The sequence below is a fragment of the Vibrio sp. CCB-PB317 genome, from assembly GCF_022808245.1.
Lineage (GTDB): Bacteria > Pseudomonadota > Gammaproteobacteria > Enterobacterales > Vibrionaceae > Vibrio > Vibrio diabolicus.
Map to the genome: position 1 here is coordinate 979707 of NZ_JALGNU010000003.1, position 56311 is coordinate 1036017.

At 43.0% G+C, this 56311-nt stretch carries 66 protein-coding genes (1 of these 66 running past the window's edge); 59 read left to right on the plus strand and 7 right to left on the minus strand.

Going from position 1 to position 56311, the window contains the following annotated elements:
• Positions 1–191: the 3' portion of a DUF968 domain-containing protein gene (locus MTR11_RS21730; RefSeq protein WP_243328376.1), read on the plus strand. 784 nt of this gene lie to the left of the window's left edge; 191 of the gene's 975 nt are visible here — the last part of the coding sequence; its start codon lies beyond the left edge, outside the window; the stop codon is at positions 189–191.
• Positions 192–269: 78 nt separating this feature from the next.
• On the opposite strand, the gene MTR11_RS21735 is transcribed toward MTR11_RS21730, so the two are convergent.
• The 3 genes from MTR11_RS21735 to MTR11_RS21745 form a co-directional block, all read right to left on the minus strand.
• Positions 270–1481, minus strand: a complete 1212-nt coding sequence (locus tag MTR11_RS21735) for a toll/interleukin-1 receptor domain-containing protein (RefSeq protein ID WP_243328377.1) — start codon at positions 1479–1481, stop codon at positions 270–272.
• A gap of 65 nt (positions 1482–1546) precedes the next feature.
• Positions 1547–1912: a hypothetical protein gene (locus MTR11_RS21740; RefSeq protein ID WP_243328378.1), complete on the minus strand. Its 366-nt coding sequence runs from the start codon at positions 1910–1912 to the stop codon at positions 1547–1549.
• 710 nt (positions 1913–2622) lie between these two features.
• The gene (locus MTR11_RS21745; protein WP_243328379.1) at positions 2623–3504 is read right to left on the minus strand and encodes a protein kinase domain-containing protein; all 882 of its coding nucleotides are present in this window, start codon (positions 3502–3504) and stop codon (positions 2623–2625) included.
• Between the two features lie 542 nt (positions 3505–4046).
• On the opposite strand from MTR11_RS21745, the gene MTR11_RS21750 reads away from it, so the two are divergent.
• Both MTR11_RS21750 and MTR11_RS21755 read left to right on the plus strand, forming a co-directional pair.
• Positions 4047–5120, plus strand: a complete 1074-nt coding sequence (locus MTR11_RS21750; RefSeq protein WP_243328380.1) for a hypothetical protein — start codon at positions 4047–4049, stop codon at positions 5118–5120.
• Positions 5121–5504: 384 nt separating this feature from the next.
• Positions 5505–7190, plus strand: coding sequence for a P-loop NTPase fold protein (locus MTR11_RS21755; protein WP_243328381.1), 1686 nt, complete (start codon positions 5505–5507; stop codon positions 7188–7190).
• A gap of 61 nt (positions 7191–7251) precedes the next feature.
• On the opposite strand, the gene MTR11_RS21760 is transcribed toward MTR11_RS21755, so the two are convergent.
• From MTR11_RS21760 to MTR11_RS21770, 3 genes are all read right to left on the minus strand, one after another.
• A complete protein-coding gene (locus tag MTR11_RS21760) occupies positions 7252–7836 on the minus strand; it encodes a DUF6998 domain-containing protein (protein ID WP_243328382.1) in 585 nt (194 codons plus the stop codon).
• 127 nt (positions 7837–7963) lie between these two features.
• Positions 7964–9082, minus strand: a complete 1119-nt coding sequence (locus MTR11_RS21765) for an SEC-C metal-binding domain-containing protein (protein ID WP_243328383.1) — start codon at positions 9080–9082, stop codon at positions 7964–7966.
• A gap of 220 nt (positions 9083–9302) precedes the next feature.
• Positions 9303–9677 carry a hypothetical protein gene (locus tag MTR11_RS21770; RefSeq protein ID WP_243328384.1) on the minus strand — a complete coding sequence of 125 codons (375 nt, stop codon included), beginning with the start codon at positions 9675–9677 and terminating at the stop codon, positions 9303–9305.
• 81 nt (positions 9678–9758) lie between these two features.
• On the opposite strand from MTR11_RS21770, the gene MTR11_RS21775 reads away from it, so the two are divergent.
• From MTR11_RS21775 to MTR11_RS21900, 26 genes are all read left to right on the plus strand, one after another.
• Positions 9759–10427, plus strand: coding sequence for a hypothetical protein (locus MTR11_RS21775; RefSeq protein WP_243328385.1), 669 nt, complete (start codon positions 9759–9761; stop codon positions 10425–10427).
• 155 nt (positions 10428–10582) lie between these two features.
• Complete coding sequence (locus MTR11_RS21780) at positions 10583–10774, plus strand: hypothetical protein (protein ID WP_005376950.1); 192 nt, start codon at positions 10583–10585, stop codon at positions 10772–10774.
• Positions 10761–11240: a lysozyme gene (locus tag MTR11_RS21785; RefSeq protein ID WP_243328386.1), complete on the plus strand. Its 480-nt coding sequence runs from the start codon at positions 10761–10763 to the stop codon at positions 11238–11240. Before MTR11_RS21780 ends, MTR11_RS21785 begins: the two co-directional genes overlap by 14 nt.
• Positions 11222–11704 (plus strand): lysis protein, encoded by a 483-nt coding sequence (locus MTR11_RS21790; protein WP_243328387.1) that lies wholly within the window; start codon positions 11222–11224, stop codon positions 11702–11704. The genes MTR11_RS21785 and MTR11_RS21790 overlap by 19 nt, the downstream gene beginning before the upstream one ends.
• 113 nt (positions 11705–11817) lie before the next feature.
• Positions 11818–12420: a hypothetical protein gene (locus MTR11_RS21795; protein ID WP_238830446.1), complete on the plus strand. Its 603-nt coding sequence runs from the start codon at positions 11818–11820 to the stop codon at positions 12418–12420.
• Complete coding sequence (locus MTR11_RS21800; protein ID WP_005424533.1) at positions 12308–14284, plus strand: terminase gpA endonuclease subunit; 1977 nt, start codon at positions 12308–12310, stop codon at positions 14282–14284. Before MTR11_RS21795 ends, MTR11_RS21800 begins: the two co-directional genes overlap by 113 nt.
• Positions 14281–14490, plus strand: a complete 210-nt coding sequence (gene gpW / locus MTR11_RS21805) for a gpW family head-tail joining protein (protein WP_005424556.1) — start codon at positions 14281–14283, stop codon at positions 14488–14490. The genes MTR11_RS21800 and gpW overlap by 4 nt, the downstream gene beginning before the upstream one ends.
• Positions 14490–16046 carry a phage portal protein gene (locus tag MTR11_RS21810; protein ID WP_005376956.1) on the plus strand — a complete coding sequence of 519 codons (1557 nt, stop codon included), beginning with the start codon at positions 14490–14492 and terminating at the stop codon, positions 16044–16046. Before gpW ends, MTR11_RS21810 begins: the two co-directional genes overlap by 1 nt.
• Complete coding sequence (locus MTR11_RS21815) at positions 16039–17391, plus strand: S49 family peptidase (protein ID WP_045545275.1); 1353 nt, start codon at positions 16039–16041, stop codon at positions 17389–17391. Before MTR11_RS21810 ends, MTR11_RS21815 begins: the two co-directional genes overlap by 8 nt.
• A gap of 13 nt (positions 17392–17404) precedes the next feature.
• Positions 17405–17746, plus strand: coding sequence for a head decoration protein (locus tag MTR11_RS21820; protein ID WP_238830448.1), 342 nt, complete (start codon positions 17405–17407; stop codon positions 17744–17746).
• A gap of 40 nt (positions 17747–17786) precedes the next feature.
• On the plus strand, positions 17787–18824 hold the full coding sequence (locus MTR11_RS21825; protein WP_243328388.1) for a major capsid protein: 1038 nt from the start codon (positions 17787–17789) through the stop codon (positions 18822–18824).
• Positions 18825–18888: 64 nt separating this feature from the next.
• Entirely contained in the window at positions 18889–19380 is a 492-nt protein-coding gene (locus MTR11_RS21830; protein WP_140333129.1) for a hypothetical protein, read from the plus strand.
• A gap of 8 nt (positions 19381–19388) precedes the next feature.
• Positions 19389–19679 (plus strand): head-tail joining protein, encoded by a 291-nt coding sequence (locus tag MTR11_RS21835; protein WP_243328389.1) that lies wholly within the window; start codon positions 19389–19391, stop codon positions 19677–19679.
• Positions 19676–20308, plus strand: a complete 633-nt coding sequence (locus MTR11_RS21840; protein WP_171343091.1) for a phage tail protein — start codon at positions 19676–19678, stop codon at positions 20306–20308. Before MTR11_RS21835 ends, MTR11_RS21840 begins: the two co-directional genes overlap by 4 nt.
• Complete coding sequence (gpU, locus tag MTR11_RS21845) at positions 20298–20747, plus strand: phage minor tail U family protein (RefSeq protein ID WP_243328390.1); 450 nt, start codon at positions 20298–20300, stop codon at positions 20745–20747. The genes MTR11_RS21840 and gpU overlap by 11 nt, the downstream gene beginning before the upstream one ends.
• Positions 20748–20749: 2 nt before the next feature.
• Positions 20750–21253, plus strand: a complete 504-nt coding sequence (locus MTR11_RS21850; protein ID WP_193278567.1) for a phage tail tube protein — start codon at positions 20750–20752, stop codon at positions 21251–21253.
• Positions 21254–21256: 3 nt separating this feature from the next.
• Positions 21257–21727 (plus strand): phage minor tail protein G, encoded by a 471-nt coding sequence (locus tag MTR11_RS21855; RefSeq protein ID WP_243328391.1) that lies wholly within the window; start codon positions 21257–21259, stop codon positions 21725–21727.
• 23 nt (positions 21728–21750) lie between these two features.
• A complete protein-coding gene (locus MTR11_RS21860) occupies positions 21751–22083 on the plus strand; it encodes a phage tail assembly protein T (protein ID WP_054729851.1) in 333 nt (110 codons plus the stop codon).
• Positions 22064–24307 carry a hypothetical protein gene (locus tag MTR11_RS21865; protein ID WP_243328392.1) on the plus strand — a complete coding sequence of 748 codons (2244 nt, stop codon included), beginning with the start codon at positions 22064–22066 and terminating at the stop codon, positions 24305–24307. Before MTR11_RS21860 ends, MTR11_RS21865 begins: the two co-directional genes overlap by 20 nt.
• A complete protein-coding gene (locus tag MTR11_RS21870) occupies positions 24307–24858 on the plus strand; it encodes a hypothetical protein (protein WP_213893792.1) in 552 nt (183 codons plus the stop codon). The genes MTR11_RS21865 and MTR11_RS21870 overlap by 1 nt, the downstream gene beginning before the upstream one ends.
• A gap of 10 nt (positions 24859–24868) precedes the next feature.
• Positions 24869–25321, plus strand: coding sequence for a DUF1833 family protein (locus MTR11_RS21875; RefSeq protein ID WP_225472820.1), 453 nt, complete (start codon positions 24869–24871; stop codon positions 25319–25321).
• Entirely contained in the window at positions 25318–25740 is a 423-nt protein-coding gene (locus tag MTR11_RS21880; protein WP_243328393.1) for a hypothetical protein, read from the plus strand. The genes MTR11_RS21875 and MTR11_RS21880 overlap by 4 nt, the downstream gene beginning before the upstream one ends.
• The gene (locus tag MTR11_RS21885) at positions 25697–28456 is read left to right on the plus strand and encodes a host specificity factor TipJ family phage tail protein (RefSeq protein WP_243328394.1); all 2760 of its coding nucleotides are present in this window, start codon (positions 25697–25699) and stop codon (positions 28454–28456) included. The genes MTR11_RS21880 and MTR11_RS21885 overlap by 44 nt, the downstream gene beginning before the upstream one ends.
• Before the next feature lie 55 nt (positions 28457–28511).
• Positions 28512–30449, plus strand: coding sequence for a hypothetical protein (locus MTR11_RS21890; protein ID WP_243328395.1), 1938 nt, complete (start codon positions 28512–28514; stop codon positions 30447–30449).
• A 59-nt stretch (positions 30450–30508) separates the two neighbouring features.
• Positions 30509–30769: a hypothetical protein gene (locus MTR11_RS21895; protein ID WP_243328396.1), complete on the plus strand. Its 261-nt coding sequence runs from the start codon at positions 30509–30511 to the stop codon at positions 30767–30769.
• A 252-nt stretch (positions 30770–31021) separates the two neighbouring features.
• Positions 31022–32146, plus strand: a complete 1125-nt coding sequence (locus tag MTR11_RS21900) for a hypothetical protein (protein ID WP_243328397.1) — start codon at positions 31022–31024, stop codon at positions 32144–32146.
• Between the two features lie 359 nt (positions 32147–32505).
• On the opposite strand, the gene MTR11_RS21905 is transcribed toward MTR11_RS21900, so the two are convergent.
• A complete protein-coding gene (locus MTR11_RS21905) occupies positions 32506–33486 on the minus strand; it encodes an integron integrase (protein WP_243328398.1) in 981 nt (326 codons plus the stop codon).
• Positions 33487–33979: 493 nt separating this feature from the next.
• Here MTR11_RS21905 and MTR11_RS21910 point away from each other — a divergent pair, with 493 nt between their 5' ends.
• The 30 genes from MTR11_RS21910 to MTR11_RS22150 all read left to right on the plus strand — a co-directional run bounded on the left by MTR11_RS21910 (position 33980) and on the right by MTR11_RS22150 (position 56048).
• Positions 33980–34219: a hypothetical protein gene (locus tag MTR11_RS21910; protein WP_062867248.1), complete on the plus strand. Its 240-nt coding sequence runs from the start codon at positions 33980–33982 to the stop codon at positions 34217–34219.
• A gap of 654 nt (positions 34220–34873) precedes the next feature.
• On the plus strand, positions 34874–35284 hold the full coding sequence (locus MTR11_RS21915) for a cytidine deaminase (RefSeq protein WP_025630327.1): 411 nt from the start codon (positions 34874–34876) through the stop codon (positions 35282–35284).
• A gap of 132 nt (positions 35285–35416) precedes the next feature.
• Positions 35417–35917 carry a hypothetical protein gene (locus MTR11_RS21925; RefSeq protein WP_020838873.1) on the plus strand — a complete coding sequence of 167 codons (501 nt, stop codon included), beginning with the start codon at positions 35417–35419 and terminating at the stop codon, positions 35915–35917.
• 134 nt (positions 35918–36051) lie between these two features.
• Positions 36052–36555: a hypothetical protein gene (locus MTR11_RS21935; protein WP_086582412.1), complete on the plus strand. Its 504-nt coding sequence runs from the start codon at positions 36052–36054 to the stop codon at positions 36553–36555.
• A 148-nt stretch (positions 36556–36703) separates the two neighbouring features.
• Entirely contained in the window at positions 36704–37063 is a 360-nt protein-coding gene (locus MTR11_RS21940; protein ID WP_243328399.1) for a hypothetical protein, read from the plus strand.
• Between the two features lie 146 nt (positions 37064–37209).
• Positions 37210–37593, plus strand: a complete 384-nt coding sequence (locus tag MTR11_RS21950; RefSeq protein WP_243328400.1) for a hypothetical protein — start codon at positions 37210–37212, stop codon at positions 37591–37593.
• A gap of 142 nt (positions 37594–37735) precedes the next feature.
• Positions 37736–38137: an HIT family protein gene (locus MTR11_RS21955; RefSeq protein ID WP_005537025.1), complete on the plus strand. Its 402-nt coding sequence runs from the start codon at positions 37736–37738 to the stop codon at positions 38135–38137.
• Positions 38138–38368: 231 nt separating this feature from the next.
• Positions 38369–38530: a hypothetical protein gene (locus MTR11_RS21965; protein WP_243328401.1), complete on the plus strand. Its 162-nt coding sequence runs from the start codon at positions 38369–38371 to the stop codon at positions 38528–38530.
• Positions 38531–38894: 364 nt separating this feature from the next.
• Entirely contained in the window at positions 38895–39359 is a 465-nt protein-coding gene (locus tag MTR11_RS21975) for a hypothetical protein (protein ID WP_029842504.1), read from the plus strand.
• 134 nt (positions 39360–39493) lie between these two features.
• Positions 39494–40624 (plus strand): hypothetical protein, encoded by a 1131-nt coding sequence (locus MTR11_RS21985; RefSeq protein ID WP_243328402.1) that lies wholly within the window; start codon positions 39494–39496, stop codon positions 40622–40624.
• A 125-nt stretch (positions 40625–40749) separates the two neighbouring features.
• Entirely contained in the window at positions 40750–41112 is a 363-nt protein-coding gene (locus MTR11_RS21995; protein WP_243328404.1) for a hypothetical protein, read from the plus strand.
• A 666-nt stretch (positions 41113–41778) separates the two neighbouring features.
• Positions 41779–42156 (plus strand): hypothetical protein, encoded by a 378-nt coding sequence (locus MTR11_RS22005; RefSeq protein WP_104973972.1) that lies wholly within the window; start codon positions 41779–41781, stop codon positions 42154–42156.
• Between the two features lie 172 nt (positions 42157–42328).
• Positions 42329–42832, plus strand: coding sequence for a DUF4236 domain-containing protein (locus tag MTR11_RS22010; protein WP_243328405.1), 504 nt, complete (start codon positions 42329–42331; stop codon positions 42830–42832).
• Between the two features lie 155 nt (positions 42833–42987).
• Positions 42988–43629, plus strand: coding sequence for a hypothetical protein (locus MTR11_RS22015; protein WP_025523671.1), 642 nt, complete (start codon positions 42988–42990; stop codon positions 43627–43629).
• 114 nt (positions 43630–43743) lie between these two features.
• Positions 43744–44055 carry an antibiotic biosynthesis monooxygenase family protein gene (locus MTR11_RS22020; RefSeq protein WP_241621275.1) on the plus strand — a complete coding sequence of 104 codons (312 nt, stop codon included), beginning with the start codon at positions 43744–43746 and terminating at the stop codon, positions 44053–44055.
• 143 nt (positions 44056–44198) lie between these two features.
• The gene (locus MTR11_RS22030) at positions 44199–44510 is read left to right on the plus strand and encodes an antibiotic biosynthesis monooxygenase family protein (protein WP_241621275.1); all 312 of its coding nucleotides are present in this window, start codon (positions 44199–44201) and stop codon (positions 44508–44510) included.
• Between the two features lie 156 nt (positions 44511–44666).
• Positions 44667–45137, plus strand: coding sequence for a GNAT family N-acetyltransferase (locus tag MTR11_RS22040; RefSeq protein ID WP_243328406.1), 471 nt, complete (start codon positions 44667–44669; stop codon positions 45135–45137).
• Positions 45138–45907: 770 nt separating this feature from the next.
• Positions 45908–46375: a hypothetical protein gene (locus MTR11_RS22055; RefSeq protein ID WP_243328407.1), complete on the plus strand. Its 468-nt coding sequence runs from the start codon at positions 45908–45910 to the stop codon at positions 46373–46375.
• Between the two features lie 152 nt (positions 46376–46527).
• On the plus strand, positions 46528–46875 hold the full coding sequence (locus MTR11_RS22060) for an SH3 domain-containing protein (protein WP_243328408.1): 348 nt from the start codon (positions 46528–46530) through the stop codon (positions 46873–46875).
• Between the two features lie 146 nt (positions 46876–47021).
• Positions 47022–47426: a DUF1801 domain-containing protein gene (locus MTR11_RS22065; RefSeq protein ID WP_243328435.1), complete on the plus strand. Its 405-nt coding sequence runs from the start codon at positions 47022–47024 to the stop codon at positions 47424–47426.
• Between the two features lie 152 nt (positions 47427–47578).
• Complete coding sequence (locus MTR11_RS22075; RefSeq protein ID WP_243328409.1) at positions 47579–48118, plus strand: hypothetical protein; 540 nt, start codon at positions 47579–47581, stop codon at positions 48116–48118.
• Positions 48119–48734: 616 nt separating this feature from the next.
• Positions 48735–49106, plus strand: coding sequence for an acyl carrier protein (locus MTR11_RS22080; protein ID WP_243328410.1), 372 nt, complete (start codon positions 48735–48737; stop codon positions 49104–49106).
• A gap of 158 nt (positions 49107–49264) precedes the next feature.
• Positions 49265–49777, plus strand: a complete 513-nt coding sequence (locus MTR11_RS22090) for a hypothetical protein (protein WP_243328412.1) — start codon at positions 49265–49267, stop codon at positions 49775–49777.
• A 736-nt stretch (positions 49778–50513) separates the two neighbouring features.
• Complete coding sequence (locus MTR11_RS22105; protein ID WP_243328413.1) at positions 50514–51305, plus strand: hypothetical protein; 792 nt, start codon at positions 50514–50516, stop codon at positions 51303–51305.
• A gap of 147 nt (positions 51306–51452) precedes the next feature.
• Positions 51453–51926, plus strand: coding sequence for a GrpB family protein (locus MTR11_RS22115; protein WP_243328414.1), 474 nt, complete (start codon positions 51453–51455; stop codon positions 51924–51926).
• 696 nt (positions 51927–52622) lie between these two features.
• Positions 52623–52880 (plus strand): type II toxin-antitoxin system Phd/YefM family antitoxin, encoded by a 258-nt coding sequence (locus MTR11_RS22120; RefSeq protein WP_005448240.1) that lies wholly within the window; start codon positions 52623–52625, stop codon positions 52878–52880.
• Positions 52868–53170, plus strand: coding sequence for a type II toxin-antitoxin system RelE/ParE family toxin (locus MTR11_RS22125; RefSeq protein WP_243328415.1), 303 nt, complete (start codon positions 52868–52870; stop codon positions 53168–53170). Before MTR11_RS22120 ends, MTR11_RS22125 begins: the two co-directional genes overlap by 13 nt.
• A 156-nt stretch (positions 53171–53326) precedes the next feature.
• Entirely contained in the window at positions 53327–54100 is a 774-nt protein-coding gene (locus MTR11_RS22135) for a hypothetical protein (RefSeq protein ID WP_243327343.1), read from the plus strand.
• 721 nt (positions 54101–54821) lie between these two features.
• Entirely contained in the window at positions 54822–55286 is a 465-nt protein-coding gene (locus tag MTR11_RS22145) for a GNAT family N-acetyltransferase (RefSeq protein WP_243328416.1), read from the plus strand.
• 132 nt (positions 55287–55418) lie between these two features.
• Positions 55419–56048 (plus strand): hypothetical protein, encoded by a 630-nt coding sequence (locus tag MTR11_RS22150; protein ID WP_243328417.1) that lies wholly within the window; start codon positions 55419–55421, stop codon positions 56046–56048.
• The last annotated feature ends 263 nt before the right edge of the window (positions 56049–56311 follow it).

Below are 56311 nucleotides of genomic sequence, written 5' to 3' on the forward strand. Positions count from 1 at the left end.
ATCATCTAATAGGCCATGGCGAAGGGAAGATGGGAAGTAAGGCTTCGGATATGTTTACCTTCCCGTTATGTAATGAACACCACCAAGAACTGCACCGCGATATGAACACCTGGGAACACCAACACGGCGATCAGCTCTGGCATGTGAAAGAGACTATTAATCGGGCGTTGGTGGTTGGGGCGTTGGGGTGAGGTGCGGTTTCGAACTGATTTGGCTGCTGGCGCAGCCAAACTATTACTACTGTCTAACAACGGACAAAAGCAGTATGGCTAATTAGGAGTGATGTCATCATACACACCTAGTGAATCAGGCTTATTTATTCTTAGCGTTGATAACAGGCGTAGAAGGTTTTTTTCGTAGTTATCTGCATTGGAAAAGTCGCCTATCACGCGATCATTTAATTCTTGGCCTACGTCCGTATACTTGAACTGTTCGGAGAACACAAAATTATCCGTTGCTAAAGGTAATATTCGACTTGAGCCACCTTCTCTCGCTTCTTTAGCAAGAGCTTGTTCGATTTCATTCAACACACCATTACGCGTTAGAGATTGCTCTGAACATATTAGAATCACGCGATCATATTTGCCTATATTTTGCCTCATCATCTGATGAAGCTTTTGACCAAATTCGGCATCATCTTCGAAAAACCAAGTTTGCACTCCATTTCGATTTAAGTCCGACTTAAGATTCCTAGCGAAGTCAGCATCGGGAGATCCATAACTAATAAATACTTTTTGCATAAGCTTAAACAACATCTCAGGGTCTAATGTTTTAACAGAGTCTATCAAGTAGAGACTAACCAGTTCTGGCATCCCTGTTGATATTAAAAAGTTACTTAATTGAGGTTGTGATAGAGAACGCGCGACAGATTTCCAATCTACATAAGAATTGCTGACCTCGTTCTGCACATTGTTACAAAATGGTTTAAGATCTATGTCTAATAGCTTTGTGTCATAAAGGCTACACTCATAAACCTTACAATAGTCAATCGAGCATGATTCATATGTTACTCCAGTCAAATCACACCGTATAAATTTTGAATCAAAAAGCCAAGTATCCTTGAAGATCGATGCTTCTAGTTCTGACTCAACAAATTCGCTACGATCCAATTTCGCTTCAGTAAAATTGCAGTCAGTTACTCGAGCTTCTTGGAAAATGGTAAAACTGAGGTTCGACTCACTGAAGTCACAGCCAGGTAAGTTTGCGTCAGTAAAATTACAATTGTTTAACTCTGCTTTATGTAATATAGCGTGGCAAAAATTACACCCAGTCAGATTTGAACCATGTAAATCAGCACCGCATAAGTTCAAATTAGAAAAATCAAAATTTGATAAATCTTGGTTTGGCAACGTTAAGCCTTGGAACCAACGCTCACCTTTTTCAATTCTGGCTCGCAATTCTTCCACTGTCTTTGGCGCTCTTTCATTCTGATATATTAGATGGGGGTTATCTATATACTTATAATATTCTTGAGTATCCAATCTCACCTCCCCAGCTCACGATGGCGTGAAAAATGTTGAGCATCACTCTTAAATGCGTTGATACGCTAGTCAAGCTCTGTGGTGTTATCTACTGACACATCTTCATCCGTTAACTCTCCACCACGAGATATTTTCAAATTGAATCTTTTGAAAGATGAGAAGAAGCTCTCAAATGACATATTGACTCTTATCTTTCTTATTGAGTCGTCATTCTCATCCTCCAATAAGATGCTTACCCAAACTGGTTCATCATCACTTTCTACAGCAAGGTCACTGACGAACATTTCGACACCGACCAGATGCTCAGAATCTTCAGCATGTCCTTCAGCTATCAACCATGTGATGAGGCTATCGTTATCTGAATCATCAGCAGCAGCTGTGCCTAGATAGTCATCATATTGGACATGTGCAGTGAATGTTTCTGTATACATTTTAATAGCTCTCTAGTGCATATTCTTAGGTCAATACTGCAAGTTACATTAAATATTAATATTCAACAAAGTACATAGCTCACATTTTTTACTCTTGAGTTTTTAACGGTTATTACAGGTTAATTAGTGATATTGACGTTGGTATGCAAAGGAGACTATTAATCGGAAGCTAGTGGTAGGGGAGATTGGGTAACCAGCATGGAAGTGTTTTTGTGCAAAAATTGAACTAGGATGTTTTATATTATTAGTAGATTATTTTAAATGATATCAAGGACGTTAGTATGGCAAGAAGAAAGCGATACTCATCAACTGACTATAAGGGTATTCGAAATCTAAATAAAGCCTCTGGAGGTAGGGGGGTTCTAGGCCAAAACGAACTGTGAATCAAGACACTAATACTAATGAGCGAGGAGGTGGTACGCTAGCTTTGAGGATTCTATTTGCTCTAGTTTTAGCTTTTATTGTCTCGAGTATATTATCTGACGTTCTAAAGCTATAACCAAACCACATTGTTCGTCGCGTCTAAATCTACATTCTTGTCTGGTCACCGCGATGTGGCCTCTTGGGAACGATAGCACGACGACCTGCTATGGCATCTAAAAGAAACTTTTAATAAAGATCTGGTGGTGGCGCTTGGTAAGCAATGTTGTTCTAGAAGGATTGGCTACTGACGCAGCCAAACGTGTTGGCAAGCTGAAGGTTCATATGTGTTATAAATATTGACTTGGGATTGAGCGCTTAATATCCCGCCACATTTCGATTGCGCTTGAAGTCCGCGCGTTGACGTGACGCCTCAAAGCTCTCGAAAGAGCATAACTATATGGTGAATTTAATGACTCAGCGGTTTGCCGAGGTAAACCTTCTAAAACATCTGCATTAGAAAAGTCTAGCGGCTTCCCTACAAGAACCTGTAAAAGCATTAATGCTACGTGATATATATCCATTGTACGTCCAACTAGACCAAAACTTTGGCTATTTAAAACCTCAGGAGCAAGCATCCACTGAGCGAGCAACGTATTAGGTTGTCTAACAAAACCCTCTAAGTTTGTGATACCAAAGTCTGCAATTTTAAAACTCCAAACAGGTGCTTTATGAGGAGCCATTAAATCGTACTGATTTGATACAAAAATGTTCTCCATATGCAAATCCTTATGTACATATCCATGGCTATGTATGAAGTCTAAGCCGTGCAAAATATCTCTAGCAATATAAGGGAACCATATATTTCCGTTAAAACCATATTGAGAAATCAGTTGCATTAAAGTTATCTCGCACCTTTCAACTATTATGTAGAAAGTATCCCTATATTCAAAGGCTTGATGCATAAATGTGATATTGGGGTGACGTAGGTTTTTTAAATGGTTTAGCTCTTTTTCCCATTCATACCTAACTTGTTCATAAGGCTTGTTATTTGGAGATAACACCTTGGCGACCAATCGGTTATTCCATTCATCGGAGCATTCATAAACAACCCCAAAATTACCATGTCCTAAAACTTGCCCTATAAAGTAATTAGTATCATTACATTTTATAGCTTCCCCTAGCTTTGGTGGAACAAATTGTCTAGGTACTTGTAACTGTCCATTAATCATATATCACTCCGTATTTATAACGCTTACTCGACGAATCTGCTGTCTTTTAATACTAAAATTATGCAGTTTTTTCTTAAGATCTAGTTTTTTATCGGTACATTAGACCAAAGATTTTAGAGTTAGGTTGCGTGATGTAGGTTAATTCTTGATCGTGATTATTACAAATTAGATATTCAAATTTGTGCTTATAGCCCAATCACATTGTTCTTGGCGTTTTGGTCGATATTTGTTTTTAAGTAGTGATATGGATCGTGGTATGTGAAAGAGACGATTAATAGGGCTGTTGGTGTTCGGGGCGGTGGGATCCTAATATCATTCTTTAGATTTAAATTTTCAGGTAAGACCAGTTATTTTTATTTCGTAAGTTTCATTTTTATCAGTAGCATAAGTTTGCTATCGAGTCTTATCACCTAAAACCCTCTGAAAACATCTCAAAAATGACATACGTTGCATACACGGCATCTCTATAGTCGTTTTATTGTACAGCAGCTAGCTGCGTATATGTCTGTAACAATCAAACAACTAAGTCAGAGGGTAAGAGTATGAATAGTAAATTAGGCATCGGAGCATTAAGCCTATTAGCGCTGAGCATTATGGCTTCACCAACCTTTGGGAAAAGCAGTGCCAAAGTCAATGGTGGTACTACGCCGGAAGGTAAGCCTTTTGTATACGTCGGTGAACAAATTGAAGTAATTGAAGCCGTTCAACTTTCTCTACAAGATCAAATAGATGATCTTGTAGAGAAAGTATCCAGCATGGAAGAGCTTTTGGAAGCAACGGAAGACGCTATTGTCTTGTTACAAGCTAGAGATCTCGCTTTACAAGCATTAATCGAATCAAATGCAGGTAACATCACCGATTTACAGGGCGAGATAACGCGCCTTAATACAGAACTTCAGCAACTCTATATCGACATGGCGAATGGTGATTCAACTCTGCAATCACAAATTGATAACCTCCGTTTTCTTATTGGAGCGCTTCAGTTAGCCGTTTCAGACCTAAATAATCTACAAGCACAGATTGATGCATTGGAAACCGAAAACACTAACCTCAGATTAGCAATGGAAGCAGGGGACTTGTCACTTCAATCACAAATTGATTCCAACAACATTTTGATTACTAATCTTGAAAGTCAAATTGACTCAATCGGTCGTCTGGAATCACAACTTGATGCTAACAATTCTTTAATCAATGCATTGATCGGGCAGGTTCATTCGCTATCTATTAGCATAGATCGATACTCAAGTTACATGAATAGAGAGTGCCCAACAGGAGAGTTCTTGCACTCTACGAATGCTGATGGTTCTTACGTATGTGAAGTGGATAGCGGAACTGATGGCATTGCTGGATTTCGCCAACTTAGAGCTACTGCACAGGTAGTTATGAATGGTAACTCACATAGTTCTGTTGTTGCCACATGCCCAACTGGAAGTATCTTGACAGGGGGAGGATATACATCACCAACATATCAAGATGTATTTATACATGAGTCGAGGCCTGTAGCCGATTTGGGGGATCCTACAGTTAACACTAACGGCTGGTATGTTTCTGGATTTAATTACAATGAAACCAATTTTGTAATGTCCGCTACAGCACTTTGCTTAATGCCATTGTAAGTTATGCATACCGCACGATCTCTTTCATTTTGAGTGGCGAGCTTGAGTTGGTAAAGCTTAAGTTCGCCATCGTTGAGTAAGAAAGCTCACCCTCCTTTTGTAGTATCAAACCATCAAGATCTAGATTCAGGTATGAACATCTGGAAATGTCACACGGCGATCAGTGCTGAGAGAACTAATAGGACGTTGGAAATTGGGGCGGTGGAGTGATGGGAATCGAAATATGTCATAAATAGTATTTGCAACATTTTGATATACATTCGATGATTTATAGGTTTACTCAAACATTATTTGACCTATTTTTCTGATACCAGTAACTTATTTGAAGGAATGAATAGGTATAAAAAAAAGGTAATTAGCTGAATAGTTGAAGGTAAGGTAGGGATGTCGATAGTAAATACTAGGAAAAAAATTGAAAACTTTTTACTCTCTGATACACCAGAGGTACTAGTTATTAAGGGAGATTGGGGAGTAGGAAAAACCTTTACATGGAAAAAATTTTTTCAGGAAATCAAGGAAGAGAAGAATGTACCACTTGAACATTATTCATATGTGTCGTTATTCGGTATTGAGTCTTTACATGAGCTTAAGCGATGTATAGCACTCAATAAAGAGGATACAAAAGCTCCATCAAAGAAGACTAATAACGAAGCACTAAACTTCAGATATTATAAGAAAAAAATTAAAAATGCCGTAAAACCACGAATAATTAAAATGTTAGATAGTGGTAAAGATGTTGAGATATTCGGTGTTGCTGGGCTAGGAGGTATGGTTGATTCAATACTTTATGCGACTCTTAATAACACAATAGTTTGTTTTGATGACTTGGAGCGCCACAGTGATTCATTATCTTTAAGGGATATTCTCGGAATGGCTTCTCATTTGAAAGAAGAAGGAAGCTGTAAAATTGTTATTCTGCTAAATGAAAATGGTGACAAAGAACGGCTCAGCGAGTACTTTCAATATTATGAAAAAGTCGTAGATTGTCAGCTATCTTTCAACCCTACAGCTAATGAATGTTTTGACTTGGCTATTAGTAAGCAAAAGAAATATGAGTTAATTCGTAAGTGTTGTATTAACTTGGAAATAAAGAATATAAGGGTGCTAAAGAAAATAGAGCGCCATGTGCAAGAGTTGCTTAAACATTTGTCTTCCTATGATGAAGCAATTGTTAATGAGGTTATTTCCTCGGTAATTGCGATTAGTTGGTGCTATTACTGTCACAGTTCAGATAAGCATCATATCCCATCATTTGAGTTTATAACTAAGAAGGACAGAGTTTTTGGATTATATGGTGGAATGGAAGATAACGGTAACAAACAGTGGTCGCAAAAGTTGAACCAGTATGGTTACAAGTACACAGGTGAACTAGATTTACTAGTTGCTGACTGCATCATACAAGGGTATGTGGACGAGAAAAAGTTGAAATTACTATGCACGTTGAAGCAAGATGAAATTAGCAATCAAAGTAAAAATAGAAAATTAGAAGAAGCTTGGGAACTTTTCCATGATTCTTTTGAAGACAATACGGAAGCGGTTATTAGTTCGATGCGGCAAGCTTTAGATGAATTAGTCTGTGATATTAGCTCATCGCAGTATGGTCAGGGAGTTGCACTTATACGCAAGTTAGGTGGTGAGCAAACTGCTAACCAATTGATAGCCCACTACATAGACTCTCACAAAAATGAGTATCAAAGGTTTAATTTATCTGATGATTCCTTTAACCCGTTCGGCGTGCACGATGAAGTGTTTTCTAAAAAGCTTAAAGAGGCTTTTGAGCAACACAGAAAAGACGCTGAGCCAATAGATATACTAGAGAGAAGACGGGGGGGAAATTCATATGACTCTTCTGAAGCGGAAGTTTTAGGGAAAGTGCCTAAAGAGAAGTTAAAAGAAATGGTTAAAAGCTTTAGGGGAAAAGATCTAGAAGATTATGTCAGAGTACTTATTATGATGGGAGGATCTAACCAAAAACTTCAAGATAATATTAATAAAATTCTTCAAGAAATAGGCAATGAAAACAAAATAAATGAGGCTAGACTTGCTAAATTTGGTATTAGAAACAACTAATAACACTTATAAAATGTGCTAATTATTTTTTGATGCTTTAGCTATCTAGATAGCTTCGTTCTCAATCCAAGGGCGAACGCTTTCTATTCGTCCAGTCGGAGTATTGTGTAGTTGCAGTAACTTTATTGATACCTTCTGCTACACATATCTCAATAATCTCACTTCGGCTTAGATCCTGATTGGACTCACAGATATCCCAAACTCTTGCTGTATCACCACTACGTGGTCGAGTGTAATACATTTGGATTGGGTTACCTGCTAAAACACTAACTCTATAGAGAGATAAAGTGCCTTCAAATTTTACCAAGGTCGCTGTATCTTGGTGATAAATGACTTTCAGTTCGCCATCTTCATATAGAACAACCATAGTATCATCTGCTAAGTGAGCGGTTCTCTTATTAATACTTATAGTACTTCTGAGAGTTCCCGTAGTTTTGACCGACAGAGTTCGTCCATTACCTTGTATAACGTCGTATCCATGCTGATTTACTTCGCTAGCGAGTTTCCCATCTGTTTTAATTGCAGCATATATTTCTCCAATTCGACCGATGAGTGCTCTCATCTCTGTTGCAGGTGTGCCAAGAGATTCTTCTACTTTCAATATTTCAATGTATTTGTTAAGTAATTCAACAATTCGAATGTCCATAAGTCACTTCTAACGCTAATTTTTCAGGTGAGCGGATTTGCTATCAAAACCAAACCAGCTCACCCAATCACGAAATCCAATCTTGAGGAGGAATGCCTACCGCAGAGTATCACTCTCAAACAGTATGTTAAAAATTTATTTTTTTAAGACCATTAACGTCCCACCCTGAAAAGTTAATACCGTCATCGACTAATAGATCGTTGGGTTCAACCTCGAAGGGATTTACTCCTGATATGATGAGTTTCTCTATTTTTTCTTTTTGTTCACTCGATAGAGCATCCCACCATAAAGGAGAGGTAAATGTATTTTCAGCAACACCATAAAAGAACCGAATTAATGCACTAAAAATTTTTTCTGGCTCTATAGCCAGTAGTGAGTTGATGAAGCCCAGTACCTTAGTTGCATTTTTCGACCAACTAAAAACTACATATCCTTTCCCATCACTAGAAAATGAATTAAAAACTAATTGCTCAGCTGCAACGCTTAGGTCACCTAAATCTTGTATTAAATTCCCTTGAAAGTCAGTTGTTGGAGAAACAATTGACGACACAGCAACAGGCATGGGAAATTCAGAATCAATAATGAGGTGACTCAAATTACCAGAAGAATTTCCAACGATTTGGTCATCAAGTTGAGATTTAAGTTCTGATAATTCTGTGATCGCTGCTTTAACTCCTTCTTGATGATCTGCAATAAAACTTTGTATTAACATTTGATCAAATAGATGTTTACCTTTATCACCAGCTTTAACAAACTCGGAGGTATTAAACCCACCTTCTTTTGCATAAAGTTCTTTCGCTACTGAGCGATACATTAGTGCTAAACATTGCTCATCATCCCCAACAAATTTTCTATCTTCAATACAAGAAAAAAGAGACTTATCATGTATTGAGCAGAACCCCTTAAATGTAGACGCTTGATTAATTCCTATTTTCTCGGGAACTAACCTTCCGCCATTTTTCATTATGTTTGGTAAGTCTATTTTTAACCCTAGGACATGATTACTTTCATCTGCGATCTCTTTTAAGCTACCGCTTTTTGAGACGGTATGAGCATTAATTATTCTTTTACTACACTCATGCTTCAAGTTAGTGGGAGCATAACAAAATTTCCGTGAAGCATTTTTCTGACTAAAAGCAATAGCTTCCCCTTTACTCACAGGATTCTCACTTTCACGACCATAATGACAGTGTTTAAATTTCTTTCCTGAACCACACCAGCATTTTTCATTACGTCCTATTTTCATGAATTTCTACTTACTCCAATTAATTGACAATATTCTTGATAAAAGAGATAAGTTTCTAACGTTTGTTAGCCGTATTCTCGCAATCTTTGATGCCAAAAGTATGTTTCTTTTGATATAAATAATCAATAAATATCAGAAAGTTAGTTAATATATTGGGGCTTCGATTACTTACTTTAGGTAAATTTATTAGTTGTTCAAAAATGCGTTATGCAAAGTATGTTCATAGCCAAACCACGTTGTTCTTAGTGTCTTGATCTGCGTTTTTATCCAAGTAATGCTTTACCTCTCCATCATAGAGCAGGATAAAGCACTTACTGTTTAGGTAAGTCCCCACGAGGTAGTGGTTTCTAGGAATGGTATAAACGACTTTGTACCCATCATCATCGGAACATAGAGCAGATACGTCCATTATCTTCAGACGTCTTACACCTACAACGTTGCCCACTTCCATAAAGCCGCCAAAAGGGATTGTCTTCCAGTTGCCATTAGCCATCAACACCGATACTTTATCTTCGGTGCTGTTGTACCCGCACGGGCCATCTGGACCTATGCGGTAGATACGGTGTCCTACTAAGCGTTGAATCGTTTTGTACATGCTTTAAACTAAGAGTTATACTGTTCTTATATACAGTATAACTGCGTATGTTTATGTATCCAAACTTGTACAGGGAATATTATGGGATTAGCGACTAACGTTGAAACGTGGCCTATGCCTGCAGCAATTGGTATGGCTACGGAAGGAATCAAGGCAAAGTATAATGACGGTTCTGGTGGTGGCGGAGGCTTCGGGGCTGCTGACTATCAAATGGCATCTCGAATTGATGGCGCAAAAGTGCTTTTAACGTTAGATAGAATGCAAAAGAAAGCAGCACATTTGGCTGATTGGAGTCTATACGCTTACGCATCACCGCTCTGGAACTCGAAAGAAAACAAGAAGCGCCTGGTGGAAAGTGTGTTGAATGACTGGGTCGTTCTTTCATCTGAGCAAGGCATGATTGTTCAGAAGCGAACCTATCTCAAAGTTAAAGCGCTCATCAGTACTATCGCTGGAAATATTGCGCTCGAGCAATTGGCTGGTGCTCAGGCCTATTTCGATCATGATGGTATTCAATATACGCCAAGTGTTAGCCGTCAGTTCCTAATCAAAGCGCTGGTGGAAGTAGATTGTAAAGACAAGAATATTGAGTCTGATGGGTTCAGAAAGAAACGCACTCGCTACTATCAAAACCACTGGTCTGAATGGGAAAAGCACATTGAAGTTATTCGTACCTTGCTTATTAACTACGACAAGTCCGCGCGAAAATTATTCAAAAAAGAGCTTGAAAATAAAAACGGGGCAATTTAATGTATGTATATCCATTATGGATAAGTACACAGTATTGAAAATAACCGCCACTTAGGCGGTTTTTTTGTGCCTACCATAAATTCTCGAAAACCTCGCCTTGGCGGGGTTTTTTCATTTTCACCCAAGCAAAAGGGCACTCCAGTACGGGGGTGAGTATGCGTATGAACGAAAAGATATCCAGCGCCCTATCTTATTTTTGGAATGGGGTAATAGGTGTGTTTGGGTCTATATCTGCAGATGGTTATACGGTGCTGATTGCTTTGGCTGGCATGCTCATTACTGCCTGGATTAATAACTACTGGCAGAAAAAGCGTTTCGAAAAGGACTATGGCGATGAAGCACCTTAATTCTGCAGTCAAGATGTTAGCAGCCGCAGGAGCTTCGGCTCTTATTATGGCGACAGCAATGGTAAAGCCAATGGAAGGTGTTCGGTATACTCCTTACATCGATGTCGCTGGCGTTCAAACTGTTTGTTACGGCCATACAGGAACAGACATCATCCCGGACAAAGTCTACTCACAAACGGAGTGTGATGAATTGCTTGAGTCTGATCTGGCTGATGTTAAGCGAATGGTCGACCCAATGATTCACGTTGATATTCCTGAGACGACACGAGCTGCTCTCTACTCTTTCACGTTTAACGTTGGCATAGGCTCATTCTCACGCTCGACGTTACTAAAGCTGCTCAACAAAGGTGAGTGGCATGCAGCATGTGACCAACTTAAACGATGGATATATGCAGCAGGAAAACCGTGGAAAGGATTGATGAACCGACGAGATATCGAGAGGGAAGTATGCCTAATGCAAAGCTGACAGTATGGGCGACAGCTATTGCGGTAGTAGTGGTTGCGACACTCTCGGCAGCATTGTTTATGGAAAGCAATCGGGCTGATATCGCTGAAAGCCAGTTAACCATGGTAAAGAGCGAGATTCAGGGCTATATCGCAGCGTTACGCCAGCAGCGAGTTCAAATTCAATCCTTCAACCAATTGGGAGAGAAGCATGCAGCAGAGTTATCCGCAGCAAAAGAAGAGATTGATCGTCTTAGCGATAGTCTCAGCACTGGCTCTAAGCGGGTGTATGTCCAGGCAGATTGTCCAGCAATGCCCGAAGCCACCAGCACCAGAAGCGTGGGCAATGCAAACACCCCAAGACTTGAAGCAGCAGCTGAACAAGATTATCTACGTCTCAGACGAATGATGATTGAGAACGAGCAGCAGACAAAGTACTTACAGGAGTACATCAGAACCCAATGCTTAGCAGAAGATCAGCCATGATCGCGGGTCCTTCTGGGGATCCTGAGTTACCACGGGGGTTCGACCTCGCAGAAAAGCTCTCGTTAAAAATTTTTTTATTTTGGAGGTTTCCGGTTTCCGGTCAAAAACCATGAATGAGCGAACTATTCAACCCGAGCAAAAAGTTCACGCAGTTGGACATAGCGACGCTTCTTGGCATTTCATCTAGACAGGTCCGAAACCTTACGCAACAAGGGGTTCTGCCTGTCGCCAAAGGGCGAAATGGTATCGATCCTCTTGCGTGTATCCATGCTTACATTACCTATAAATCGCAATCAAAAGCCTCCGATTCAAAACCGGAAACCGAGCAAGAAGATGAGGAAGTGTTTGCGAAATTAGAGCGCGATCTCAAGATAGAGGAACGGCGCGAAAAGTTGGCGATGCTAAAAGCCAAGCGCGTACTTTTTGAAAAAAGTTACGCACCAATAGACATCATCGTCGACACCTTAGAACAGGTATGCGCCAGAGTAGGTACACGCCTCGACACCCTCCTTCCGAAACTAAAGAACGCATGGCCCGACATGCCACCCGAAGCGGTGGAAGTTTTAGAGGCCGTGATTGCTGCTGTATTAAATGAGTGTGCCGATGTTCAACCAAACCTCTCCGATTACATTGACAGCGATCCAGACGAAAGTCCGTCGTGGCTTGATGGGGATGAGGAGAACAATCGCCATCAAGGGAGCGGAGTGGGCCAATAAGCATTTCCGGTTAGCCGCTGGTTCTTCTCAGGAAGAAGGCTTTTGGGAAACACTGCCTTTACAGGTTGTGCCACTCAACATGATGTGTAACCGCGCTATATCCGAGCTGACCATGCAAAAGTCGGCTCGTGTTGGCTGGTCCAAGTTGGTCATAGCAGCAAACTCTTGTCTGCATGCTCAGTTCAAAACCAACACCGTGATTTACGTACCGACAGAGAACGACGCAAAAAACATCTCTGTCACCGAGATTGATGCTGCTTGGCAGGAAATGCCAATCATGCACCAAATCTTCCCAGCCTTATTCGCTAAGGACCACCGAAACACCGTTTCCTACAAACAGGGAACAGGCTGGTCTCTGCATGTCCTCGGCACATCCACACCGCGAAACATGCGTGCTCTGACTAAAGGCGCGCTGTTTGGTGATGAGATTGATGGATGGGATTGGGAGGTCGGTAAAGAAGGTAACCCTATCGATCTTGCGCGGATGCGTTTGGAAGGCGCCGCTTTCCCGATGGCAAGGTGGGGGACCACACCGACCAATACAGGTGAGTCGCACGTTGAACGCCTAATGGCAAAGATGGAGCTGACTTTCCGCTTTTATCTGCCATGCCCACACTGCGGAACCGAGCAGGTTTTAGAGTGGGGCAGTAAAGAAGATAAACACGGCTTCAAGTGGGACAACACTCAGCCAAGTATCGAGAAAAAATCAAAGACGGTTTATTACAGCTGCGTTCATTGTGACGACCCTATCTACTACAAGCACCTCTACAAGATGGAGCTGGCAGGTCGTTGGATTGCTGAAGATGGCACATGGACACGCGATGGCCATGAGTTCTTTGATATAGACGACAACCCAGCGCCAACGCCAAGCAGCGTTGGCATTCACATTTGGTCAGGATACAACACCAAATTGAGTGCAGGTTGGCGCGGCATAGTGCGTGACTTCCTCAACAAGAAAGACGACCCAAGTCAGCTCAAAACGTTCGTCAACCTAACGCTCGGTGAGCTTTGGGATGGTGAGAACGGAGAGAAGCTGGATTGGGAGCATCTCAAGTCGCGCCGTGAAATATGGTGGGCCGAGAGTCGCACCAGTAACCCAGTACCTGAGCGAGCCGTGGTTTTGACCGGAGGAATTGATACTCAGGATGACCGCATCGAACTCTTTGTGTGGGCGTGGGGACCAGGTGAGGAATGTTGGCTTGTCGAGCACATCGTTCTTCTCGGGGATTTATCGAGCCAAGTATTAAAGGATGCCGCCGGAAAAGCGCTGTATCGGACCTACAAAAAGCGTAGTGGCCAAGTGATGGACGTTCAGCTTTGGTGTTGGGACGCCATGGGCCATAAAACCGATGACGTTTACCAGATGAGTCGAACGCACGGCGTGATGTGGGTGATCCCAATCCAAGGTGAGAACCAATACGGCAAGCCGATACAAAACTTCCCTCGCAAGAAAAACAACAAAAAAGTCTACCTCACTAGGTTAGGTACCGACGGCATCAAGCAACGACTTTACAGCCGTTTAGGTTTAACCCCGAAAGGTGATGAGCCTGTGCCTGGATGTGTTCACTTTCCATTGGACGATGACATAGCCGGTGATGAGTTTTTCAAGCAGCTCTGCTCAGCCAATAAAAAGTTGGAGCATGACAAATCAGGGCGACAAGTTTGGCGATGGGTGAAGCAATACCACCCATTTGATGAAGCGTTAGACGGATGGGTGTATGCGTATGCGGCACTCAACATTCTCACTCAACGGTTCGGTCTCGAACTGGAAGAGCCGCAACCCCAACAACCTCAAGAACAACCACAAACATCCGGTCTCAGCATCGCTGAATTAGCCGCGAGATTGAAAGGTGGATCAAGATGACAAAACAAGAAATGTTGCAACAGGCCGAAGCCGCCTTTCATAGCTTGCAAACAGGAAAGATGGCGGTTTCCGTACAGAAAGGAGACCGCAAAGTTGAATACAGTCGAGCCAACATCCATGAACTTCGCGCCTACATTGATGATTTGCGTGGACAGTTAGGATTGAGCTCAGTTCGTCGTCGCGGCCCTGCAGGAGTTTCATTCTAATGACACACACCGGACTACTGGCTGCAGATGGTCAAACACCATTAAGAGATGCGGTGTATCGAGCTGGCGGTTCAGGGTTTGGTGGCCAGATGAGCGATTGGAACCCTCCGTCAAAATCGGTAGACGCTGCTTTCTTGCCTGTCATGAGACAGGCGAACGCCAGAACAGACGATGTCACGCGCAATAACGGTATTGCTGCGAACGGCATCCAGCTACACAAAGACCACATCATTGGCTCTGAGTTTCGCCTCAGTTACAAACCGAACTGGCTATTGCTCGGCATCGATCCAGACAAAGGGTTTGTGCGTGAAGTGGAAGCCATTTTTCGTGACATCGCCGAAGACCCGAACTGCTTTATCGACGCAGAAGGTCGCCGCACGTTCACCATGATGATGCGAGAGGGTATTGAAACCCATGCTCACACGGGCGAAATCATGGCGAAGCCCGAATGGATAGACCGTCGGCATTCGCACTTTTCAACCTGCATTCGCATGGTCGCGCCACGCAAGGTTAACAACCCCAACTACATGATGGACAAACCCCATCAGCGTGGTGGGATGCGCTTCAATCGACATGGCGAAGCCATTTCCTACTTCATTGAAGAAGGAGCCGATAACTTTGGCTCGCCAAAGAAATGGCGTGAAGTACCGAAGCGTTTACGCTCGGGACGCATGGGGTTCTTGCATATCTTTGAGCCATCGGAAGGTGGGCAATGTCGTGGCGTGAATAAGTTCTTATCGTGTTTAGAGCAATTGAAGATGCTCGACACCTTGCAGAACACCACGTTACAGCGAGCGATTGTCAACGCCATGTACGCCGCTAGTATCGAGTCAGAGCTTGGAACGGACCAAGCGATGGAGTACTTGTTCGGTGCGCAGCAAAATGGCGCGGTCGAAAAGATGCTAATGACCTACGGCGATTACTACGCCAACAACGAGGTCAAGTTCAACGGCGTCAAACTGCCTCACCTCATGCCAGGTGACAAAATCAATCTGCACAGCGCAGGGAACGCCGATAACGGATTCGCGGCCTTGGAGCAATCCATCATCCGCTACGTTGCGGCTGGATTGGGCGTGGATTACGCGCAGCTGTCGCGCAATTACGCGCAAATGTCTTACAGCACCATTCGTGCTTCGCACAACGATTCATGGCGTTACTTCATGGGTCGACGAAAAATCATTGCTAACCGATTCGCCAGCCAAATCTTCGCACTCATGTTCGAAGAAATGATCTTGCGTGGCTACATCAAGCTGCCAAGCAAAGCGCGATTCAACTTCTACGAACGCCGCAACGCTTGGACCAAGTGTGACTGGATTGGCTCTGGTCGACTGGCCATCGATGGATTGAAAGAAGTCAAAGAAGCCGTACTGCGTATCGACTCAGGTCTATCGACGTATGAGAAAGAGCTAGCGCTTCTCGGTGAAGACTATCAAGAAATCTTTGATCAACAGTTGGCAGAAATGGAAGAGCGCAAATCGAAAGGTTTGCCACCTCCAAGCTGGATGAAGCTGCAAGCGTTAGCACCGGATAACCCAAGCGAGAGTTCAAATGAATAATTTACAACACCTAATCAGCAACACATTCAACAGGCCGCTCGCCTTAGAAGCTGGTTACGCTCGGGTATTCTTCTCGGCGCTCAGCCAACGTCTAGGCAACGTGGTCCAAATAACCGACACCGAAGGGCAAATCCTGCGCGAGAACGACATGAAAAAAGTCGCTTCTGGCTTCTCTCGGACTCGCAGCAGTAACCGCAGCTATCAAGTCTCTCAGGGTATCGCCATCATTCCGATTGATGGTTCGTTGGTTCATAAGTATGGCCACATCAAACCTTACTCGGGGATGACAGGGTACGACGGCATTATGCACCGCTTGCGAGAAGCGGTCGCAGACCCCGAAGTCAAAGCCATTTTGCTGGATATGAACACACCGGGCGGCATGGTCGCAGGTTGTTTTGACTTGGCCGACAAAATCGCAGAGATGCGCAAAATCAAGCCTATCTGGTCCCTCGGTTACGACATGCACTGCAGTGCAGGCCAAATGATTGCGAGTGCGTGTTCAAGGCGCCTCATAACTCAAACGGGCATCGCAGGCTCGGTGGGCGTGATTATGGCGCACACCAACATCGAGAAGATGCTGGATCAACAAGGCGTGGAAATCACCCTTGTGACGGCAGGTGACCATAAAGCCGATGGCAACCCTTACCAATCTCTGCCGAAAGAGGTGCGAGAGAAATGGCAATCCGAAGCAGAGAGCACACGTCAAATGTTCGCAGGTAAAGCCGCCGAGTACATGGGCGTCGACATTAAAACCATTCTATCGACTGAGGCGCAGGTCTACGAAGGCCAAGCCGCAGTGGATGTTGGCTTCGCAAACGAAGTCGTCAACGGTCTTGATGCGGTTCAGATCATGGCTGAACAGTTCAAGAAACAACAAACCACCTTTGATATGGGAGCCGCTATGACGGTGCAAGCAGAACAACAACCAGTCGCAACGGGTGAGCAAGGCAATCCACAACAAGCCGCCGCTCCAGCGACTCCACAAACTCCAACTGAAGAACAGCAATCCACTCCAGAACAGCCACAAGCGAGCGCGCAAAGTGATGAGTCCACGGACCCAGCCACAAAAGAGCGTGAACGCTGCATGGGCATTATTGGTCTAGAAGAAGCCAAAGGGCGTGAAGCGCTCGCGCAACAACTTGCCAGTAACCCAAAAATTAGCGTCGATGAAGCCAAGGCCTTGCTTGCTTCAGTACCTGTTAGTGCCACTGCGCAAAACGAGTCGGCATTAATGGCACTGGCCTCAGAGCACGGTGAGCCTCTTGGTGATGATGTTGGTTCCGGTGATGTCACCGAAGAACAAAAGAACATCAAAGCGCTAGCGTCTTCATACACACGCATTTAACAAGGAAACTCGCATGTTAGAACAAACAGAATACACACCAGATGAGCTGTTTATTACCGCACCAGTCACGGCGCGAGCAACCATCAAAACGGGCGTATCTTTTCCTGCTCGAACCCCATTAATGGTCGACGCGACTGACGCCGCCACTTTGGTGGAATGGGACGGTACACCAGGCAAAGCCATCGCTATCTCGGCTCGTGATGTGACGAATACAGGCAGCGACCAAGAATCGACAGTTTACCTACAGGGTGGCTTTCGTATCGGTTTTGTGAACTGGCCAGATACGGTCACAACAAACAAGCAAAAACGCGCTGCTTTCCTTGGCAGTCCAGTTTTCGTAGACGACGAATACTAATTCGTCGTTTTCTTTGAATTCAGAAAAAAAAGAGCTTCTTATGCCTGATAATTACACCACTCGCGAACTGCTTGGAGCCATTCAAGAAGCAGGTATTCGTCGCGACAACTTCTTCATGCGCTTCTTCTTCCGTGAGATGTATACCTTCGATACGGAAAAAGTCGACCTCGACATGATCCCAAATAAAACCAAGATTGCAGCATTTTGCTCACCGATGATTGGTGCCGCAATAGACCGCAATCAAGGCTTTAAAACCTCAAGCTTTAAGCCTGCATACGTGAAGTCAAAACACGCAGTAACGGCAAACCAAAGCGTTAAGCGCCGACCAGGCGAGCCAATCACAGGCTCTATGTCGGCAGGTGATCGTCAAAACGCGCTTGTGATGCAAAACCTCGATATCGAAGAGCAAGCGGTTCGTGACCGTGAAGAGCTGATGTGTGCCGAGATGGTCTACGACGGTAAAACCGTGATCGACAGCCCTTACATTGATAAGCCTTACGAAATTGATGCAGGCCGAAATGCGGACAACATGATCACGCTTCTTACGGCGGCTCAGTGGGCGAATCAAGACTTTGCTACCTACGACATCGTTGGTGACATTGAAACTTGGGCGGCGATTTCTGAAGGCCTGACGAATGTCATCATTACCGATCCTAAAACGTGGGCGTTGATGCGCAAATTCGAGAAGTTCAATGACGCGCTGGAAACTCGCCGTGGCTCTAACTCTCAGCTTGAAACCGCGCTAAAAGACTTAGGTGCAACGGTTAGCGTTAAAGGCAATCTTGGCGATGTCACCATCATCGTGGTGGATGAAGAGTACATCGACCGTGACGGCACAACGAAGAAAGTCCAACGCGACTTCACGTTGATTCTGGCGCATACCGAACTGCGCGGTGCGCGTCTGTACGGTCAAATCCAAGACTTATCCGCTCAGCGTGAAGGCTTTGATGAAGCCGAACGCTACGTGAAAGATTGGACGGAAAATGGCGATCCAGAAGTTCGCTACACCAAAACGGAAGCCGCCCCTGCGATGTACCTCATTGACGTTAACAAAGTTGTTGTCGTCAAAGTCGGTTAATCCTGACCACCACTAACGAAAAGCAAAATGGGTCCACGGACCCATTTTTACTTTGGAGCCAATCATGAGCCGAAAAGAAAACCTGAAAAAACGTGTTGATGAGCTTTGCAAAGAGCTCGGTATTACTGAACCGCAATATTCAGACAAAACGACCGAAGCCCAGCTAAATAAAGTCATTGACGATTTGGAAGCCAAGTTACCAGACATGGACGAATCCGATGATGAAGCACAGTCGCAAACGCAAGGAAATGACGCTAACCATACTGCCAGTGATCAAAGCGAACAAACCGAGAGTCAAGCCAGCGAAAAATCGGAAGTGCTTATCGGTGCTGCGGTCGAATTACCCGATGATGCCACGGTTCTAGACGATGGTGAGCCGCCAGAAGTCAACGCCGATGAAAAAGGCAATGTGCAAGTTCTCGTGGATAAGCCGTTTCAGTGTTTGCAAGGCCAAAAGACGGTGCTGCTCAAACGTGGCGATAAGCCGTTTTTAGATGAAGAAACCGCGATGGAAGCGGTGGACTCTGGCTTGGCTTATTTCGTCGCGACGATGTAAGGCCGCTTATGTTTGATAACGAATTCGACCAGTTAATGGAAGAGGTGGATAACACGGTTTCTGAAGCGTTTGGTGTTTGGGTGAAAGTCAATGGTGGAGAACCTATCAAAGCCATTTATGACGAATCCCTAAACCAGTTTGACGCTATGGCAGGCATCGCTCGAAAGCTGACATTGAAGAAAGCAGACAATGTCAGACCGAAGAAGGGAACACCTATCGAGTTCGTTTCCTCGGGCAGAAAGCTCACTGTCACCAGCGGCCCTTATCCAGAAGACGGAAATATTGTGGTGATCTTATGAATAGCATTGATCGGGAATTGGCGGTAGCCGTTAAAAACCTTTCTTCATTACAAAGTAACGCGGTACCGAAAGCCAGTGCAATGGCGATTAACCGTGTGGCTGCTCGAGCTGTTTCTCGGTCAGTGAAAGACACCGCAAAAGCCGTTCGTATCAAGCAAAAAGTTATTCGCCCTCGCGCGTCGATAACAAAAAAGGCCACAGGGAAAATGCCAGTGGCTTTTGTCAGAGTGCGCAGGTTCGATGTTCCTGCCATCTCTATCGATACGGCTAGAACCCAAATTCGGCGCAAGCGAGGGCAATACCAAATCAGCCGAGTTAACCGAGGCCGAAATGGTCGTTACCAAAAGCGAGAGTTATCCGGTAACACCGCCATTGTTGTCGGTCGGCACCGCTTCGAGAACGCCTTCTTACAAAAGCTGAAGAACGGTCGTTGGCACATCATGCAACGTGTCTCGGATGCAAGGCATCCCATCAAAGTGTGCAAGGTGCCAATCGTGAATGAAATCACCAAAGCATTTAAAAAGCACAGCGACGAGTTGCTTCGAACGGACATGAAAAAAGAGCTGTCCAGCGCGATGAAGCAACAAATCCGCTTGGTTATTCGCAGAGAGGTTGGTCGTGGAAATTAACAACGCCATACGCAAACAAGTCGTTGCTGATTTGAAAGCAGGGTTAGTCTATGAGACTGGCGAGTCAATCATCGCAACGTTTTTTAATGGCAACCCCAGATACATCGCGGTTCCCGAATTTGAAGCTGAAGAGAATGATACGGACATCCCTGCCATTTCAGTTTCGGTTTCTGAAGGTCAATGCGTTGAAGAAGATTTTGAAGAAATCACATGGCGCTCTGAGCTGACTATCAGAATCTACCTGGTTGCAGACAACAACACGGAGCAAGAGCTCGACGCATTAGGTGAAGAAGTTCTCAAGATCATCACCAAACACTACACCGCCAACGGTCTTCTCGACCTCTGTAATCGTCAATCGTTTGGATACGCACAAGACGAAGAACAGCCATGGGGAACGCTGGACTTGGCATTTACTATTGAATACACCGAAGAGGTTTAATCATGTCGGACCCAACTAAACCAATCAAAGGCGCTGGTACCACGTTCTGGCGTTTGAAAGATGCCGCCGAAATCCTGACTTCAGCTGATTATCTTGATGACGCAAAATGGGACAAATTAGGCGGTGTCAAAGAGATTCAACCAGGTGAAATTACCGTTGAAGATGAAGAAGACAACTACCTAGACGATCCAGACGCAGATTGGGCCAAAACAACACCTGGTCAAAAATCAGCAGGTGAGACCAATGTAACTTTGGTATGGAAGCCTGGTGAGCCAGGTCAACAACAACTAGTAGACGATATTGAAAACGATGTAGTCACTGAGTATCGAACTGTGTTCCCTAACGGAGCGGTCGATGCCTATTCAGGCTACATCAACTCATTGGGTAAAGCGGTAACGATTAAAGAGAAGGTTACCCGCACGGTTAAAATCAAAAACGTTGGCAAGCCAAAACTCGCTGAAATGATTTTGGCTGAACAAGCGCAGCCTGCTGAAGGGGGCGTTTAATCCATGGCTACATTTCTAAAGCAAAAGACGGTTCCTGTGGGTGACTGTGAAGTCACCATTACTCAGTTATCTGGCTTAGATAGGCTGAATTACATGGATTATTGTACAGAAATTCCCGATCCGAACCGACCAAAAGAACCAGCGGAAGATGCAAGCCAGGAAGAAAAAGAGCGTTACCTTCTTGATTTGAAAAAATACTCAAACGCTTGGCTCCGTATCAACTTCATGGCTCAGGCTCGCTTGGTCGCGTATGCCTATCGTGGTGATGTCGATGACATCGATGAGCGTCATCAGCAGGTCATGTCGATGATGACACCGCCGCAAGTTGAAACGCTTTATTTTGAGATAGCCGACTTTTCAGGGTTATCTACGCCAAAGGAATTGGATGCCATTGAAGGCCCCTCGGATGCCACCACTGATAGCGCTACAACGGAAGAAATGACAACTCAGGAACCCACCGACCCAAAAGTCTAATTCGGGATGAAATTGAGTTTGCCATGGACCTTGCCCGTGAGTTCGGGCAAGTCTGTTGGCGAACCCTGTTGGCTTCCATTAGCGGCGAAGCTGTTGTGGAGTGGCGTGAATACTTTTCAAAACACGGTTTTAAGCATCAGATGGACAACCTGCGTTTTGCCGTGACTTGTTCTTCAAACTGGAATGTCACTGCGATGGCCGCAGGCTGCAAGGACGAAAGTGTCTTTAGAAGCTACCAAGACTTCCTGCCAACTTTAGAACATCCCGAAGAAGAATCGAAAGAATACACCGAAGAAGAGCTGATGGCGTTGAGTGCGTCGGCAGGAGGAGTTCGCCTTGAGTGCCCAAATAGCTGATTTTAATATCCGCTTCAATACTGAAACCGCCAAGTTTCAGAAAGATGTGGATTACGCCAAAAAGATGCTGCGTGGCTACACCAAAGAAGCCAAAGCGGCGAACGACTCAAACCTATCATTAAGCCGCTCTTTAGAGCAAACCGCAGACCGTGCCAAAAACGCAGGTCGCGGCGTGTTAGATGCTGCAGGTTATGTCTCGGCAGGAATTGGTGCCGTGACAGGTGCCACGGCTTACCTCATTACGCAGCAGGCGCAACAAGCGCGTGAAATCGAAAAGATGGCCACTGTTGCTCAGGTATCGGTCCAGCAAATACAAGCCTTGGCGTATGCCTCTGAGCAATACAATATCAGCGGCGAAAACATGGCTGATATTCTCAAGGACGTGAACGATAAGCTGGGCGACTTTACCGAAAATGAAGGTGGTGAATTTGCTGACTTCATGGAGAACATCGCGCCAACAGTCGGACTGACCATTGAAAAGCTGCAAGAGCTGTCGGGTCCCGATGCGTTGATTGCCATCAAAACGGCGATGGACGAAGCCAACGTTCCAATGAAAAGCCAGATATTTTATCTGGAGAGTATCGCGAACGATGCCTCGGCTTTGATGCCATTGCTCGACAATCAAGGTCAAAAGCTCTTTGAGTTGACCAAAAAATACGACGACTTGAACGTCTCCATGTCGGAATATGACATTGAGAAATTCAAAGAGATGGACCAAAAGCTCACAGATGTTGGTCTTAAACTTCAACGTTCTTTTGCTAATGGCGTTCTAGGTGCTAGTGAGCAAATTGATTGGGTTACTAAAAAGTTAACCATCGCTATCGATTTTTGGAGTACCAAATTAGATAGCATGAGTGACGACCCTAAAACCGCTAGTGGTATTCTAAAGAAAAAGCATGATGCTCAGGATGATGCACGAACTGTAAGGATAGAGTTAGAAAGAGCACAAAAAGCTTTAGAGAGCTTGCAGGCAACAGAAAAGAGCGCTGAGGGAAATATTGAAGTTAAAGCTCGTATGGCTAACTCGCGATTTAGCGAAAAAGTCGAAAAAGCTGAAACGAAAGTAAATAAACTCAAGCAAGAATATGAGTCGCTATTAGAGACGGTAGATAAATACCATCGCCAGTATGAAGATGATGTTCTAGGTTTCAATAGAGATGGTAAAAGTGATAAACCACAATACCCAGAACAACCTCCAATAAGACCTCTAAAAAGCGACCCTAGTCTTGATCAAGCGCAGGCCTCTGGCGCATCGCGCCTAGCATCGCTTGATATGCAGTACGCGAGTGAGCGTGAAAAACTCATCTTAGCGCATGAGCAACGCTTGCGTGACATCGAAGAAATGCAGGTGTCTGAACAAGAGTTAAAGCGTCGTGGCTTTGATACTTTGGAAGCGTTAAAAGCCGAGTATCGTGACCGTGAGACAGAGTTCTATCTAAATGCAGAAAAGACGCGTAAAGATTTAGAAGATGATGCTTTGGAAGCATCAATCGAGTCTTTTGCTAAGAGTGAAGAAGCCAAAACCGAAAAGGCCAAAATCGAAGCTGAAAAACGGGCGTATCGTGAAGAGCGCTTGATGCAAGAGCGCGTTCGAGGCATGAGCAACTTCCTCGGTCAAATCTCTCAGCTGCAAAACAGTGAAAACAAAAACGCCGCTCGTATTGGTAAAACCGCAGCGCGTTTCCAAATCATGCTCAACGCTTATGAGTCAGCGTCAGCCGCCTATAAATCTTTGGTTGGAATTCCTTATGTTGGGCCTGGTCTTGCAGCTGCTGCCGCAGGCTCAGCAATGGGGTTTGGTTTATCCATGGCCAGTAAAGTCGATTCAATTTCGAACATGGCGCACAACGGGATATCTGAAGTTCCGATGTTGGGTGGTCGTATGGAATCCGACTGGACGTTAAAAGCAGGTGAGCGCGTTTATACCAACGAGTCCGCTAATCAAGTAGACCAAATGTATAGCGCAATCATGGCTATGCAGCGTCAGCGGTTTTCTATGAATGACCCGTCAATGGCCTACCAAAACCGCATGGCCGCGAACGGGAGCGGAGCCAGCGCCCAACCTTGGACCATCATTATTCATGAAGCCGAGCCTGGTACTCACGCAGAGATTGATGACGAGAACAAAGTCCTCAACATCATGATGAAGGATGCGCAAAGTGGTGGGAAATACTTTAGCTACATCTCTAAAACGCTTGGCGTTCAGCCTGGAGGATTCAAATAATGGCAACCGTCAAACCTGAAGTGTTGGCACAATTGAACCCGAACGTGATCCTTTACCCGTGCAAGTATTTTGGTAACGGTATTTTGCCGTTGCCAAAATCCAAAGGTTATCAGTATCAACATGGAAAAACGGTCATACGCTCAAAGATGGATTTGGGCTTGGCCACCATGCGTCGTCGCTCTCGCATAGCCCCTGCTGAATTTGTCTTACCATTCCGGTTCACCGGAGAGCAAAAAGAGGTATTCGAGAGCTGGGTATTCAATGAACTAGAAGCAGGCGTGGAGTGGTTCTATTTACCGCTTCGAACGGGCGACTACGACCTTGAAGTGCATAAGTGTCAGTTTACCGCCACACCAGGCGAGGACACCCCTTTTGATTATAAAGGTGGCCGCAAAGACTTTGGTTCCATTTGGGAGCTAAAAGCCAAAGTGCAAACCTTCCGCGCTTTAAAACTGGAGCGCTACACCGCTCGCGTACTTTCCCGAGACACTTTATCTGGCATCGAAAAGGCCGCTCAAGCCGCCGATAACGTGTTACTCAAACTGCCATAGCGAGGCAAACGTGATCATAGCAACGATTGAATATCAGCACCCCTCCTTACCAGGAGGGGTGCTCCGTTATGTGAAGGACGGAATTGACCTACATGCCGGAATTGAGTCAGGCGAGTGGGTGTGGTTCACAGCAGGCCAGTTTGCTTTTCAATTGCCCGACAAGGCTACCAAAGGGCAAGAAGCTCTCACCGTGGCCGCGCCCAATACCGACCTCACGCTCTCCAAGGCGATTGAAACCGCCAAGCGACACGAACCCGTGATTCCAGTCGTGAGCATTTACCGCGAATACGACACCGACGACTTGAGCAAGCCGCGCAACAAGCGAATTCGACTCACCATGTCCTCGGCCAAAATTACCACCATGACCGTGACCCTCACGAACTCATGGAAAGATTTGACCAACCGACGCTTCATGCGCCCGATTTACAACAACGTTACGCACCCAGGATTGATGTACATATGAGTAAACCATCCATGATTGCTTACTTTAAATCGCTGCCAGATGGTCACTTTCCGGTGGACGGCTGCGTCCTGCTTGTGCGTGAGGCATGGCAGCGTTTCTTGCACCTTGAAAACCTGCCCAAGCATATGGATCAGTTTGTCACACCAGACTACGCCCATGAGCTGATTGATGGCTATCAAGGCCAGTTAATCGAACCCATTCAAAAGCCAGAGCATCTGTGCATGGTCGCCGCCTCTGGTAAAGGCAAATGGCATTGCGGCGTTTTCTCCGCCGAGCAAATGCCAGGTTATGTCATCCATACCCTTGGCTGCACCGTCAAGATTGAACCGTTAAACCAGTTCCGCCGCCGATTTGATACCGTGGAGTTTTATAGTCATGCCACACATTGTCGAGTTTCAACATCCGATTCGAAAGGATAAACGCAAGGTTCACACCGTCGGTGCTGGCACTTGCTTGTCGGATTGGCTAGAAAAACACTTCCCAAACCAAACCTTCAATGCCACTTTAAATTTTAACCGGCTCGATGATTTAAATGTGATCATCAGCGAGCGTGATGTGGTGAGTATTCGCCCTAAAATCGGCTTTGGTGTGGATTGGCTTGTCTATGCTGCGTTGGCCCTGTCTGCGGCCTCTGCCGTCTACATGTACATGAACATGCCAGACATGAGCGGCAACCAGAACACCAAGCAAGCCAGCTCGGTGTACAACTACAATGGCCAAGGCAACAAGCCAAAACTTGGCAACCCCGTTCCAGTTCGTTATGGGCGCATGCCGCATTACCCTGACATCATTGCACCGGATTGGTGGGAGTACGAAAACAACGAGCAGTATTACTACCAGACCTTTTCTCAGGGCATTGGCAAGTTTCTTTACCACCGACACGTTATTGGTGAAACGGAAATCAAACCAGACAACCCCGACATTGAAATCCGAGAATATAAGCCTGGTGAAGTGGTGGATCATTTCCATCACATCGTCTGGACTTCCAAAGAGGTCGGTTCATCCGATGGCCAAGGCGGCTTAAAGCTCGATGGCGTGACCTCGGATTGGGTCGCAGAGACCAGCAGCAACGAAGCGCGTTTTCGTGGCAAGGTAGTCGAGCTATGGTCTAACTACAGCATTCATATGGGCAATGGTGATTACACCTCCACTATGCGCCGAGATAAGTGGCCGTGGGATGCGGGTCAGCATGTGGTCATTACTTCCACATCCAAAGACAGTCTCTTTTTTGAGGGTAATATCCACTTTCATGATATGGGCGATGATGGAGACGTTATCGACCCTGAAGAGCTGCCGGACGAAATTGAAAACCCGCTGGGTTGGGGTACGTTGGCGCACAATGACCGTATTGTGATCACTGGCGCAGGTGTCAACTCGGGCACCTTTATCGTCACCGCTTTTCGCCCTGGTAATCGTATTCGAGTAAAGACCGATGGTGGAACCGAAGTCACGCGATTTCAGCCTATGAGTAACGTGTATGTACGCATATACCAAGCCGTGGGAAACGATGGTACTTATGTGTGTAAAGACAGTAACGGTACCTTAGCTTTGGTGGACTCTGCCACATTGGAAGAAGTGGTCGATTGGACAGGCTTCACCACGATTGATAGTCCTAGTGCGGAAATATCGGTATTAGAACGGGATCGAGAAGCCGAATGGGTCGGTGACTTTCTTAGTGTGCCAAGCAATGCAACCGCGCTTGATGTGGGGTTGGATTTTATCTTCCCTCGCGGCCTTGGCACCATGAACAAAAATAGCAATATTGTTGCTAGAACATGTGAATGGCAAGTGCGTGTCAGGCCAGAGGGCACGAATCAGGCTTATCAAACTCATAAGTTAACCCTGACAAAAGGCGATAACACGCCGCAGCGCATCACCGTTTGGTTGAAAGAGGCGATGGGATTAACACCAGGGCGTTGGGAAGTGGGCTGTCGTCGTCTGAGCACCGTCACCAAAGCGACTAAAGTGTTTGATGAAGTGCAGTGGATGGGGCTGAAGTCCGTCATTCAGGAAACCTATACGAATGAAAAAGAGTCCATCATCACGCTGAAAATCAAAGCCACTAACTCGCTCAGTCAGCAGGCCAATAGCCAATACTGGAATGATTCAACGCGCATCCTGCCTGTTCACCAAGACGACGGCAGTTATGTAGAAGAGCCAACTCGTTCCATTGCGGATGCGGTCATTGATGCTTGCCGCAATGATGTGTACGGGGCAGGACTAGAAGACGATGCCATTGACCTAGATACCTTGCTGGCTTACCGAGATAAATGGGAATCGCGAGGTGATAAGTGTGATGGCCTATTTGACCAACCGACCACGTTTTGGGAAGCGCTACGTAGGCTACTCGAAACGGGACGCGCTTACCCACGCATCGAGCTTGGCACGGTCAGCATGTGGCGCGATGAGCCAAGAGAGACGCTGTGCAAACCATACTCCCCCGTGAACATGACGCCAGACAGCTTTTCTGTCGACATCGACATGGTGAAGGAAGATGACTACGACGGCGTCGAAGTCGAGTGGTTCAATCCTCAGTCAAGAAAATCTGAAACCTTACTGTGCACCTTGCCAGGGCAGAACGGCTACAACCCGAACCCACTTAAGCTGAACTTTGTCACCAACGAAGAGCAGGCCAAAAGGGAAGGGCTATTCCATGCTGCCGTTCAAGCCTACCGCCGCACTAACATCGACTTCACCACGGATATGGATGGATGGGAATCGAACTATGGTGATGTGATTCCGGTGGCGCACGATGCGGTGAGCTGGGGCGCGTCGGGGCAGGTGATCGAAACGCTAAACGCCGCCGATGGCAATCAATACCTGCAGCTTTCTGGACTGTTGGAATGGGAACCAGGCAAGCAGCATTATTTGCTGTTTAACCGAGGCAACAAAGGAACGCATGGCCCGTACCGAGTCGAGCCGACTGAGGCGCCAGATATTGTCATTCTGGTCGATGAGCCAACCGAAAAGATCATCGCCGTGGGTGAAAAGGGCAAAAAGCCAAGCGAATACATGTTTGGCCAAGCCGACACCATGTATAAGAAATGCATCCTGCAGCAAGTCAAACAAAAAGGGGAGTTCGAGGTCGGCTGCGCCGCTATCGAAGACGACCCTCGCGTGGATGCCTACGCATAAACTCAAGCACTCAATGCCCAGCCATCGCGCTGGGCTTTTTTTATGAGGTTTATTCATGACCCAGAATATTGAACAACGCACATTAGCCGCAACGAACACGATGGAAGGAGCAGCCAAAACCGTTGATGAAATTGCGCACCAAGACAAAGACGTTCAAACGCCAGTTGGGACGAGAAAGTCATTTCCTAAAATTGCACGTGAAGCAGATGAAGGGTTTTATAACCAACGTCAAACCCATGAGCAAGAGTTCCAAAATCGATGGTCAATTTCTCAACAAGCCATTGTTTGGCAACCTCTTACTTTAATCTCTGACTCTCTTCAACGTTACAGCGTTGGCACTGTCGGTGAGGCGGATTACAAAGAATATTTACCCACTCCAGATAAGCTTCCGTTCACTACCAGTGCGACAATTGCCGAAGATTTAGCGCAAGGAAGGTGGTTAGAGAATGGTGTGCCATCTAAAGATCTTGTGAACAAAATTGCGGGTAAAGTGGGCGATAGTATTCTTGGAGGGCTAACGTGGCCGCCAGAGCCTGACAAAAGCGCAAAAGTGGGCGATGTCGTCAATGAGGGAACAGAGTTTTTGCGTGTGCAATATACAATTTATCCTCTTACCGGAATCGCCAGCGGTGAGCTGACTGAGTTAAATCTTATTGCAAAACCTTATTACACAGTTATTGGTGGCCAAAAGTTTTGGCTACTGAATCAACGTTACTTCGATAGGTTTGCCATTGACATCCGCGCGTTCTGGCCAGTGGCAGATAAAGTAACCGATGATAGTGAACCATGGTTAAGGGCATTAGAGTATTGCACTGAAAATAATATTCTTTTACGGGGCGATGGTGAATATGCAGTTTCCCAGCCTTTGAGTGGCTCTTGCCCAATGGCGCTTCATCGCTGCGTGCTTCACTATCCAGAGGGCTTCTTAGGCACTGCATTTACTATAGGGGAGGACGGCAATGATGACCGAAACGCCAACTCAGAATTTAAAGCTCCAAAGATACTGGCTAAAAAAAGTAATGCAGGTTGGCTTGTTGAAAACATCGGTATCTATTGCAAAAACTTATATACGTCGGATGTGTTTTTGCCTCAGGTGGAGCACTTTAAACATGGCGTGCGTTGTGAGGGCGTTGATACAGGTAATGTTTACAATCGATACTACCTTGGCAGGATCGTAAACAACCAAGTTAACCTAGAGCTCTGGCAGGGCCCTGGTACGGGGTGGTGTAACGAAAATAATTTTTTCGGCGGTAGGCTTGCGTATTATTCCGCAGAGCCAGCTGGCCAAGTTGGAACTAAGCAAATCCATCTCAGAGCTGAGCCAAGCGAAACGAATCCAAACAACGGCCCAAACAACAACCGCTTCTTTGGTGTTTCTGTTGAGGGGCATATTCATGAAGTGACGGTTGAGATCGATGAAACGTGCTCTTACAACATATTCCAAGGGCTTCGATATGAAGGTGAAGGGCATAAAGTTGTCATAAACGGCGATAGAAACTGCTTCTTCTACGGGTACGGTCTGTCCAATGTCACCATTGAAGACAACGGAAATCGCAATGATATCTTTAATGACCAATATCGAGAGTTTAATGGCTCTGACCCTGATGCGTGTATTAAGGTTCGAAATCAATACTCTGATAATGTATCTGCGGTTTCGGTCTATAACCTAGCGAAGCAAAAAGTTATCGATGTCATGGGTAACGGTTCGATAGGGTGCAAAAATGGTGCTTCTCAGCACCACAAGTTTAGAATGACACCCAGTGGCTTGATGTCAGGGGATGGCTCTGTAGAGCCAGAATACTTCCTTCGTGACTGGGGCCAATACATGAGATTTGTTCGTCCTTTCAAGATTGAGTCTGGTTTTTCATTCTTTGATCGAGCACCTGTTGAAGTTAAGCCAACAGTAACAGGAGCTAAAGGTGGGAACGAGGCGCTGGATAGTTTATTGAAAGCACTACACTCGTATGGCCTGATTGATAATCAAACTACTTAGTAAACCGAAAGAGTCACGGCATCCGCCCTGGCTCTTTTTTTGTAAATAGAGGAAATGACATGAAGCGAATTTGGTCGCTGTTTATGCGCGTCCTGTTGGCGCTGAACATGTTTGTGTTGCACTTGCTTACTGGTCAGTCTGATCTCACGATTAGCGGTTGGAGTTACATCCGCGTGCGACAAGGTAAGCGCTCGCCCATCAAGTTTGTTGATTGGCTGTTCTTGAAGCTATTTAAGCAGGAGGACCACTGCCGAAAGGCATTTGAATGGGAGCTGAGCGAAGCGCGCAAGTTTTACTATGACCACCGGTCATACCTATAGATTATTACTAGCTATATTGTAGGTAGTTCAATATAGCCCTATACAAATGAGGGTATTGCTAATAACTTTATTATTTTGTTTGGTTTTTTGGGACGTTTATTAGATGTTCGCTCGGATAAGAAAGACACATCCGATATGAGAAACAGTAAAATTCGTATCCTCAAGTTTGAATTAAAGAGAGCATGAACTAGTATTTCATTAGTTGCAGATAGGTAGGCGCAACTTTTTGTCAATTAATAAAAGGCTAGCACCATGAAACTACCTATATACCTGTCATTATTTATTGTCACTTTGTCTACTCCACATTTAGCTCAAGCAAATAACTCATGCGATACCTTAATTGAGCATGGCATAAACAACATAACTACTGAACGAAGTGCAGATCATGCAATGGCATATAAATGGCATAGTAGCTGCGGACTTGATTTCCAAAGTGCTTCAAATCAAGACATTCACAAAGCAAGTGTTACTGTGTTCGGAAAGTGGGGAGGAAGCGGCAGTAGCAACATGAATTCTGACCGTAAAAAACTTCAAACTTGGTGTAATGAAAATCAAGAGTTTGCTGAAAATCGTGCTGATTTGTTTACTGAAGCCCAGGTTGTAAGTAAGCCTGCTTTAGACGCCTTTACAAGTTGTATTGAAATGGCCCGAAAAAATATTCTAATTTCATTTACAGCAAGTAGTGAACACAGTGAAACAGTAGCTATATCTGTTGATTCTACGCATGATGGTACTTTGAAATTTTATGGTGTTGATACAAAGAACTACGATTGCAAAGTTAGTATGGAAATTAATGGTCAAGAAGTTGATCCCAATAGTCAGCCATCAATTAGAAATTCAAATATACATATGGTTTGTTCCCGAAATAAACCCATCACAGTTGAAAAAGAAGGAGTGGGAACATTATTATACGACTCCGCTTTTATATCTGTAAATACGAGTGGACCATCGTTACCGCTTATGTTTAATAAAGTGGTGGATACATATGTTGTAACCCCTCCGAAATCAGTAATTGCGTTCAATAATGTAGAGTGTCCACCTGGATGGGAACTTTTTCAACAAGCTGAACATCGGTTTATTCTTGGGGCAGGTAAAAAAGAAAAACTTGGAAGTTTAGGAGGCTCTGAATTTCATACTCATTCAGTGGAAGAAATGCCTAAGCATAGTCATGGATATCGTAATTCTATGGTTGCAAGCTCAAATCATGAGGGGAAACCTGAGTTTGAAAGATATTCGGGTCTAAAGGGTACAGAATTTAAAGGTGATGCTAGTCCGACTCTATATCACGTCTCATCAGAAACCAAAGAAATAGGGGCAGGAAAACCGCATAAATCATTGCCTCCTTATCTAGCACTAACATACTGTCAAAAACTATAGTTAAGTGTTTTAAGTGATTAAACGGCCACCTCTTGGTGGTCATTTTTTATGATTTTTTGGCAACTCATTCCATATTCCAGCCGTAGCTTTATCAGTTCGGTACGTTCTATCTAGAAATTCGACTGCATGTTCATTTTCGGAGACTAGTAGGTTAGGAGGCACTTTACTTTTAGCGCTTCCAACGTTGGATCATAAAGATGTACGAAATTCGGTAAAAGGTTACTGATAGTTGCGAGAAATGGGGCAGATTTGGGGCAATAGTCGGGCTATTTAAGCATGCAATTTTGAATATTTATGATTTCTTAAGATCATGTAAGAATAGAGAAGGAGTACTACTATGTAATGCAGTTTGGTTTAGTTTATTGATTTATATTGGTTTGTTTTGATTTCAACAATTGCGATGTACTTTTGTGGTGGACACGATGAATCGAAGTATAGATTTGGGTGGTTTTTACATCGGTGTGACCAAGCTGCTCTTGTACTGTTCTAATGTCAGCACCAGACTCCAATAAATGTGTGGCAAAGCTGTGCCTGAGTGTATGGCATGTTACTGTTTTCTCGATACACGCATCCGTTGCAGCGCGCTTTACCGCTCTTTGTATTGCACTTTCATTGATATGATGCCTTCTGAGCTCTCCGGTGTCCCGATCTGTACTTAACTTTGTTGATGGGAATAAAAAGTGCCAGTTAAAATCTAGCTCCGCTTTTGGGTATTTACGTCGTAAACCTTCAGAGATGTATACACCCGCATAACCAGGCATGTGTCTATCTTTAAAATAGTAATCTCTTGCTAAATTAACCTGAGCTTTAAGCGGCTCATGTAGCTCTTTTGCTAACGTTACGGTACGATTTTTACCTCCTTTTCCTTGCCAAACACGAACTGCGCCATAATCATAATCGATGTCCTGAACTCTTAAGCGCAAACACTCCATGACTCGAAGCCCTGAGCCATAAAGCAACTGAATATGGAGTTTATACCTCGGGTCGATATGTTGAACGAATCGTCGGATCTCCTCCCTAGTTAATACAACGGGAAGTTTCTTTTCGGTCAGGGATTTCTGAAATCTCATATCAAGTGATAGTGGAGTTTTGAAATAATCACGATATAAAAATGATATTGAGTTTAGTGCCAAAGCTTGCGTTTTTACCGCAACTTTTTCTTTTACTGCTAAGTAACTCAGGAACTGAACGACATCATCTTCTGCTAGTGTCGAAGGGTGTGCAAGCTGGTGGAAAGTGATAAAGCGTTTTATCCAAAATAGATAACTTTCGATGGTTTTATTCGCATAATGACGAGTAAGCATGTGCTCTTTTACACTAAGTAAAAACTGACTTTTCATGATAAAAAATGACCTGTTTATTTATACAGCTCCCTTAATCTATCACCTCTTTTGTAATTAGCGTGTATTGCGCCGTCTAATTGCGCGCGCGACCACACATATTCATACTGTTTTTCTATTTGTTTCATGCATATAGGTGCTACGATTTATAGCGCTTTTGATCAGAAAGAGGGCGGTAGCTTGCCAGAAAGGAGGCAAATTGCCGTATAGAAAGCGTTATAAAACCGAGTGCAATCTACAAAGTTAAGAAGCCTGAAATAATATTAACTTACCAATACCACATGATTCAGATTTATTTTAGATAAAAATAAGGACTACATATATTAAAGTTGTTGCTTACTCGCAAAAATGCCTATAAATTTAGTGTGTGCAATATTAAGATATTGATTTATATCAATTTTGGTTTGGCGTCTTTAGCTTGTTTATATTGATTAACCATTGTTGATATAAATTTTTTTGTTAGCCCTCGTTATTAAACTATAAGGTATTAGTGATGATTAAAGTAACGTTCTCAGCTGTGAATTCCGGTAATCATGGAGCCCCAGCTGATCTATTGGAAAAAACTTACAGTGATGCAACAAGTTTGACTCATCTACCGTCAGAGGGTGAAGAGATAATTATCCAGTGGGGAGAGGTCTTAGAACAAAGCTCAACATTTGTCGTTGAAAAGGTTAGTAAATCTTTTTGGAATGATTCTGATCATGTACAGATCTGGGTTAAAGACATCGAGTAACTTGTAAGGTTTTATAACAAAGCATTTAAGAGTGATTCCCAACGCTTGGCATTTTTAGTTCAAGGTTGGGTTTCGTGTTTACGGTGTAATGTTTTAGGTATGGTGGTGGCGTTGCTCACACCTTAATGCGGCGTTAGTTGCCAACGAGGAAAACGTACCTAAAACAGAATGTTTAGGGCTAATGTCCGCGTGTTTTTAGCTAGGTTTTCGTAATTCAATTTCTAGTTATTTGGGTTTGTGAAAATCGAGCGTTGGTTTCTTTTGTGGTTGGATTTTCTGTTTCAGAAACTGGTTTATATGTTGAAAGTTAGCTGTGTAACATTGTCTGTCCAAAGGAGCTTTTTGGTGTTGTTAGCCCGTTTTCTACGGCGCTGTTTGTTCCAAGTGGTTTCAGTGAGAGACGCTTTAAAACTACGCCTGATTTTAGTTTTTCAAAGCATGTAAAAACAGTGTAGGCAAAGCGGTAATCAACTCCAAACCTAAGCCTTGGGTTTGGCAACTAACAAAGCATTCAAGAGGGATTCACAACGCTTGGCAGTTTTGGTTCAAAGTTCAGCTTAAGTGTTTATGGCACAATGTTTTAGGTTGGGTGGTGGCGTTGTTCACCCCTTAATGCGGCGTTATAGCGCTCGATAAAATTGAATATGGGTGGTCATGGATAATATCGAAAAAGAGCTTTATCAAGCAGCAATAGAACTAGTAAATATGCGATATCCTTCTGGTTGGGGTGGTGCTGCGGCTGTTAGAACAGAGTCAGGAAAAATATTAACAAGCATTGCTCCTGATACTAAAAACGATGCTCTTTCACTATGCATGGAAGTGGGAGCGTATTTAGAGGCTCACAAACTCAATGAGCGAGTGACCCACTCATTATGCCTGTATCGTGAAAACGAGAACGATGAGTTTCTAATCTTGTCACCATGCGGAGTTTGCCAAGAGCGCCTCGTCCACTGGGGTGGGGATGTCAAAGCAGCAATTACGACTCCAGAGAATGCATTGGTTTTCAAAACTATACGCGAATTAATGCCTCATCATTGGTCACTTGTAAACGGCAAAGCGCTATAACAAACTGTTTAAGAGTGATTCGCAACGCGTGGCACTTTTACTATGCGTTGTATGTAGTGTTTAAGGTGGTATGCGGGAACTTCGGTAATGCGTTGCTCACACCTTAACAGGGCGTTAAATTCTTGAGGGTTTATGAGAGCATTTCGAAATGTATCAAAAGGGGTGCAGGGGAGCCTCAAATCACTTTATTCCGCTCTAGACAATAAAACGAACGAGAGCATTGAAGATTGGCAATGTGTTGCAATCACTGTGTTCGATCATTGGTTAACACGAGAAGAGTTTGAGCAATATTTTACTAATCGTTCGTTAGACCAACAAGCCGATATCGACCTGCGTTGGCATTTGTTTCATCGTCTTCTAGCGGAGGACGTTTCGTGTTACCAGTACAAATATAGATCTGTTAGTCGGTTGATATTTAAGGAGCCAAGAAACAGTTCTTTGTTTGTCCGCCGTTTATCTAGGTTTTCAGTTACGGATGCTGATGCTTTGCAGCTCGTAATTCCAGAATATCGGGCTGTTTTCGTACAAGGTTATGACGATACATGTTCTCTTTACTTTGAGTGTCGAGAGTCTGTAAAGCCTCTACTCCATGAAATTAGAAAGTTGGGCATGTATACGTTAGAACGAATTTAACAAACTGTTTAAGAGTGATTCGCAACGCGTGGCATTTTTACTATGCGTTGTGTTTAGTGGTTAAGGTGGTTTGCGGAAGCATCGGTATTGCGTTGCTCACACCTTAACAGGGCGTTATGCAGCAAAGGAGTATTATGAAAGAGTATGTCGCAGTGATAGCAGCTGTAGTCGCTGGGGTGTTCACCATTATCTCAGCAATTACAATGTGGAAATTAACACATCGAACAAGTGAAATAGCGCGTGAACAAGCAACGGCAGATGCTAAGTTTAACGAGAAAAAGGCACTGTATGTACGAACTCATGAGTTGTATGAAAGTGCAATCAAGTGTACTAAAAACTACGAAAGCAATAACTTGTCAGAGGCATTTAGTAAATTAACTGCCGAAATTAACCTTATCGCTTCAAGAGATGTCGCCAAGCAATATTTCTATGTCGCTGATCTATTTCAAGATTGGATGCCTCTGTATTTCAAAGCATTTCCTGCGCCACAAAAAATAGGTGATCAAGCTTATATCACAATCCAATCTCCTGATCCGACGCTAAAGTACAAACAACCTGAAAAAGAAGCGTATGATAAATTTTATAGCAGTTACGAAGAGCTGATAAAGTTAATGCGTGTGGAACTAGCAGCTGCATAACAAGGCGTTTAAGAGGGATTCACAACGTTGGCACTTTCAGTTTGAATCAGTTTTAGTGTTTACGGCACAATAGGTTAAGTTCGGTGGTGGCGTTGTTCACCCCTTAACGCGGCGTTATGCGCTAGTGCATTTAAATATCGAGGGATATATGGATAATGAACTACCAAAAGCGATGGTATTGAAAACAATAGATGGTAGACATGTGGGTTTCATGTTGTTAGCTCCCAATTCAGGCGAGTCGGGGGAATGTGTTTTCAGTTTATCTGCGTCATCTGCAGAGGTAATCGATAGCAATTTAGGTGTCGTTCTATCTGAGCTTAAAGTTTCTGGCGAGCATAAATACGTAGTGGAAACCATAAAAGATGGGTACTTAATTAATATTGCACCAATAGGCCTACCTAATGTTCAAGTTCAGCTTAATAATCAGTTCTCCGGAGATATAGTTACTGATATTGAAGGACGAGTCGCTTGTATTGGAACAGCTGAATTAGTGGAGCAAAGCGCATAACAAACTGTTTAAGAGTGATTCGCAACGCGTGGCATTTTCACTATGCGTTGCTTTTAGTGTTTAAGGTGGTGTGCGGAAGCGTCGGTATAGCGTTGCTCACACCTTAACAGGGCGTTATGTGTTTCTAGATATCGAGAGTTTTGTATATGAAAGAGTTTAAGCCTGGTTTTAGGTTGTCTAAACCAGATGTTCTTATTCTTATATTAGGGGTTTTGGTTTCTTGCTGGTTGTATCGTATTGCACTTGATGCAAGTCTCGTGGTTGTGTTTGTAATTGGTCATTTCTTCTTGTTTTGCAACGTATTCCGCTTTTCGCGTGCGCCAGAGCTAATATGGGCTGCAGTATTTGTTACTCTCGTTGGGTTTAGCCAAAAATGCTACACCATGAGTATTTTGTACATATTTGCTGTTCAAGTATTTGTAACGATATTGCTAATTGTGCTGGAGCTGCGTAAACCAAGTTATCACGGGGTTTTCTGGCAAAGAGTAAATCCAAATTTAAAGTCTTGGTTCAAGTCCCAAAACACATAACAAAGCGTTCAAGAGGGACAGTCAACGCGTGGCGAGTTTGGCTCAAATCTTGGCAACTGTGTTTATGGTGGTAAATTGAAGTTTAGTGGCAACGCGTTGCTGCCCCTTAACGCGGCGTTAGCATACTTTGATAGGAGTTCAGATGGCTACGATAGTCGAACAAATTGTTAATCGTGAAATTGACTCGGTCATCGTGTACGAATCTGATCAAGTTATAGCTTTTGCAGACCATGATCCAATCAACTTTGGGCATATTTTAATTTGTCCTAAGACTCAATACCGTACATTCATTGACCTGCCTGAGTCTGTGTTTTTTGAGATCACCGACGTTGCAAGAGATTTATATAAACGTATAGAAGCTAAGTTCAATCCCGATGGTATCGGCTTTATGCAAAACAATGGAGAGGCACCTCATTTCAACGAGCTCGATCATTACCATTTGCATATTTTCCCTAGGTTTCATGGCGACCAGTACGGTTGGGTTAGTAGTGAACTTGGAATTCAAACTATGGATAAACTAAGAGAATCACTTAAAGATCTATGAGCATTGAAAAAGTATGCTAACAAATTGTTCAAGAGTGATTCGGCACGCGTGGCATTTTAACTATGCGTTGGTTTTGGTGGTTAAGGTGTTATGCGGAAGCATCGGTATTGCGTGCCTCACACCTTAACAAGGCGTTAGTTTGCAAGAGGAAAAACGCAGCTGTATCACAAGACCTAGTGGGAAAAGCTCAAAGTCGAAATTGTTGTATCGGCGTTCAATTTCAGTGTTAATTTGTGTGGTCAAAGTCCAAATCAGGCACCGCTTGATTTATTCTTTGGTGCGGCGAGTTTTGGGTTAACTGAGTTAAACTTTTTTGTTGAAACTCTGCTCGTTGAGTTTGTCTCTACAAAAGCCGATTTGCTCGCTGAAGTAACGCTTTCTCTGGTGTGGTAAGTTCCACATGGTTTCAGTGGCTTTGTTGAAAGTCCGCACTGTGAGATTGGTTTTCCAAAAGCGTTTTTTGGTGTTGTGAGTTCGGTTTCTGCCACGTTGTTTGTTCCAAGTGGCTTCATTGAATAGCCGCTTCGAGACTAAGCCTGACTTAAGTGCATCAAAGCACATAAAGCTTATTGTTTTCAAAATTTAAAATAACGTAAAATCAACTCCTTGGGTTTGCAAACTAACAAACTGCTCAAGAGGGGTTCGCAACGCGTGGCATTTTCACTATGCGTTGATTTTTGTGATTAAGGTGGTTTGCGGCGGCTTTTGTATTGCGTTGCTCACCCCTTAGCAGGGCGTTATGCCTTTTGGAGGGAAAATGAAAAATCTGCAAGAATTGGTCCTAAATTTTCGTCGTGTAATGGAGTGTTTAAATCCGTCCGATTTTGTAGGAACGTCCCTGTCTGTGAGTAAGTTTCCTTCTGCTTGTTGTGATGACTCCTCTCAGATTTTAGCCGCGTATTTAACCGATAATGGTTTTTCTGGTGCGGCATTAATTCGTGGGGAATACGGTGGAAAAAGCGAAGAGTTACATTCTCATGTTTGGCTCGATTTAGATGGCTTTAAAATAGACGTAACTGCAGACCAATTTAATAAAAGAGGCTATGACAATCCATCAGTAATAATCGCACAGGAAAACGAGTTTCTAGAGACTTTTGAAACAACGAACGATGGTATTGCTGATTTTCGTATTCACTTAAAAGGCTACTCTGACCCTGGCTTAGAAAGTGACTTTGAATCTTGCTACAAGGTAATATTGTCGCACTTATCAGCACAGGCATAACAAACTGTTCAAGAGGGATTCGCAACGCGTGGCATTTTTACTATGCGTTGGTTTTAGTGTTTAAGGTGGTATGCGGCGGCTTTGGTATTGCGTTGCTCACCCCTTAACAGGGCGTTAGGCAAATAGAGGCTAGTATGAAGAAAGAAGAATTATTAATCTTAAAAAGAAAACTTCGTAAGAAAATGGCTAATAAAAATGGTAGTAAAAGAATACAGCGAAAACTCAAAAAATTAGTACGTGTGTCGCAAGAAGAGCTAGTTCGTAAAAGTAAAAAAGAAATGTCCGATCAACCTGTTCCCGCTAGGCGCGATACAAATAGATCAAAGGTCACTTTTCTAGAATTGGTGTTCCCACCTATTTCAAATCAAGAGGCTGTTTGGCTGAAGGATGAGCCTGCAGCAGAATACATGAAGCAAAGTGATTTTTACATGATAGGAGCTAAGGCAAAATCTCATTTCGAGGCTTATAGCTTTAATGAAACCGATATGATTTTGTCATTTGATTTGTTTATAAATGGCGAAAAACGCTCAGAGTGTTCACTTTCCATAAATGAATTGAGTGCAGTTAAAAGCTCGGAACACCAAAATATAGGTGTAGCTTGTGGAGATTGGGGTATTAATGTGTTCTATGAACAGGACGGTGAGCAATACCTCCTAGAGTACTTTTCACCAGAGACAATTTTATGGCATCGTTCACGAGAAGCTTCAGGAGTTTATGGCTTAGATAATTTTGAAGAACTATTTGTTTACGACTTGCTGTACGTTGGAATAGCTAAAAAAGGTGACAGTTATGAAAGACTCATTAAAAAAGGCCACCAAAAGCGGATGGAGATCTTGGCGAATGAACCTCAGCGTTTTCCGGGTGCTCGAGTTAGTGACGAAACCTTCCTTTTCTTGTATAGACTAGAGCCATTATTCATAACTCAATTTGGCGCAAACGAAGATAACTTTGACTTGTCTTTTGACTATGATCACAAGCGGATAGTCGCAGACGCTGAAAAAGCTTTCGTTAATTTGCTAAAGCCGAATTACAATTCTATCCAGTTCACTCAATATCCTAAAGGTGCTGATGGTTTGTATGATTCAAAGCTGGATACCTACACATACTCTTTAGGGGAAGCCATTACTTTCAATACTCCACACGGCAAGTTTCGAGGCGGGAGAGACCTGCATTTAGGCGGTTTAAGCAATAAATCTGATTTCATCTCTGTCGATAAAGAGTCAGTTAAGCAGTTTGTTGCAGGCGAAGATTTCGAGAGAGGATAATTTGCCTAACAAACTGTTTAAGAGTGATTCGCAACGCGTGGCATTTTTACTATGCGTTGCGTTTAGTGTTTAAGGTGGTATGCGGGAACTTCGGTAATGCGTTGCTCACACCTTAACAGGGCGTTATGCATCAAAAGGAGTCAAGTATCAAAGATATATTTGCAATATTTTCGTACACAATGCTTTTAGGTATTAGCTCTATATTTGGTTTTATGAATATGGTTGGAGAAATGGGGCTAGCTATTCTAGCCGGCTCTATCGGCCTAGCTTTTGCCAATATAGATAAAATTTCGAAGTTTAAAGGTGCTGGTTTTGAAGCAGAGATGTGCAAAACAGTTTTACATAAGCCAACGGGAATAGTACACAAACTGGCGGAAGACGGTAAAACTACTAGCTGTGGTGTGGATTTACAGACTAACCCTAAAGAGTGGGCAGCATCTACAGAAAAAGTCACTTGTACTCACAACGGTTGCAAAAATGATGCATAACAAATTGTTCAAGAGTGATTCGGCACGCGTGGCACTTTTACTATGCGTTGGTTTAAGTGATTGAGGTGGCATGCGGAAGCATCGGCATTGCGTGCCTCACACCTTAACAAGGCGTTAGCTTACAGTCTGAAAAAGCAAACTCATATAGCTAATGTTAGGTAGGGCATATCGTCAAAATGAGCAATCTGATTGGCAAATATTTTAGTTGTATCTTCGGTGATAATTAACATTTTTAGCAGTCATTTTTATTCTGTGTGGGCGTGACTTTACTTGGTCTTGGTTTGTTGGTGGCAATTTCAGTTCCGCCTCTGCTTCATTCATGGCTAAGTTTTGCACTTGAAAGTAGCAAATCCAATACGAGCCTTGGTGGGTGAAGTTCCGTGAGTCTCCACGCTCGGCGGTTTGGCTAAGCTCAAGTTAATACTAAGTTCATCGCCTGAAGTTCTCGGCTATGTTTATAATCTCGACTTCACGTTTAATGTCAAAATAAGTTGTTGTTTTAGTTTGGAATGCTCGGTAAGTAATAAGCTAACAAAGCGTTAAAGACGGATTCGCAACGCGTGGCATTTTTCGTTTGCTTTGGCTTTAGTGTGTACGGCACAATGTTTTAGGTCGGTGGTCTGCGTTGCTCACCACTTAACGCGGCGTTATGCAGCAAGGAGAATTATGAGACAACAGTATCATTTTCGAAGCTCAGATGAAGGGCTGCTATCGTGGGATGTTTTCCGGCTAATTGAACTAGCTAAAGATTTGCCAGTTATCGAAATCTCTCTAGCTGACATCAGTGAATTAGACGAAGAATTTTGGTTCGAGCTAGGTGGTGCAAAACCAACGTGTAGAAATATTATAGAGCACACGAAACTCATCCAAAAAGCTGATTTATCATACCCAATCATTTTGTGTCATAAAGGCAGGGTAATGGATGGTATGCACAGAGTGTGTAAAGCAGTGTTACTTGGTCACGATACAATCCGTGCCGTAATGTTTCCTCAATATCTAGCTCCCGATTATGTTGGTATTGAAGCTGATGAATTACCGTATTAGAAAGCTGCATAACAAACGCTTTAAGACGGATTCGCAACGCTCGGCGGTTTTGGTTTTAATTAGCTTTTGTGTTTACGGTGGTAAAAATTGAGTGTAGTAGCAATGTTGCTCACCACTTAAGCGGGCGTTATGGCTCACACGATATTCAAGGTTTGATCGTCTAGAGGGAATTATGGGATTCAAATTTCGAAAACGTATAAAAATTGCACCAGGGCTTCACATTAACGTTAGTAAAAGTGGTGTTAGCACCTCAATTGGAAAGCCAGGTGCTACGGTAAATATTGGCAAAAAGGGGGTGAAAGCAACGGTAGGAATTCCCGGTTCCGGCCTTTCATATAGTCAGAATTTAACGGGTAGCGGTAATCTGAAGGAAGTCTCGTCAAACACCGGTAAAGGTAGTTCCTTACTAGGTAAAACGTTGCTAACAATTGTAGTTTTCTTATTAGTAGCCAGCTTTTTGGGTTCTCCTCCTGAATCAGTCACTTCGTTTAGTACCGTTGATGTTAAAAGTTTACGTGTAAGAGCTGAACCAACGACTAACTCAAAGGTAGTCAATCAACTGCTCGCAGGGGACGAGGTTGAGGTTATTCAAAAAAGTGGTAGTTGGGTGCTTATTGAGGGTAATGGGGTTAAAGGCTGGGTTGCTGCAGAGTACCTTTCAAGTCCAGAGCCATAACAAAGCATTTAAGAGGGATTCACAACGCTTGGCAGTTTTGGTTTGAATTGGCTTAAGTGTTTACGGCACAATGGGTTAGGTTCGGTGGTGACGTTGTTCACCCCTTAATGCGGCGTTAACTGTCTCATCGAAAGCAAATAATTACAGAGGAATCTATGTTCACACAGCAACAAGTTGTGAAACTTAAAGTCGGTGAAGCCGACGTTATTTTTGACGGAACTCTAATTCTGTCTTCCGTCTACCTCATGCAAGAGGAATGTTGGGCTACAACAGCGGCAAGACCGGGGTATCCTGAGGTTACTGAAATGCTTGAGGTTAATTCATCTCTAAGTTGTAACTTTGGTGATCTTTATGAAGTTAGGCTGCTCACAGCCAACAGTTACGAAGTTACGGCTTTGGTTACAAAACTACCTTTGATGGAATCTGCGGAGAGCATTTTTAATACCTCCAATCTTTTGAATAGTGCAGAGAGTGGCGAAGCTTTCACAAAAGAAGAAGCTGAAGTGTTAAAGCGACAACTAGACGAAATGAGCGTTCAAATTGTTAAAATCATTACGCAGGTCAACAAAGTCACTGAGTTAACCGAAGCCCAAAACGACTACCTTAAAAGCTCATTTAATATGCTTCATGAAAAATTAGATACTGGTAGTAAAGAGTCATGGCGACAAGCTGCGTATGGAGTAGTTGCAAGTATCGGATGTACTTTCATGCCTGATCTCCAAACGACACAGAGCTTGTTCCAAATTGCTGGCTCATATATATCTTCAGTTCCTACTATGTTGTTAGGCAGCAGTTAACAAAGCATTTAAGAGTGATTCGCAACGCTTGGCAGTTTCGCTTCGCTCAAGTATAGCCAAGCGCCGCTCACACCTTAATGCGGCGTTATAACCACGACATAAAATGGAGTATTTATGATAGCAAGGGAATGGAAAGCTACTTGCCCTAAAGAGCATGAAGAAGGGTTTATTGCATACCTGTATGAGACAGGAATCGAAGATACATCTAGTACATCGGGTTTCCTCGGTGCTCAAATCCTAAATCGAGATTTAGGCGATGATGCTGAAATCACTTTGTTGACCTATTGGGAAGATCTCGAATGTATCAAAGCATTTGCTGGTGAAAATATCAGTGTCGCTAAATTGTATCCAGAGGATGAAAAGTACAAATTGAATCCAGATCGTCATGTTAGCCACTATGAAGTCCGTGAGAATATGTGGTTATAACAAACTGTTTAAGAGGGATTCGCAACGCGTGGCATGTTCACTATGCGTTGATTTTAGTGTTTAAGGTGGTATGCGGCGGCATCGGTATTGCGTTGCTCACCCCTTAACAGGGCGTTATAACCACGACATAAAATGGAGTATTTATGATAGCAAGGGAATGGAAAGCTACTTGCCCTAAAGAGCATGAAGAAGGGTTTATTGCATACCTGTATGAGACAGGAATCGAAGATACATCTAGTACATCGGGTTTCCTCGGTGCTCAAATCCTAAATCGAGATTTAGGCGATGATGCTGAAATCACTTTGTTGACCTATTGGGAAGATCTCGAATGTATCAAAGCATTTGCTGGTGAAAATATCAGTGTCGCTAAATTGTATCCAGAGGATGAAAAGTACAAATTGAATCCAGATCGTCATGTTAGCCACTATGAAGTCCGTGAGAATATGTGGTTATAACAAACTGTTTAAGAGGGATTCGCAACGCGTGGCATTTTCACTATGCGTTGGTTTAAGTGTTTAAGGTGGTATGCGGCGACTTCGGTATTGCGTTGCTCACCCCTTAACAGGGCGTTATGTAGCCGCGAGAGGACGGTAAATTAAAAGGATTTATATATGTTAAATATTCGGCAAGCTCGCATTGAAGATATCAGTGTTATCAAGAAACTACAGTTTCAGCTTAATGAGTATCATCAAGCAAATTTACCTGATGACTTTTTATCACCGGAAGAAATTGAACAAAAAATAGACCTACACAAGATAATCAAAAATGAAAGGTCGATTTTTCTGGTAGCCGAAAGCAAAGGGCAGTTAGTAGGTTTTGTTTTTGGTGAGCTATGGGTTCGTAAGTCTTGGACGCTCAAACAGCGAAAGATCGCAAGCGTTGAACAGATTGTTGTGGATTCATGCTTTAGGAGTCAGGGTGTTGGATTGGCGCTAATAGAGGCATTTGAGGAAAGGGCTATTTCTAACGGCGGAGAAGAGCTGTGGTTAGAAGTATATTCTTTCAATGAATCAGCTCTAGCTTTGTATCGCAAAGCTGGTATTGAGCCCAAAATCCAAATTGGACAGAAAGCACTAACCTGAAAGTCGGCTACATAACAAATTGTTCAAGAGTGATTCGGCACGCGTGGCATTTTTTACTATGCGTTGGTTTTAGTGGTTAGGGTGTTATGCTGAAGCATTGGTATTGCGTGCCTCACACCTTAACAAGGCGTTAGTCGCCAGAAAAAGCTAGCAATCAAAATCACGTTTCTAAGCTTAAAATTTGGCTGATGATTGTTTGCTATACAGGTTCTTCATCGATGATCAAAACTCAGTTTAGCTGTTTTAAGTCCAAAGTTTTGCAAGTGTCCAAGCGGTTGTTTTGTTCTTTGGTGCTGACAGAGCAGGGCAATCGAGCGTCTGTTCTTGGTTGCAATTCTGCCCGGTGAGTTTGTTGGTTCAAAAGCAGATCTACTAGTTGAAAAGTCGTCTTCTCTGGTGTTGTAAGTTCCATGTAGTTTCAGTGACTTTGTTGAAAGTACGCATTGTGAGATTGGCTTTCCAAAAGCGCTTTTTGGTGTTGTCAGTCCGTTTTCTGCGGCGTTGTTTGTTCCAAGTGGTTTCATTGACTAGCCGCTTTGAGACTACGCCTGACTTAAGTGCATCAAAGCACATAAAGTTTGTTGTTCGCAAAGTTTAGTTCGGCTTAAAATTGTCGCTCGGTGCCTCGCGACTAACAAACTGCTCAAGAGGGATTCGCAACGCGTGGCATTTTCACTATGCGTTGAATTTAGTGATTAAGGCGGTATGCGGCGGCTTCGGTATTGCGTTGCTCACCCCTTAGCAGGGCGTTAGTTTTACGGGAGAAATCGTTGGATAATTTAAGTCTAATAAAACAAGTAATTGACATCTTTTCTGCGCTACTTAGTCCAGTGATTGCTGTTTCAGTAGCTTATATTGCTTATCAACAATGGAAGTTGAATGTTTCTAAGGAAAAGCGTGATAGTAAATCTGAAAGACTACAGATATATATGGCAGTGCAACGACTTTTGCGGAACACAGATAACACTCGTAAAGTCGATCCTCAGCTGTATGAAAATTTTCAAGAGGCACTTGCTCTAGCTGATTTTTACTTTGATGAGGGCATTATTGATTGGCTAACTAATGTTGATTCAAATGCTTCAAGCTGGTTTAACTACGAAGAAATTAGCTTGGCTTATAAAAACAAAGCGGAAGCCAAAGAGGCGGAGAAGTACATGCAGCATATGGAAGAGTCGATAGACAGACTTCAAGACCAGCATTGTCAGTTGTTAAGTATATTTAAAGATCGCTTGCTGTAATAAAACTAACAAGGCATTTAAGAGTGATTCTCAACGCTTGGCATTTTTCATTCCATCGTTGAGTTCTGTGTTTTACGGTGGCATGGTCGGGTTTCGTGGTCGCGTTGTTCACACCTTAATGCGGCGTTATGTGAATGGAGTAGAAATAAGCTATGGAATACAAAGTCGTTAAAGAGTATCAAGATGCTCCAGAATCGCCTATTCGACTAGTTGTTGGCGAAAGATTGCAGTTTGTAGAAGAATCAAATCCAGAAGGTGACTGGGCAAACTGGATTTTCTGCCGAGGGGAAAATAAAGACGGTTGGGTTCCTAAACAAATACTAGCTATCGACAATGGCGAAGTAACCGTACTTGAGGACTATTTTGCCAAGGAACATAGTTTGGCTATTGGTGAAATTCTAGTAAAAGAACATGAATTAAACGGATGGATTTGGAGTAGGAAAGTGGGCAACCCGGAAGAATTAGCTTGGGCTCCTTTAAATCATTTGTGCGCTGTATAAATTCACATAACAAAGCGTTTAAGACGGATTCACAACGCTTGGCATTCTCAGTTTAATTTGGCTTAAGTGTTTACAGCACAATGGGTTAGGTCGGGTGGTGGCGTTGCTCACCACTTAACGCGGCGTTATGTGAATAGGAGATTCCAATAAACAAGGTAGTCAAAGATCGCTTCGATGAATACCCAGAGAATGCTCGTGTTAGGTTAGCGGAGCTACGCAATCTAGTCTTTCAAATAGCATCTGAGTTGGAACTTGGTGAAGTCGAAGAAACTCTAAAATGGGGTGAGCCAAGCTACAGTGTAAAAACAGGCAGTCCGCTAAGAATGGACTGGAAACTCAAGTCTCCTAACAACTATTACCTTTTCTTTAATTGCCAAACCAAGCTCGTCGATACATTCCGGGATTTGTATGGTGAAGAACTGGTGTTTCAGGGAAATAGAGCAATAGTTCTGTCCTTATCGAAACCGATACCAGAAAGAGTGCTTAAGTCCTGTTTAGAGTTGGCTTTAACCTATCAGCAGCGTAAAAATTTACCTCTTTTAGGCGCGTAATAAAATTCACATAACAAACTGTTTAAGAGTGATTCGCAACGCGTGGCATTTTTGCTATGCGTTGGTTTTAGTGGTTAAGGTGGTATGCGGCGGCTTCGGTATTGCGTTGCTCACACCTTAACAGGGCGTTAGCTCTCATCGGAGGTAGAGGTTTGAATTCTGAGTTGAATTTACTTTGGTACGAAGCAGTTAGCAATGTGGGTTTAGCAAGACTAGTTGGAAGCAAAGATTGTCGGTTTGCCTCAAAATATGGGGAAGCGAACTCCTGGGTCTTAGGAGCTAGCCACCCTATAGGAACAACTGTTATGCGTTCAAATATTCAGCTGTACCATGGTTGGGATTGTCCAGTTACTCTGCGTATAGCCAAAAATATAGTCACAGAGTCGCCTCGAATGACGCTACGTGAACTACAAATAGAAATGCTAAAGTTAGCCAAAGCTGGTGAAGCGATTTTCCCTTATGTCTGGTGGATTTATACTAGAAAAGCTACTAACGATGTTCGTGTTATTCACGAAGATCAAAATGGTCTTTTATTTGCCAAGCTAAAGGGTAAATGGATGCAGGTTTATAAGTGTCAAAAATTAGGATCATTAGTAGGGGCTCAAGGTGGCGAGCATTATGAAGATATTCCAAATAATGCATACTTTGTTCTTTGGGACAATGAAGCTCAGGCACGAAGCCATGCGAGCTAACAAACTGTTTAAGAGTGATTCGCAACGCGTGGCATTTTCATCATGCGTTGGTTTAAGTGATTAAGGTGGTATGCAGCGACATCGGTATTGCATTGCTCACACCTTAACAGGGCGTTAGTTGCCAAGGCGAAAAACGCAGCTAAAGCGGAGCATTTAGGGCTAATAGTTTGTGCTGTTTTTTTTCTGATTCTGTGTTTAGGTGTAAGTTTGCTGAAGTCGCGTTCGATGTTTATTAGTGTGGTTTTGGTTTGCCGTTTCAGAATCCGATTCGCTTGTTGAGAGTCAGCTCTGTGATATTGTCTTTTCAAATGAGCCTTTTGGGTGTTGTTAGCCCGTTCTCTACGGCGCTGTTTGTTCCAAGTGGTTTCAGTGGGAGACGCTTTAAAACTACGCCTGATTTGAGTTTTTCAAAGCACGTAAAACTAGTGTTGGCAAAGCGGCAATTTACATCAAATCAAAGCTTTTGGTTTGGCAACTAACAAAGCATTCAAGAAGGATTCACAACGCTTGGCAGTTTTGGTTTGAATTAACTTTAGTGTTTACGGCACAATGCTTTAGGTCGGGTGGTTTGCGTTGTTCACCCCTTAATGCGGCGTTAGGTATCAACGAGGAAAACATGAAATATCTGAAACTTATCTTCTGTTCAATGTTAGCTATTACCTACTCAAATATTGTTTGGGCTGCTAACTGTAATGAAGTAAACGCTGAAGTATTGGAAGCAATGACTAAGACTTTTGATGTTCATGCGGATGACATAGATCTTGATAAGACATTCTATGATCAAGGCTTTGATACTGATGTTTATGGCATCATACTTGTGGTTGTTGATGTTGAAGAGGCGATAGAAGTTGAGCTTAAAGACGAAGATGTTGTTGACCCGATGGTGTATTTCGATGAAGAAGAGTATGAACCAAAAATTAAAGGCAAAGTAACCGTCCGAGAGTTTCAAGAAACTGTACGAAAAGCGTGTGTTAACTCTCTCATTTAGGAGTTGGCGCTGGAAATACCTAACAAATTGTTCAAGAGTGATTCGGCACGCGTGGCATTTTTACTATGTGTTGATTTTAGTGTTTAAGCTGTTATGCGGCGGCTTAGGTATTGCGTGCCTCACACCTTAACAAGGCGTTAAATTGCTTAGGAGATAAAATGAAGCGTTTTACAGATTCAATTAGAACAGCAGTTAATGCTAATGATTGGTATGGTGCATTATCAACAGCGTTAACTTTACCTGATGTCTGCGGCAGGTTGGAAAATCCAGAAAAAGGTTCAAAAGCTAGATATGTTTCGTGGTATCAAGTCTGGTTGCAACCTAAATATACGATGAAAGTTGGTGCTGACCAGAATGAACATACGTTCCTTTATGGCGAAGATTGCTATGCGCTTAGATGTAGTTATCTACATGAGGGTGGAGCGAATATTGAGGAGCAACGAGCGCAAAAAGCTCTAGAAGACTTCCATTTTATTACTCCACCTGCAAGTGGTTCTATCCATTGTAACCAAATCAACAATACTCTCCAGCTGCAAGTAGACATATTTTGTATTCAAGTTGCGGATGCAGTTGATCAATGGGCAAAAGCCGTAGAAGACAGCGAAGAAATACAAAGTAGACTGCGAAACTTGTTAACAATTCATGACTCTTCAAATGGAGTTCGTTTCTAGCACGCAATTTAACAAACTGTTTAAGAGTGATTCGCAACGCGTGGCATTTTTACTATGCGTTAGGTTTAGTGGTTAAGGTGGTATGCGGTGGCTTCGGTATTGCGTTGCTCACACCTTAACAGGGCGTTAGGTTTATCAGTCGAAAAGCAATACCGCACAAAGTTGAATTTGTCGGTATTGTTGGTTTTGGGTGTTTTAGGTGGAATATTTACTTACCGCCAGTTTTTAGTAGCTTTACTATACGAACTAGCCTTTCAATTGCCATTAAAACTAGTACAAATAATTCGGTGTATTCACGCATTTGGCTTCTCCGTTTTTGCTTTAAATTCGATACTATGATCACGTTGAATTTCTGTCAAATTCGCATATTTACGTTTAAAAACAATGATTTATAAAAATAATCTGGGCAAAGTTGGCATAATGTTGGATCTGGCTGGGAAATTGTTGGCATTTACTGGGCAAAAAAAATTATTTTTTTAGTTTCTGTCTAAAATATAGCTTTGGCGAGATTTTGGTGAAAAGTGCTAGAATAAACCTAACAAACTGTTCAAGAGGGATTCGCAACGCGTGGCATTTTTACTATGCGTTGGTTTTAGTGTTTAAGGTGGTATGCGGCGGCTTTGGTATTGCGTTGCTCACCCCTTAACAGGGCGTTAGCAAACTATGATTCGATGGATGATCTTATATGCGAACATTCGGTATATATGGGTATGAGTGCACAAATGAAATAAAGGCGATGTCTTTTAGAATTGTGCCTTTCTCGAAAGATATAAAATTAACACGAGAAAAATCCCGTAAAGAAGATGTATATGAATTGACTGCTTTTGTAGAGGTTGACGATTGTAGTGTTGACGACTTAGATCAGTTTTTGTTTGACTTAGAAGCCATACTTACTTTTGTAGAGCATCGAAGCGTTATAATAAATAATGAGCTATTTGTTCACGAATCAATGAATGATCTACCAAAGGACTTCCCGACAAAAATATTTGGAAATCTAAGGGTAAGCGGTGGAGGGCATGTAATCCATAGCGATTATATGAAGCCTAACTCTAGAGGTGATTTCATCGAATTAGCGCTGTCATCTTTGGGAAGTAATGTAACAAGGGCTTCTTTTTTTAGAGTTGTAGAGTCTATCAAAGGCTCTTCAAATTTTATTGATGTCCGATATTACCTACAGTTTTCTGCGCTAGAATCACTATGTCGACATGAAGTTAATATGAAAAGTGGTAGTGTAGTTACAGCCATTTCAAAGTACTTAAACTCGCACGGGTTTGATGTGTATGAGCATATGGATAAGAGTAACCTACATAAATCAATTGGGTCATATTCAGCGCTAAGAAACGCACTCTTCCACAATGCTTCATTAAGCGCTGAAGTTAATATTGATAATGAGATTTTTACATTAGAACTTACAGACTTTAGTTACTCATTTGGAGCTCTTGTTAGTTTAGTTCTCATCAAGCACATCGGTTTTGATGACGGCTGTATAAACTGGAATGCTTGGCTAGATCGTATGATGTTCAAGTGAGCAGTTTGCTAACAATCTGTTTAAGAGTGATTCGCAACGCGTGGCATTTTTACTATGCGTTGGTTTTAGTGTTTAAGGTGGTATGCGGCGGCATCGGTATTGCGTTGCTCACACCTTAACAGGGCGTTATGCCTTTTGGAAGAAAATATGAAGTTTTACAGAGCAGATGAATATCAGGCATCTTGTGAAGAACTGTATCGGAAATACAAGCTTGAGATAAAAGTCTTGCTTCCGGACGCAGTGATTGAGCATATTGGCGCTTCTTCTATCCCTCGTGCTGTATCTAAAGGTGATCTAGACATACATGTCGGCGTTGACGGCAATAAATTTGAGAAAGCAGTAGAGTTACTTTCTACTTTAGGCTTCAATGAAAAATCTGACACGCTGAGGACTTCGGAACTTTGTATGTTGGAAAGTTCTTCTGGCGAGAACGTCGCTTTCCAAGTGGTTGTTATAGGTTCGGGGTTTGACTTCTTTGTGGTGTTTAGAGACAAACTTCGTGAAAGCCCCGTGCTAGTTCAACAGTACAATGAATTAAAAATGTCCTGTACAGGTTGGTCTCACGATGAGTATCGTCGAAAAAAGTCAGCTTTTATTGAGCGCGTTTTAGGACAGGCATAACAAAGCATTTAAGAGTGACTCACAACGCTTGACGCTTTCAGTTTAAACTTGGTTTCTGTGTTTAAGGCGCAGTGGTTTGGGTTAGGTGTTATAGCGCTGTTCGCACCTTAATGCGGCGTTATAACTCAATGAAATACATCGCAAAAGTTTATAATTAATTAGACTAGAATGTTCCTTATCTCAGTTTGATAATAATTTTACAAGGAGTGTTTTATGCAGGGTCGACAATGTCCAAAGTGTCACGGTGCTTTACCAATTAGATGGATTTTTTTTAGTTTCAATTGGACTACTTGCAAATGTTCAAATTGTGGTTCGTTGCTGAAGTGGACCAAACGAAGAACGCTATTGGGAATGCTTGTTGGTGGTTTCTCTGGCTCGTTTGTTATTCTTTCTTCGACAGTCATCCCTTCAATTTGGCTTCGAGTAGCTATCACTTTGGTGGTAGCAATAACTTTGGTACTTTTTGTACCTAAGCAAATAACATTAGCTGATGAAAATGAGTTATAACAAAGCGTTTAAGAGTGATTCTCAACGCTTGGCATTTTTTGTTTGAATCAGCATTAGTGTTTACGGCACAATGACTTAGGTTAGGTGGTAGCGTTGTTCACACCTTAACGCGGCGTTAGCCGTCATGGAGCTTGCTATACTCAAAGTGATAGAATAGTATCACTTTAGTATTCCTATGGAGCAGCTCTCATGAAAGTAGAACTAGTTACATCACTTAAACGCCAAGCAACTAAGATCCTCGCCGATCTCCACGACACTAAAGAACCCGTGTTAATTACTGAGCATGGTAAGCCATCTGCGTATCTAGTTGATGTTGATGACTACGAATTTATGCAAAATCGTTTAGCTATTCTTGAGGGTATTGCACGAGGTGAGCGTGCACTAGCTGACGGTAAAGTGGTAAGTCATGATGAAGCCAAGGACAAAATGTCAAAATGGCTGAAGTAATCTGGACTGAACCAGCGTTATCTGACCTCAATGATGTCGCTGAATACATCGCACTTGAAAATATCGTAGCTGCAAAGCAGTTAGTACAAACGATCTTCTCCAAAGTCGAACGCCTACAAACTTTCCCAGAGTCAGGTCGTATTCCACCCGAGCTAGAACATTTAAGTTATCGTGAAGTTGTCGTTAATCCATGTCGTGTTTTCTATAAACAAGACGGTGACAAAGTGTTTATTCTGTTTGTTATGCGTGCAGAGAGAGATTTGCGTAAGTTCCTGCTGAGTAAGCAGTAACCTTTGGGAATGAGCGGCTAACAAACTGTTTAAGAGTGATTCGCAACGCGTGGCATTTTTACTATGCGTTGGTTTTAGTGGTTAAGGTGATATGCGGGAGCTTCGGTATTGCGTTGCTCACACCTTAACAGGGCGTTATGATTTTTAAGGAAAGTTATGTCACTAGAAATAATTACGGCTGGTCTTACTGGTGCTTTAAGTGGTGCTGCCATATCCTTTCTATTGAAAACATGGTTTAAGACTCGGTTAGAAAACAGTATTAAGCACGAGTACGATAAGAAGTTATACAAGCATAAAAGCCAAATTGAACAGAGTATTGGTGTCGCGAATTTCATTCATGCAACTAACATCAATCGAACACAAGTTTCTTACGAGAAAAGCATTGAAGCCATCGATAAGCTTTGGTGCGGTTTGCTTGAAATCAATTCCACAAAACCCCTGTTATTAACATACGCTGATTTACTTGTAGATGAGGAGTTCGGGGTAGATTTTGGTACGTGTGATGTAAAACACTTCCCTGAAATATTTGATAGTGATATCACGAAAATGATGGCGGACAGTTTTGAATTGGAGAAGCATCGTTTGTATTGCGGTGAGCATCTTTGGTCAATTTTCTTTATGTATAGGCAACTTATCGGGCGTGTTTCAGTACTTATTAAAAAGGGAAGAGAACAAGGCAATGTGCCTCATTGGTGGAAAGACCAAATTTGTCTATTCATTATAGATACGATGCTATGCGAGCAAGAAAAAGTAGAATTTCTGAGTCAAAAAGCAGGTAAATTAAGTTGGCTAACCAAGAATCTAGAAAAGAAATATTTAACATCCGCTAATAAAGTTATCGTTGGCGATGAGTCTATTAGCTATGACATTGAGCGCTCTCTGGTAGTAGTAAGTCGTCTTGAGGAAGCATTGAGAAAACAAAAATCATAACAAAGCATTTAAGAGTGATTCGCAACGCTTGGCAGTTTCGCTTCGATCAAGTATAGCCAAGCGCCGCTCACACCTTAATGCGGCGTTAGTTTGCAAGAGGAAAAACGCAGCTATATCGCAAGATCTAGTGGTAAAAGCTCAAAGTCGAAATTGTCGTATCGGCGTTCAATTTCAGTGTTAACCAGCGTGGTGAAAATTCAAAATTGGCATCGTTTCAACAGTTGATTTGTTCTTTGGTGCGGCGACTTTTAGGGTTAACTGAGTTGAGCTTTTTTGCTGAAACTCTGCTCGTTGAGTTTGTTGGTGCAAAAGCCGATTTACTCGCTGAAATGGCGTTTTCTCTGGTGTGGTAAGTTCATGTGGTTTCAGTGGCTTTGTTGACAGTCCTCATTGTGAGATTGGTTTTCCAAAAGCGCTTTTTGGTGTTGAGAGTTCGTTTTCTGCGGCGTTGTTTGTTCCAAGTGGTTTCATTGAGTAGCCGCTTTGAGACTACGCCTGATTTAAGTGCATAAAAACACATAAAGTTTGTTGTTTGCAAAGTTTAAAACAACGTAAAGTCAATGCTTTGGGTTTGCAAACTAACAAACTGCTCAAGAGGGATTCGCAACGCGTGGCATTTTTACTGTGCGTTGATTTTAGTGATTAAGGTGGTTTGCGGCGGCTTTTGTATTGCGTTGCTCACCCCTTAGCAGGGCGTTAGCTGTATTATGGAGTAAGCACGATGATTACAATTAGAAATTACAGCGTAGATGATGCCAAAGCACTATGGGATATTCACTTTTATACAATTCGGAATATTAATATTCGTGACTATTCTCAAGCTCAAGTCGAAGCTTGGGCTCCAGAACGTCTAGAACCGTCAGTCTGGGAGAAACGGATGAAAGACTTATCTCCGTTTGTTGCTGAAATAGACGGTGTCATTGTTGGCTACACAGATTTGCAAGCTAGTGGGCTTATAGACCATTTCTTTTGTCACCATGAATATCAAGGCAAAGGTGTAGGTAAAGCTTTAATGAATCATGTTTTTAAGGTTGGCAATTCGTGCGGTATAAAACGTTATTTTTCTGAAGTCAGTATCACTGCTCGCCCATTTTACGAATACTTCGGTTTTAAAGTAGTTCAAGCCCAAGAAATGGAAGTCCGTGGTCAAAAACTAAGAAACTTTGTAATGGAAAAATACAGCTAACAAAGCGTTTAAGGCAGATTCGCAACGCGTGGCATTTTTAGTCCAATTTGGGTTTTGTGTTTACGGTGTAAAGGTTTAAGTTAGGTGTAAGCGTTGCTCACTACTTAACGCGGCGTTATATTGAGAGGTAAGATGGAAGCTTTAATTAGATTTAGCCATGATCTTTGGGGTACTCCTAAATTTGCGGCTGTCGTCGTTCTTCTATTCATCACTTTGTTTAAAATAGTGAGAGGGCGAATTGATAAGCATCAACAGGAAAAGACTAGTAGAATTTCCGAAATGATTGCTGAAATTGGGAAAAATAGTAAGCCTAGATATCATTTCGTTATCGAACAGGTTTTTCAAAACCGTTTTGGTATCCTTATTGATTATCCAGTAATTAAAGCTTTTATGTCCTCTGATACACCAACTTCAGATATTTTGAAGTATATCCAGGGAGCTAGGTACATAGAATTTTCGAAACAGTATGACTCCATTAGTTACAAGGGTTCACTTAACAAGGCTAAGCTCAATATCAGAAAACTTGGCTATCTACTTGGGTATTTTGTCTCTTCATTTGTCGCGTGTGCAATGGTTGTACTGTTACCAATAGTTGAATTTTCAAACAATTCAGATCTTGCTGTTTATTTGTTTTTTATGTTTTCAATGTTTTTACTCGCATACTTGTTTATAGATGACTCAACTAGGCAAAAGTGTGCAATTGATCTCGTTGAAAAATATGAAAACAAAAAGCTAGGCAAACACGGTGAACACTCAATATAACAAAGCATTTAAGAGTGATTCGCAACGCTTGGCAGTTTCGCTTCGCTCAAGTATAGCCAAGCGTCGCTCACACCTTAATGCGGCGTTAGTACTGGGTTGCATCAAAGGTCAAAAGTCTTGATGTTTATTGGTTTCTTTTCCCTGCTTTACACCTGATCAAATGTGCCTTTCACGTTCGATCCGGTGGCACTAGATGTGAAGTTTCCGCTTTGAGTTTATCGTTTACGGTTTCTAACTTTCGGGCTATTTCTCTGGCGTGGTTT

What these genes read in the sequence shown, in the direction of transcription:
- MTR11_RS21815 (WP_045545275.1), top strand. Translation starts at nt 16,039, where the DNA reads ATGAATAATTTACAACACCTAATCAGCAACACATTCAACAGGCCGCTC.
- MTR11_RS21770 (WP_243328384.1), bottom strand. Translation starts at nt 9,677, where the DNA reads ATGTACAAAACGATTCAACGCTTAGTAGGACACCGTATCTACCGCATA.
- MTR11_RS21940 (WP_243328399.1), top strand. Translation starts at nt 36,704, where the DNA reads ATGGATAATGAACTACCAAAAGCGATGGTATTGAAAACAATAGATGGT.
- MTR11_RS22135 (WP_243327343.1), top strand. Translation starts at nt 53,327, where the DNA reads ATGTCACTAGAAATAATTACGGCTGGTCTTACTGGTGCTTTAAGTGGT.
- MTR11_RS22125 (WP_243328415.1), top strand. Translation starts at nt 52,868, where the DNA reads ATGGCTGAAGTAATCTGGACTGAACCAGCGTTATCTGACCTCAATGAT.
- MTR11_RS21830 (WP_140333129.1), top strand. Translation starts at nt 18,889, where the DNA reads ATGAGCCGAAAAGAAAACCTGAAAAAACGTGTTGATGAGCTTTGCAAA.
- MTR11_RS21905 (WP_243328398.1), bottom strand. Translation starts at nt 33,486, where the DNA reads ATGAAAAGTCAGTTTTTACTTAGTGTAAAAGAGCACATGCTTACTCGT.
- MTR11_RS21780 (WP_005376950.1), top strand. Translation starts at nt 10,583, where the DNA reads ATGCGTATGAACGAAAAGATATCCAGCGCCCTATCTTATTTTTGGAAT.
- MTR11_RS21825 (WP_243328388.1), top strand. Translation starts at nt 17,787, where the DNA reads ATGCCTGATAATTACACCACTCGCGAACTGCTTGGAGCCATTCAAGAA.
- MTR11_RS21900 (WP_243328397.1), top strand. Translation starts at nt 31,022, where the DNA reads ATGAAACTACCTATATACCTGTCATTATTTATTGTCACTTTGTCTACT.
- MTR11_RS21740 (WP_243328378.1), bottom strand. Translation starts at nt 1,912, where the DNA reads ATGTATACAGAAACATTCACTGCACATGTCCAATATGATGACTATCTA.
- MTR11_RS22115 (WP_243328414.1), top strand. Translation starts at nt 51,453, where the DNA reads ATGAAGTTTTACAGAGCAGATGAATATCAGGCATCTTGTGAAGAACTG.
- MTR11_RS21835 (WP_243328389.1), top strand. Translation starts at nt 19,389, where the DNA reads ATGTTTGATAACGAATTCGACCAGTTAATGGAAGAGGTGGATAACACG.
- MTR11_RS21925 (WP_020838873.1), top strand. Translation starts at nt 35,417, where the DNA reads ATGAGAGCATTTCGAAATGTATCAAAAGGGGTGCAGGGGAGCCTCAAA.
- MTR11_RS21850 (WP_193278567.1), top strand. Translation starts at nt 20,750, where the DNA reads ATGTCGGACCCAACTAAACCAATCAAAGGCGCTGGTACCACGTTCTGG.
- MTR11_RS21785 (WP_243328386.1), top strand. Translation starts at nt 10,761, where the DNA reads ATGAAGCACCTTAATTCTGCAGTCAAGATGTTAGCAGCCGCAGGAGCT.
- MTR11_RS21995 (WP_243328404.1), top strand. Translation starts at nt 40,750, where the DNA reads ATGCATCAAAAGGAGTCAAGTATCAAAGATATATTTGCAATATTTTCG.
- MTR11_RS21820 (WP_238830448.1), top strand. Translation starts at nt 17,405, where the DNA reads ATGTTAGAACAAACAGAATACACACCAGATGAGCTGTTTATTACCGCA.
- MTR11_RS21935 (WP_086582412.1), top strand. Translation starts at nt 36,052, where the DNA reads ATGAAAGAGTATGTCGCAGTGATAGCAGCTGTAGTCGCTGGGGTGTTC.
- MTR11_RS22150 (WP_243328417.1), top strand. Translation starts at nt 55,419, where the DNA reads ATGGAAGCTTTAATTAGATTTAGCCATGATCTTTGGGGTACTCCTAAA.
- MTR11_RS21915 (WP_025630327.1), top strand. Translation starts at nt 34,874, where the DNA reads ATGGATAATATCGAAAAAGAGCTTTATCAAGCAGCAATAGAACTAGTA.
- MTR11_RS21860 (WP_054729851.1), top strand. Translation starts at nt 21,751, where the DNA reads ATGGACCTTGCCCGTGAGTTCGGGCAAGTCTGTTGGCGAACCCTGTTG.
- MTR11_RS22040 (WP_243328406.1), top strand. Translation starts at nt 44,667, where the DNA reads ATGTTAAATATTCGGCAAGCTCGCATTGAAGATATCAGTGTTATCAAG.
- MTR11_RS21800 (WP_005424533.1), top strand. Translation starts at nt 12,308, where the DNA reads ATGTTCAACCAAACCTCTCCGATTACATTGACAGCGATCCAGACGAAA.
- MTR11_RS22020 (WP_241621275.1), top strand. Translation starts at nt 43,744, where the DNA reads ATGATAGCAAGGGAATGGAAAGCTACTTGCCCTAAAGAGCATGAAGAA.
- MTR11_RS21880 (WP_243328393.1), top strand. Translation starts at nt 25,318, where the DNA reads ATGAGTAAACCATCCATGATTGCTTACTTTAAATCGCTGCCAGATGGT.
- MTR11_RS21790 (WP_243328387.1), top strand. Translation starts at nt 11,222, where the DNA reads ATGCCTAATGCAAAGCTGACAGTATGGGCGACAGCTATTGCGGTAGTA.
- MTR11_RS22010 (WP_243328405.1), top strand. Translation starts at nt 42,329, where the DNA reads ATGGGATTCAAATTTCGAAAACGTATAAAAATTGCACCAGGGCTTCAC.
- MTR11_RS21890 (WP_243328395.1), top strand. Translation starts at nt 28,512, where the DNA reads ATGACCCAGAATATTGAACAACGCACATTAGCCGCAACGAACACGATG.
- MTR11_RS21750 (WP_243328380.1), top strand. Translation starts at nt 4,047, where the DNA reads ATGAATAGTAAATTAGGCATCGGAGCATTAAGCCTATTAGCGCTGAGC.
- MTR11_RS21745 (WP_243328379.1), bottom strand. Translation starts at nt 3,504, where the DNA reads ATGATTAATGGACAGTTACAAGTACCTAGACAATTTGTTCCACCAAAG.
- MTR11_RS21870 (WP_213893792.1), top strand. Translation starts at nt 24,307, where the DNA reads ATGGCAACCGTCAAACCTGAAGTGTTGGCACAATTGAACCCGAACGTG.
- MTR11_RS21775 (WP_243328385.1), top strand. Translation starts at nt 9,759, where the DNA reads ATGGGATTAGCGACTAACGTTGAAACGTGGCCTATGCCTGCAGCAATT.
- MTR11_RS22145 (WP_243328416.1), top strand. Translation starts at nt 54,822, where the DNA reads ATGATTACAATTAGAAATTACAGCGTAGATGATGCCAAAGCACTATGG.
- MTR11_RS22105 (WP_243328413.1), top strand. Translation starts at nt 50,514, where the DNA reads ATGTCTTTTAGAATTGTGCCTTTCTCGAAAGATATAAAATTAACACGA.
- MTR11_RS21975 (WP_029842504.1), top strand. Translation starts at nt 38,895, where the DNA reads ATGAAAAATCTGCAAGAATTGGTCCTAAATTTTCGTCGTGTAATGGAG.
- MTR11_RS22030 (WP_241621275.1), top strand. Translation starts at nt 44,199, where the DNA reads ATGATAGCAAGGGAATGGAAAGCTACTTGCCCTAAAGAGCATGAAGAA.
- MTR11_RS22090 (WP_243328412.1), top strand. Translation starts at nt 49,265, where the DNA reads ATGAAGCGTTTTACAGATTCAATTAGAACAGCAGTTAATGCTAATGAT.
- MTR11_RS21765 (WP_243328383.1), bottom strand. Translation starts at nt 9,082, where the DNA reads ATGAAAATAGGACGTAATGAAAAATGCTGGTGTGGTTCAGGAAAGAAA.
- MTR11_RS22120 (WP_005448240.1), top strand. Translation starts at nt 52,623, where the DNA reads ATGAAAGTAGAACTAGTTACATCACTTAAACGCCAAGCAACTAAGATC.
- MTR11_RS21760 (WP_243328382.1), bottom strand. Translation starts at nt 7,836, where the DNA reads ATGGACATTCGAATTGTTGAATTACTTAACAAATACATTGAAATATTG.
- MTR11_RS21950 (WP_243328400.1), top strand. Translation starts at nt 37,210, where the DNA reads ATGAAAGAGTTTAAGCCTGGTTTTAGGTTGTCTAAACCAGATGTTCTT.
- MTR11_RS21985 (WP_243328402.1), top strand. Translation starts at nt 39,494, where the DNA reads ATGAAGAAAGAAGAATTATTAATCTTAAAAAGAAAACTTCGTAAGAAA.
- MTR11_RS21955 (WP_005537025.1), top strand. Translation starts at nt 37,736, where the DNA reads ATGGCTACGATAGTCGAACAAATTGTTAATCGTGAAATTGACTCGGTC.
- MTR11_RS21855 (WP_243328391.1), top strand. Translation starts at nt 21,257, where the DNA reads ATGGCTACATTTCTAAAGCAAAAGACGGTTCCTGTGGGTGACTGTGAA.
- MTR11_RS21810 (WP_005376956.1), top strand. Translation starts at nt 14,490, where the DNA reads ATGACACACACCGGACTACTGGCTGCAGATGGTCAAACACCATTAAGA.
- MTR11_RS21885 (WP_243328394.1), top strand. Translation starts at nt 25,697, where the DNA reads ATGCCACACATTGTCGAGTTTCAACATCCGATTCGAAAGGATAAACGC.
- gpW (WP_005424556.1), top strand. Translation starts at nt 14,281, where the DNA reads ATGACAAAACAAGAAATGTTGCAACAGGCCGAAGCCGCCTTTCATAGC.
- MTR11_RS22080 (WP_243328410.1), top strand. Translation starts at nt 48,735, where the DNA reads ATGAAATATCTGAAACTTATCTTCTGTTCAATGTTAGCTATTACCTAC.
- MTR11_RS21910 (WP_062867248.1), top strand. Translation starts at nt 33,980, where the DNA reads ATGATTAAAGTAACGTTCTCAGCTGTGAATTCCGGTAATCATGGAGCC.
- MTR11_RS22005 (WP_104973972.1), top strand. Translation starts at nt 41,779, where the DNA reads ATGAGACAACAGTATCATTTTCGAAGCTCAGATGAAGGGCTGCTATCG.
- MTR11_RS21840 (WP_171343091.1), top strand. Translation starts at nt 19,676, where the DNA reads ATGAATAGCATTGATCGGGAATTGGCGGTAGCCGTTAAAAACCTTTCT.
- MTR11_RS21755 (WP_243328381.1), top strand. Translation starts at nt 5,505, where the DNA reads ATGTCGATAGTAAATACTAGGAAAAAAATTGAAAACTTTTTACTCTCT.
- MTR11_RS21795 (WP_238830446.1), top strand. Translation starts at nt 11,818, where the DNA reads ATGAGCGAACTATTCAACCCGAGCAAAAAGTTCACGCAGTTGGACATA.
- MTR11_RS21895 (WP_243328396.1), top strand. Translation starts at nt 30,509, where the DNA reads ATGAAGCGAATTTGGTCGCTGTTTATGCGCGTCCTGTTGGCGCTGAAC.
- MTR11_RS22015 (WP_025523671.1), top strand. Translation starts at nt 42,988, where the DNA reads ATGTTCACACAGCAACAAGTTGTGAAACTTAAAGTCGGTGAAGCCGAC.
- MTR11_RS22060 (WP_243328408.1), top strand. Translation starts at nt 46,528, where the DNA reads ATGGAATACAAAGTCGTTAAAGAGTATCAAGATGCTCCAGAATCGCCT.